A 57,011-nucleotide genomic window follows, 5' to 3' on the forward strand; every position below is an offset into this window, starting at 1 on the left:
CAACTCCATCTACACCGCGCGCGACCTGCACGCCCGGCTCAACCGGATGGGCCTCGACGTGCCCGTCGAGAACATCTGGACGTCCGCGCTCGCCACCGCCCAGTTCCTGGACGACCAGCGGCCCGGCGGCACGGCGTACGTCATCGGTGAGGCCGGGCTGACCACCGCGCTGCACGACATCGGCTACGTCCTCACCGACCACGAGCCGGACTACGTGGTGCTCGGGGAGACCCGTACGTACTCCTTCGAGGCGCTCACCAAGGCGATCCGGCTGATCAACGGCGGCGCCCGCTTCATCTGCACCAACCCGGACGAGACCGGTCCGTCCGCGGAGGGCCCGCTGCCCGCCACCGGGTCCGTCGCCGCCCTCATCACCAAGGCCACCGGCAGGGCCCCGTACTTCGCGGGCAAGCCCAACCCGCTGATGATGCGGACCGGGCTCAACGCGATCGGCGCCCACTCCGAGTCCAGCGCCATGATCGGGGACCGGATGGACACCGACGTGCTGGCCGGACTGGAGGCGGGCATGCAGACGTTCCTGGTGCTCACCGGGCTCACCACGGTCGAGGACATCGACAAGTACCCGTTCCGGCCGTCCACCGTCGTCGAGTCCATCGCCGACCTCGTGGACTTCGTGGACCTGGGCTGACCGCGGGCGGGGGAGCGGTGCTCCGGCACCGCCTCCCCGCACTCCACCGGCCCAGTGCCGGGCCCCCTGCGGATGCGGAAACGCGCCGCACGCGTGAACCTTCCATAAGGAGGTTCACGATGCGTTCAATACCCCTCACGTTCTGTGCCGCCGCAGCGGCTGTGGCGACCCTGATGCCCGCTTCCGTCGCACTGGCCAACTCCGGCTCCGACCACGACCAGGATTCGCGGTCCCGGGCCACCCTCTCGGTCTCCCCGTCCTCCATCGCACCGGGCGGCGAGGTCGACCTGGAGGTCGGCGGCTGCAAGGGCGAGGAGGCCGAGGGGAACTCCGATGCCTTCGTCTCCGAGGCGCGCTTCTCGCCCGGCGACGACCGGACGCTCTTCGCGGAGGCCCGGATCCGCTCCGGCGCCGAGGCCGGCGACTACGACATCCAGGTGGTGTGCAAGGACGACAAGCACACCAAGGTGTCCGGCGTCGTCACCGTCGTCCACCGCAACCGGCCCATGCCGGTCGCCCCCGTCCGCGCGGGCGGCGGCGGCACCGCCGTGCTCGCGGACCAGAACGCCCACCAGGAGGGCCCCGGCACCGTCCACGCGGTGGTCGGCCTCGCCCTGGCCGCCGTCGCCGCCGTCGCGGTCGCCTTCCGCAGCGCGCGCCGCCGCCGTCCGGCCCTCGACTGACATGTCCTCCGAAGACCGTTCGACGGGGCACGGCAGGCTGCTCACCGGAGTGGCCTGGGCCGTACTCCTGCTGGGCCTGTGGCTCTGGGGCCGGGGCATCACCGACGGCTCCGGCATCGGTTCCGCCCCGACCACCGGGGACGTCGCCGCCGTCGGCCGCCCGCTCGGCGTCCCGCTGCCCCCGGCGCACGAGCCGATCAAGGGCGTGACGCCGAGGAGCGTGGAGATCCCGTCGATCGGCATCAGGGCCCCCGTCGTCTCCCGGGGCCTGGACGCGGACGGCGCGATCGAGCCCCCGTCGTTCGACACGCCCCAGGCGGTCGGCTGGTACGGCAACGGCACAGAGCCCGGCGCCAAGGGCCCGGCCCTGTTCGTCGGCCACGTCGACACCGAGACGAAACCGGCTGTCTTCTACGGGCTCAGCGCGGCCCGCCCCGGCGCCAAGGTCGAGGTGACCCGGACCGACGGCACGGTCGCGGAGTTCACCATCGACGACGTGCAGGTCTTCACCCGGGCCCGCTTCAACGCCCAGAAGGCGTACGGGCCCCGCAAGGACGGCCGGGCCGAGCTCCGGCTGATCACCTGCGGCGGAACGTACGACCGCGCCTCGCACTCGTACACCGCCAACGTGGTCGTCTCCGCCTACCTGACCGGCGAGGAGTCGGCGGAGAAGGCGGCGGAGAAGGCCGAGAAGGGCGCGGAGCCGGCGTAGCCCGGCCAGCGGTGCATGTCCCGCGGTACACGGCCCGGCCGGCCGCCCGGGTTCTCCGGGCGCCGGCCGGGCCGGTCCTCGACCGCGGGGCGCGGGCCGCGGGAGTGGCCCGGCGCGGACACGGGAGGTCGTTGGCGTCCGGCCCGCCGCACGCACACTGTAGGACGCCGAACCCGCCCCGAACAGTTGAGTTATGACGGAACGTCGATAACCAGTCACGCTCCGCGCCCGGTCGAGTCGGGCAGAGCGTGGTGAACCCGCCGTAACGGCTCTCCGGGGAAGTGGTGAGGGGCCGGGCCGCTCCCGGGCGCTGTGCCAGGATGGGCGGCGATGCGACAGTGCACCGCCGTCGCACCCGAGGGGGAGTGGATGTACGGCAGCCACAACGGCCGGTTCGGTATGCGGGGAGCGGGTGCGGCCGTGCTCGGCGCGGCGCTGCTGCTCGCCGGATGTTCCTCCTCCGGTGACGGCGACGGTGACGGCGGGCAGGGCTCCGGTGCGGGGAAGAACCCCGCGGCCATCGGCCAGCAGCCCAAGGGCACGGACCCGTACTGGGTCAACCCCGACGGGAATGCCGCCCGGCAGGTCGCCCGGTACACCGAGGACGGCAACAGCGGGGACGCCGGCCTGGTCCGCAGGATCGCGCGGCAGCCGGTCGGTGAGTGGATCGGGCCGGACAGCCCGGAGGCCGAGGCGAAGGGCTTCACGGAGGCCGCGCAGAAGGCCGGCCGGGAGGCGCTGCTGGTCCTCTACAACATCCCGCACCGGGACTGCGGACAGTTCTCCAAGGGCGGCGCCGCCGACGGCAACGCGTACCGGAGCTGGCTGGAGGGCGTCGCCAAGGGCATCGGTGACCGGGGCGCCACGGTGATCCTGGAGCCGGACGCGGTGCTGCACCTGGTCGACGGGTGCACCCCGCAGGAGTTCCACGAGGAGCGCTACGACCTGCTCAAAGGCGCGGTGGAGCGGCTGAAGAAGCTGCCCGGCACCAAGGTCTACCTGGACGCGGGCAACGCGGGCTGGCACACGCCCGACGCGCTCTTCCAGCCCCTGCGGCAGGCGGGCATCGACGCGGCCGACGGGTTCGCGGTGAACGTCTCGAACTTCCGGACCACCGAGGTCAGCAAGGACTTCGGCAAGCGGCTGTCCGCGAAGGTGGGCGGCAAGCCGTTCGTCATCGACACCAGCCGCAACGGCAACGGCCCGTACACCGGCGGCGATCCCGCGAAGAGTTGGTGCAACCCGCCGGGCCGGGCCCTCGGCGAGACGCCGACGACGTCCACGGGTGACGAACTGGTCGACGCCTACCTCTGGATCAAGCGCCCGGGGGAGTCCGACGGCGACTGCCGGGGCGGCCCGAAGGCCGGCGACTGGTGGCCCGAGTACGCGCTGGGCCTGGCCCGCGGCACCGGATAGGCGAGATCCTGCCCGGTGCCGGGAGTCATGTGATGACAGGCCCTACGGCACCTCGACCCACGTTCCCTCGGACGGGGTGCCCTTGCTGTCGGTGACGAAGAGCATGTACCAGCCCGACGGCACCAGCGCGCGGTTCTCCGGCACGGTCACCGAGATCCCGCCGTCCGTCTTCTTCAGGTCCAGCGCCACGGAGCGCTGGTCCGTGTCCGTGACATGGGTGACCGCGCTCGGCCGCATCAGCTTCGCGGACTTGATGTCCTCGGCCTGGTTGGTGGTGAACACCGCCGTGCCGCCGCGCCTGATCTCCTTCGGTCCGGCGGTCAGTTCGGGCCGCGAGTCGCGGTACAGGTACGGCGGGGTGTAGATCTCGATGCGCTGCTCGAAGACGCCTGGCCGGGTGTTCGCCTTGTCGGAGTAGAGCGAGTCGGAGCCGAAGATCATCACCCGGCCGTCGGGCAGCAGCACCGAGCCCGAGTGGTAGTTGCGGCCCACCGCCGGGTCCGCGACCCGCTCGTAGGTGTCCGTCTTCGCGTCGTACAGCCGGGCCTGCAGGATGTTGGAGCCGCCGCGGCCCCGGTAGTCGTTGGAGCCGCCGGTGACCAGCAGGGAGTCGTCGGGGAGCAGGGAGGCGCTGGGGTAGCGGGTGCCCTCGTCCAGGGAGGCGCCGTCCTTGAACTTCGGGTCCGCGTCCTGGAGGTCGACCAGCCGGGACTTCTCACTGGACTTGTCGGACTCCCCGACGCCGCCGCCGCCGATCACCATGAACTTCTCGTCCTGGGCCGGAGGCAGCCGCACGGTCGCCGAGGTCTCCATCTTGTCCGGGTCGCTCAGCCCGGGGATCTTGGTGAACTTGTTCGTCGCCAGGTCCCAGACACCGGGTGCGCGGCCGACGTCGGCGGGGCCGTAGCCCGCGTTCGAGCCGGAGTAGAAGAGCTTGCCGTCGTTGAGGAGGAAGACCGCGGGATAGGTGGGGAACTTCCGGACGATGCCGGTGTACTTCCACTTCTTGGTCTTGGGATCGTAGACCTCGTCCTTGCCGGGCACGATCTGCCCGATCTCGTCCAGGCCGGAGAGGGCCAGGACCTTGCCGTCCTTGAGGGTGGTGAGCGTCGGGTACCAGCGGGCCTCGTTCATCGGGTCGACGGTGATGTACTTCTCCGCCACCGGATCGAACTCGAAGGCCTCCCGGATGCCCTGGAAGTCCTTTTTGTCGAGGGCGAGCTTCTGGGCGATCCCGTACACGTTGCGGGTGTCGGAGCCGGACAGCCCGGCTATCCGGTAGTTGTCCTCGGTGCCCGTCTCGTACTTCGTACCGGACTTCTGCGCCTCGACGTAGATCCGGCCGAGTCCGGGGTCGTTGCGCAGGAACGCGCCGGTGTTCTTGTCGAAGACCTTCTTGGCCTTCTCCACCAGCACCGGGTCCTTGGTGACGAAGGTCCTGCCGTTGGTCTTGCCGGTGAATCTGGTGCCCGCCGGAAGCGTGATCGGCTTGTCCGGGTCCTCGTTGTGGACGATCATCAGGCCGCCGGCCTTGGTGACGTCGCCCTTGAGCTTCTCGTACTGCTTCGTGCCGCCGGCTATGAGCAGCTTGCCGTCGGGCAGCTGGGTGTGACCGGCGCAGAACATGTCCTTGGGCGTGGGGATGTTCTTGAACCCGTTGGTCTTCGGGTCCCACAGCACGGAGCGGAAGCTCTTCGCGTCGAAGTTCTTCTGGTTGTTGCCGGAGCCCGCGACGAGCAGCACCTTGCCGGTGTGCAGCAGCGCCGCGTGAATCGTGTTGATCTTGAACTCGGACGGGATGTCCAGGAAGTCCCAGTGGCCGTTGGCGGCCTTGTAGCCGGCCTGGTTGATCTTGTAGTCGTGGTAGCGCTCGGTGCTGAAGCGGTACAGCCACGGCCCGTTCGCTCCCGCGAGCGCGAGGACGACCGCCGTACTGATCGCCATGCGGCGGGTACGGCGGCTCGGACGGTACTTCATGGTTTACGTCCCCCAAGGGCGATCTGCATGGTCTGTTCGTTCCCGGCCCAGTGGGGCTGCTCCTGCTGGGTGCCGGCGGGCGGGCCGCTCGGTGGCGGTGGTCCCGCGCGCCGCTTCTTCTTCTCCGCCCGCACGGTGTACCGCCAGCCGAAGACCGGCGCGGCGGTGATCAGCAGCGCCAGGGCGGCCCAGGTGAGCATCGCGGGATGGCTGTGGCCGAGGACGAAGGACGCCACGATCGAGCCGGCGAAGACCAGGATGAAGAAGAGATGGATGCGGAAGGTCCCGAAGAGGGTGTCCGGGCTGGAGGAGTCGCCCTTGGGCGTGACCACGAAGGAGCTCTTGCGGCGCAGCACGGCGTCCATCAGCGAGCGGGCGTAGACCGGCGCGGAGAGCGCGGACATCATCATGCCGGCCAGTCCGCCGGAGCCCTCGGGCTCGTGCGGCGAGACGTTGTGCCGGCGGTTCCAGATGTACAGGCCGATCTGGAGCGCGGAGGCGTTGCCGTACAGCATCATCCAGACCGTCGGGTCGATCTGCACACCAGAGGCGCCCATGCCCAGGAACAGCGCGCAACTGAGGGCCGCCAGGATCCAGTTCATGGCGGACATCGGGTAGAAGATGATCATCATGGTGTAGTTGAAGAGCTTGCCCGCGGGCAGCGAGAAGAAGCCCTTCCAGTACTGCTTGAGGATCGTCTCGTACGTCCCGCGCGACCAGCGCAGCTGCTGGGTGAAGAAGTCCGTCCACGCGGTCGGGCCCTCGCCCACGGCCAGTACGTCCGGGGTGTACACCGAGCGCCACTTGCGGCCGGTGTGCGGATTGCGGGCGCGGTGCATCTCGAAGCCGGTCGCCATGTCCTCGGTGATCGAGTCGTACAGGCCGCCGATCTGCTTGAGGGCCGAGATTCGTACCGCGTTGCTGGTGCCGACGAACATCGGGGCGCCGTAGCGGTTGCCCGCGCGCTGGATCAGCGCGTGGAAGAGGAACTGCTGCGATTCGGCGGCCTTGGTGACGAAGGTGTCGTAGTTGCCGTACACCTGCGGGCCGATGACGAAGCCGACGTCCGGGTCGCGGAAGTAGCCGAGCATCCGCTCCAGGTAGTTGGGCATGGGGACGTGGTCGGTGTCGACCGAGGCGAAGTAGTCGTACGTGTCGCCGTGCGCGTCGAGCCAGGCGTTGTAGTTGCCGTGCTTGGTCTTCGCGCGGTGCGGGCCCTTGGCCTGGTTCCAGTGCGCCACGCCCTTGCGGGAGAAGTGGTGCACCCCGAGCCGCCGACAGACCTCCTTGACGGCCGGGTCGTCGCCCTCGTCGAGCAGCCAGACGTGCATCAGTCCGCGGTGGCGGATGCGGACGGCGGCCTCCAGGGTCTTCGTCACCATCTCCAGGGGCTCCTTGCCCGGGACGAAGGAGGTGAGGAAGGCGACCCTGGTGCCGGTCTCCGGCACGACCGGCACCGGATCGCGCGCGACCAGCGTGGCGTGCGCGTTGGAGAGGACGTTCATGGTGCGGAAGAGTTCGATCAGACCGATCGAGACCAGCATCACGACGTCGAGGACCAGCAGCGTGTCGTTCTTGAGGTTCGGGTCGCGCTGGGTCCAGTGCTCGGGCTGCATCAGCCAGGCGAAGAGGCCGAGCGAGACGAGCGGGGCGGCGCCGAGCAGGAGCGCCGCGCGGATGCGGTGCGGCTCCTGGGAGAGGAGCGAGCGGTACTTCACGGTGTACGGCTTGGCCGGATCGGGCTGGGTCAGTGGCCCGGCGAGCCGGCTGTAGTGCTCGTAGTCGTAGCGTGGCAGCGCCTTCTGCGGACGCCGGCGGCGGCCCCCGGTCCGGAGCTGCGGGGGTATCCGAAGCTGCGTGGTCCGGGAAGGGTCGTCGTTGTTCTGCCGGTCGCCTGGCGGCGTCGACGTCATGGGTCATCCCCCTGCGCGCAGGCTGGCTGCGTGGTCGGTCGGTCCTTTCGCCTGCCGCGTGCCCCCCTGGAACGCGACCGACGGCTCAGTGTCGGGCACTCTTCCAGAGACATGGAACGGTGCCCTTCCGGTTGCATGATGCCTGTTCGGCATTTGCTCATGTGCGAGGCCCCCACCCCACATTGCGCACAACCGGAACATCCCCCTCTGGTGGCTCCAACTGCTCGGGCCGCCGGTGTGGTTGGTGCCGACGACTCTCGGACAGGTTGGCCGACCTGGGCCGCGATCGCAAGGGTGAAACAGGATATTAACCGCTCATACGCACGATTTGGGGGACCCGTGCGACGGGAGGGTGCGGGGGCGTGAGTCGAGGCGAGCGGGGCGCCCGCGAAGGCGCCCGTGTCTGCGGGTGACCAGCCGATTACTGTGCGTCGGGCATGGGCAGACTGTGCGTGAGTAAAGAATTCGCTGTGCGACACCTGTGTGAGACGCCGGGGGCGGGCCGTGGGGTGGGTCGGAGAACAGTCAAGGCCCCCTCGCGCGTGGCGAGGGGGCCTTGACTATGCGTGCGCCGCCAGGGACTCGAACCCCGGACCCGCTGATTAAGAGTCAGCTGCTCTAACCAACTGAGCTAGCGGCGCCTGCTGACCTGGAGAACTCTACCCGATCCGGAACGGTGGTCCCGACCATTTCCGGCCCGGCCCGGCCTGTCGGATGGTCGTTTTTTCTCTTCTATCCGTCAAAATGCGATATGTCAGGAGAGTTGAGACACTGACGCCCGTACAGATGCTCCCAAAGATCTTGACAACTGCGGAGGGAATCGCATGACTGTGCCGGCCTTCGAGGAGTACGTACCCGCCATCGACTGCACCTGTGCGGGGTGTGCCGTACGACGGCGAACCGCAGCGGCGGCACTGCCGACGCGGCAGGGAGGGCATCCGGCCGCGCACGGCGCGCGGCGCGCGCTGGTGCTGGTCACCGCCGCCGGGGTGGTGCTGAGCGCCGGTCTGGCGGAGGCGGCGACGGCGGCGGTCGACCCCGCCCCGGTGACCGATCCGGCCCTGCCGGGCGACTCGGCCTCGCCGGGCGGTCCGGAGCCGGGGACCGGCCCGGTTCCGGCCGCCGGTGCCGGACCGGCGGGGCAGGCCGAGCCGGCGGACGCGGCCGATCCGTCCGACCTCGGACCGGAGAGTCCGCAGGGCGGGCCGGGTCCGCTGCAGGGCGCGGGGGCCTCCGGCCCGCCGGCCTCGCAGACGGGCACGCCCGTGCTGCGCACGACCAGCCGGGCCGACATCATCAACCGCGCCAAGAAGTGGATCACCGCGCAGGTCCCCTACGGCATGAGCAAGTACTGGTCGGACGGGTACCGGCAGGACTGCTCCGGCTATGTGTCGATGGCCTGGAACCTGCCTGGCAACGAGTGGACCGGCAGCCTCGCCTCGTACGGGACGCGGATCGCCCGGGAGGATCTCCAGCCCGGCGACATCCTGCTCTTCCACAACCCGGCCGACCCCTCGAAGGGCTCGCACGTCACGGTCTTCGGCGGCTGGACGGACTACACGCACACCCGCTACACGGCGTACGAGCAGACCACGCCGCACACCCGCAAGCAGACGACGCCCATGGCGTACTGGACCAACTCGGGCAGCTACGTCGCCTACCGCTACAAGGGGCTGAGCACCGGGACCGGCGGCAGCGGCTCGACGACGGCGTTCCCGGGGGCCGGGAAATTCGGTCCGGGCGCCAACAACGCCTACGTGACCCAGCTCGGTGAACTGCTCGTCGCACGCGGCGGCAAGCGCTTCTACAAGGTCGGCCCGGGACCCGTCTGGGGCAGCGCCGACCGGCAGGCGACCGAGGCGTTCCAGAAGGCCCAGGGCTGGAAGGGCAAGGAGGCCGACGGCATCCCGGGCCCCGACACCTGGCGCCTGCTGACCGGCGGCACCGGCCGCGCCATCCCCGCCGGCGGAAACAGCGGCCAGGGCGGCTCCACGGCGGTGCCCGCCTTCCCCGGGCGGGGCTATTTCCGGACGGGTCAGTCCAACAGCCATGTCGACAGGCTCGGGAAACAGTTGGTGAAGAAGGGATACGGCAAGTACTACCTGTCGGGCCCCGGCCCCCGGTGGACCGAGGCGGACCGGCGCAATGTCGAGGCCTTCCAGAAGGCCCAGGGCTGGCGGGGTGCGGAGGCCGACGGCTATCCGGGTCCGGAGACCTGGCGGCGACTCTTCGCGTGACACGACGCACATGACGGAGGCGGGAATGCGATCCACGGTGCCGGACAGCTCCGGGAACCAGGAGCACGGGGAGAACGGGAGCCCGGAGAGCCCGGGGTACGGCAAGGAGAGGTACGGGGCGCTCCCGGTGCGGGAGTGGGCCGCACCGGAGCGGGCGCCGGGTCCGGGCGGGCCCTACGACCGGTCGGCGTCGGAGCCGGGGGAGCGGGGGACCGGACCGGTGGCCCGCTCCGGTCCGGACTCCGTGGTCGACCTGGTGCTCGACCTGACGCCGGGCGCGGGCGAATCCGGGGGCTCCGCCTTCGGTACGACCTCCGCCTCGGTGTCGGTTCCGGGCACGGCCGTCGATCCGCCCGTACCTGCGGACGCGGAGGTGCGAGAGGGCGCGGGTGATCCGGGGCGACCGGCCCTGGCGGCGGGCCCGTTCCTCCCCGGGCCGGGGCTCGCCCCGGCCCGCCGGGACCTCGGGCCCTCCCTCTCACTGTCCTTCGGTGACGGTGATGGCGACGACGACGGGGACGGTGACACGGGCGAGATCCGTACCGGGACGCGCACCGAGCTGCGTACCGAGGTACGGGTGGGCACCGGGCGCCATCACTCGGTCATCGCCAACGAGCGCACCGCTTCCATCCCGGTGCACCTGCTCTTCCGCGACGACCCCGAGGTCGCCTCGGACGCCGTCGCACTGCCCGCCACCGTCGTCCGCGGGGCGTCCGGGAGCGAGCGGCCGGCCGGGGTCCGGCGGCCGCCGCTGCCCCGGTCGGGGCAGGTGCGGCCCTCCACCCGGCCCGCGCCGGTTGCGGACCCCCGGCTCAACGAACGGGCGGGGCCCGCGCTGCCCGGCTGGGCGGCCCTGCTCGCCGCCCTCGGCTCACTCGCCGCGGCGGGCGGGGTCCTGTGGTGGGCGGGCGCGCTGCCGGGCGGGGTGCTGTCCCGGTTCGGGCTGGGCCCGCGTCCGTACGACGGCATCGGCCTCGGCGCCTGGGCGGCGCTCGCGCTGTTGCTGACCGGGGTGCTCTTCGCGCTCGGCGGGCTGACCCGAGGCCGGGTCGGCTACGCGTGGGTGCTCACCCTCTTCGGCCAGTACCGGGGCAGCGTGCGGCGCACCGGGCTGATGTGGGTCAGCCCGCTGCTGCTGCGCCGCCGGGTCGATGTCCGGCTGCGGCACTGGCGCAGCGAGCCGCTGCCCGCGGTGGACGCGAACGGCACGGCGCTGCGGGTCGTTGTTCTCGTCGTGTGGCGGGTCGAGGACACCGTGCGGGCGACGCTGGGCATCGAGGACCACGAGGAGTACCTGCGGGAGCAGGTGGAGGCGGCGATGGCCCGGGTCCTCTCGCAACTGCCCGCCGACGCCTTCCACGAGGACGCCCACACCCTGCGCAACGCCGAGGCCGTGGGCGACGCGCTGACCCGGATGCTGAAGGCGGACTGCGAGCCGGTCGGCATCGAGGTGTACTCGGCGCAGCCGACCGGGATCGAGTACGCCCCGGAGGTGGCCGCGGCCATGCAGCGGCGCCGGATCGCGGCCATCGACGCCAAACACCGCGACAGCGTGCTGACTTCGGTGGTGGACGCGGTCGACGACACCGTCAGCCGGCTGACCGCCCGGGGGCTCGTGGAGCTCGACGACTACGAACGGAAGTCACTGGTGAAGGACTTGACCGTGGCCTTCTACACCGGACGCGGTGGTGGGGACAGCGTCTGAAACGGCCCGGGAGACCGGTGTCAGGTAAACCGGAATCCAGCTCACATTGGTCTGGACATGTTCATGATCCGTCAATAATCTAGGACTTGGTCTAGACCGCACGATCCGCGCGCAGCAGTGCTCATGGAACCTCCCCCACGTACTCCGAGGAGCGTCAGCAATGCGTAAGAAGACAAGTGCGGCCCTGGTGGGCCTGGCGGTGGCGGGCGTCTCGATGTTCGCGACCAGCAGCGCCAGCAGCCACGGCTACACCGACAACCCCATCAGCCGTCAGAAGCTGTGTGCCAACGGCACGGTGACCGGCTGCGGCAACATCCAGTGGGAGCCGCAGAGCGTGGAGGGCCCCAAGGGCTTCCCGGCGGCCGGCCCCGCCGACGGTGCGATCTGTTCCGGCGGTCACGGTGAGTTCGCGCAGCTCGACGACCCGCGCGGCGGCAACTGGCCCGCCACCCACGTCACCGCGGGCCAGGGCTTCAGCTTCCGCTGGCAGTTCACCGCCCGGCACGCCACCACGGACTTCCGCTACTACATCACCAAGAACGGCTGGGACCCCACCAAGCCGCTCAAGCGGTCCGACCTGGAGGCGCAGCCCTTCATGACGGTGCCGTACAACAACCAGCAGCCCCCCGCCACGCTGACCCAGCAGGGCACCATCCCCACCCAGAAGACCGGGAAGCACATCATCCTGAGCGTCTGGAACATCGCGGACACGGCCAACGCGTTCTACTCGTGTTCCGATGTTCAGTTCTGACGCTTAGTCAGTTACCGTGCGGCGCCATGAGGAGCGCAGGCACCGTCGCGGAGCTCGTACAGCGCCAATGGGGCGACCACCGGCCGGGATTGCGGCACGAGGACACCGTTCTCAGCCACCATCAGGTCGCCTCGGGCGCTGCCGCACGGGCCGCGCTCCTGGCGGATCTGCTGCCGGCGGGCGGCGAACCGCACCTCGGGGTGCTGCTCGACAACACCCCGGAATTCCCGCTGTGGTTGAGCGCGGCGGCCCTGGCCGGGGCCGCCGTCGCCGGCCTCAACCCCACCCGTCGCGGCGCCGAACTGGCCCGCGACATCACGCACACCGAATGCCGGGTGCTGATCACCGAGCGCACCCATCTGCCGCTGCTCGACGGGCTCGAACTGCCCGGCGTCCGGGTCCTGGTCACCGACACCGAGGCGTACGCCGCACTGCTCGCCCCCTACGCCGGGGCCGAGCCCGGTGACACGGTCATCGCCCGCCCCGGGCCCGGAACCCGGATGCTGCTCTACTTCACCTCCGGCTCCACCGGCGCCCCCAAGGCCGCGCTCTGCACCCAGGGCCGCCTCGCCGCGGCCGGTCACTCGCTCGTCGAGCACTTCGGCACCGGCCGCGAGGACGTCCACTACATCTGCATGCCGATGTTCCACGGCAACGCGGTGATCGCCGACTGGGCCCCGGCGCTGGCCGGCGGCGCCGCCGTGGCGCTGCGCCGCCGCTTCTCGGCCTCCGGATTCCTCTCCGACGTACGCGCCCACGGGGCCACCTACTTCACCTACGTCGGCCGTGCCGTGCAGTACCTGCTGGCCACCCCGGAGCGCCCCGACGACCGGGAGCACCCGCTGCGCATCGGCTTCGGCACCGAGGCGGGCGCGGTGGACGCGGCCCGCTTCCGCGAGCGGTTCGGGGTGCGGCTGGTCGAGGGCTACGGCTCCTCTGAGGGCGGCGCCGCGATCCAGCGGACCCCGGACACCCCGCCCGGTGCGATCGGCCGGGCCGCGGACCGCGACGACCTCGCGGTCGTCGACCCCGAGACGGGCCGCGAGCGGGTCGCCGCCGTCTTCGACGAGGGCGGGAAGCTGCTCAACGGCGCCGCCGCGATAGGGGAGCTGGTCAACCGGGGCCGGACCCCGTTCGAGGGCTACTGGCGCAACGAGGAGGCGGACGCCGCCCGGGTGCGCGGCGGCTGGTACTGGACCGGCGACCTCTTCTTCCGCGACCCCGACGGCTTCCTCTACTTCGCGGGCCGCACCGAGGACCGGCTCCGGGTCGACAGCGAGAACCTGGCCGCCGCGATGATCGAGAACATCCTCGCCCGCTGGGCGGACGCGGCCGCCGTCGCGGTCTACGCGGTGCCCGACCCGGTCGCGGGGGACCAGGTCATGGCGGCGCTGGCGCTGCGCGAAGGGGCCGGGTTCGATCCGGCCGCCTTCGCCGCCTTCCTCCGGGACCAGCCCGACCTGGGTACGAAGATGGCACCCCGGTTCGTGCGGATCGTGCCCACGATGCCGGTGACCGCGACGAACAAGGTGCACCGGGCCGGGCTGCGCCTGGAGGGATTCCGGGCCGGGACCGCTGTGTGGTGCCGGGACCGGGAGGGTGCGTACGTACCGTTCGGGGAGGAACAACTGACTGCCCTCACTGCGGAGTTCGAGGAGCACGGCCGGGCCGGTCTGCTGTCACCGGACGCTTGACGGGCCTGGGAGCATCGCCCGCCGCAGCTGGGTCACCGCGAGGACCGCACCCGCCAGCAGGAGCAGCGCCCCGGCCACCGACGCGTAGCTCATGCTGTGTACGAAGGCCTCCCGGCCGAGCGAGATCAGCGAACCGTCACCGGTGGACAGCGCCCCCGGCAGCGTCTTGCGGGCCGCGGCGGGCGCCGAATCCGGCATCTGGGCGGTGTACACCGCGGTCGCCACCGCACCCAGCAGCGCCATCCCCATCGCCCCGCCGAACTCCTGCCCGGTCTCCAGCAGGGAGGCCGCCGAACTCGCTTTCTCCGACGGGCTGGTGGACATCGACATGTCCGATACGAGCGCCATGACGGTCACGATGCCGCTGCTCATCACGGCCGAACCGACGAGCAGCACCCACAGCGAGTCGGTGCCGGACAGGGCCAGGATGCCGAAGCCGGCCGCCGCGATCACGAACCCGGCGCAGACGACCCGGCTCCGCTCGACCCGCTGGGCGACGGCCGTGGCGGTGGGTGCGGCGGCACCGACCGCCAGGGACGGTGCCAGGCTCCACAGTGAGGCCTCCATCGTGCTCATGCCGAGCACCGACTGGAGGTACTGGGTGGTGAAGAAGGCGGAGCCCATCATCGCGAAGGAGGCCAGCGCGTTCAGCCCGATCCCGGCGGCGAAGCCCCGGCCGCGGAACAGCTCCCGGCTGATCATCGCGTCGTCCCGGCTCTGCTGCCGGCGGACGAAGAACCAGCCGACGACGAGCCCGGCGACGATGACCAGGGCGTTGCGCGTGTCCATGCCGTGGGCGGCGGTCTCCTTGACCCCGTAGACGACCGGCAGCACCGAGCCCATCGAGAGCGGCACGCTGAGGAAGTCGAAGCGGCCCGGGTTGGGGTCCTTGAACTCCGGCACCAGCACCGGCACCAGGACCAGCAGCAGCACCATCGCCGGCACGTTGATCAGGAAGACCGAACCCCACCAGAAGTGCTCCAGCATGACGCCGCTGAGCACGGAGCCGAGCGCGATCCCGCCGGCCATGGCGCCGGACCAGATGCCGACGGCCCGGCTGCGCTGGGTCTCGTCGCGGAACATGTTCCGCACCAGGCCCATGGTCGACGGCATCAGCGTCGCACCGCCGATCCCGAGCAGGGCGCGGGCCGCGATGAGCATCTCGGGGCTGGAGGCGTAGGCGGCGCCGACGGAGGCGGCGCTGAAGGCGAGGGCGCCGATCATCAGCAGCTTGCGGCGGCCGATCCGGTCGCCGAGCGAGCCCATCGTGATGAGCAGGCCGGAGAGGGCGAAGGCGTACACATCGAAGATCCAGAGCTGCTGGGTGGCGCTGGGCGCGAGGTCCCGGTCGATGGACGGGATCGCGAAGAAGAGGACGGAGACGTCCATCGAGACCAGGAGGAGGGGGAGCAGCAGGACCACGAAAGCGGTCCACTCCTTGCGGCCGGCGCGCTCGCCGGGGCCCGTGGTGGTGCGCGTGGGAGTTGTCATGCCTGGAAATATACGATCGTGTAAAACAGCTGTCTAGTACGTACGTGTAAAACGCTTGTACAGATCTGCGGGCAGCGCAAAACGCACGAGGCGGTCCCCGTTGAACGGAGACCGCCTCGTGCGTTGTCTGTGCGCCGCCAGGGACTCGAACCCCGGACCCGCTGATTAAGAGTCAGCTGCTCTAACCAACTGAGCTAGCGGCGCCTGCTGACTCGAAAATAATACCTGGTCCTCAGGGGTGCGAATGACAACCCCCGGCGGACCCGGCCGCGGGCCCGCCCTAGAGGGCGAGTGACAGCAGTACCGGGGCCGCGCGCCGGTTCAGCGTGTCCGCCGCCTCGCGCAGCCGGTGCGCGTCCTCGACGGGCAGTGAGAGTGCCAGGCATCCCGCCGACGCCCCGGCGGTCAGCGGCACCGCCGCGCACACCGTGCCGACCGCGTACTCCTGGAGGTCGAGCACCGGGACCGTCGCCGGCTGGCTGTCCAGCTTGGAGAAGAGGACCTGCTCGCTCGTGATCGTCCGCGACGTCAGCCGGGCGGTCTTGTGCCGGGAGATGTGGTCGCGGCGGCCGTTCTGGTCCAGCTGGGTCAGCAGGCACTTGCCGATGGCCGAGGCGTGCGCCGAGGACCGGAAGTCCACCCACTCGTTGACCGCCGGGGTGCGCGGCCCGTCGGCGTACTGGGTGACCCGGATCTCGCCGTCCACGTACCGGCTGATGTAGATCGCCGCGCCGACCGAGTCGCGCAGCTGCACCAGTGCCTGCTGGAGCCGGGCCTCCACGGCCTGTCTGCGTGCCGCGCCGGAACCGAGCAGCAGAAGTGAGGCGCCGATCACATACGCGCCGTCGGTGATCTGCTCGACGTACCCCTCGCGGCGCAGCATCAGCAGCAGGGAGGCGAGATGCCCGACGGGCAGTCCCGTCTCCCGGGCGATCTGGGTGTCCGTCACGCCGTTGCCGTGTTTGGAGACCGTTTCGAGGACACGGAGGGCGTACTGCACCGAATGGAACGGCGCGGTCGGTTCGGGCTTCAACGCCACGGTTTCCCCCTAGCAGGTTGTGACCGCAAGCTCTGCCCTCACGATAGCCGCCAATGGCCTGTTCGGGGGCTGGTGTTGACGACTCCGCCGTGCGCCCCGGCTCCGCGGACCAGGGCGCACGCACCTGGCATATGCCAGCGTCAGGAGTGAGCGACGGATGCCGAGGTCACAGCACCGCGTTGAGGAATTCGCGCGTGCGTTCGTGTTCCGGGTCCGTGAAGATTTTCTCCGGCGAACCCGACTCCACGACCCGCCCGGCGTCGAACATCAGCACCTTCTCCGAGACGTCCCGGGCGAAGTTCATCTCGTGGGTCACGCAGAGCATGGTGATGTCGGTGTTGCGCGCGATATCGCTCAGCAGCTCCAGGACGCCCGCGACCAGCTCCGGGTCGAGCGCCGACGTCACCTCGTCCAGGAGCAGGATCTCCGGCTCCATCGCCAGCGCCCGCGCGATCGCGACCCGCTGCTGCTGGCCGCCGGAGAGCTGGGAGGGGTGGGCGTCGACCTTCGCCGAGAGCCCGACCAGGTCGAGCAGCTCCCTGGCCCGGGTCTCCGCCTTGTCGCGGTCCATGCCCAGGACGTTGACCGGTGCCTCCGTGATGTTCTGGAGCACCTTCATGTTGGGGAAGAGGTTGAACTGCTGGAAGACCATCCCGATCTTCTTCCGCGCCTCGCGCAGATGCTTCTCGGAGGCCGGCTTCAGCGAACCGTCCGCCGCCGTCATGTGCGTCAGCGGGTCGCCGTTGATCCGGATCACGCCGTCGCTGACCTTCTCCAGCGTCATCAGCAGCCGCAGGATCGTGGTCTTGCCCGAGCCGCTGGGCCCGATCAGGGTGACGTGCTCGCCGCGCTCGACCGTGAAGTCCAGCTGATCGAGGACGACATGGTCGCCGTACCGCTTGACCACCTTGTCGAAGCGGACCAGCGGATGCCCGGTGTTCTTGGAGGTGGAGACCGGCACGACGTCCTCGGGCGCCGTGGCCGCGGTCTTCTGCACGGGGAGAGGTTCAGTGGCCAAGGCGCTTCTCCAGTTTTCTCATCAACAGCGAGGTCGGGTAGCTCGCGACCAGGAACAGCGTCCCGGCGAGCGTGAACACCTCGGTGTACACGAAGTGCGCGGCCCCGTACTCACGGGCTTTGAAGACCATCTCCTGCACCGTGATCACGGCGAGGAACGGGGTCTCCTTGAACATCAGGATCGCGTAGTTCCCGAGGGCGGGCAGTACGTTGCGCACCGCCTGCGGCAGGATCACGGCCTGCCAGGTCCTGCGGGGCGACATGGACAGCGCCCGGCAGGCTTCCCACTGTCCCTTCGGGACGCTGTCGATCCCGGCGCGGTACACCTCGGAGGTGTACGTGGCGTAGTGGATGCCCAGCACCACGATGCCGACGTACAGCGGCTCCACCGAGCTGAACACCGCGGCGGCGCCGACGAGCTGGATCAGCAGCGGGGTGGAGCGGATGAACTCCATCACCACCTTCACCGGCACGGTCACGAACCGGCTCGGGGCCCGTCCGGCGACCGCGATCGCCAGCCCGAGCACCGCGGCGACCACCGTGCCCAGCAGAGTGGCCAGCAGGGTGATCTTGAACCCCTGCAGAAGCAGGGGCAGGGCCTCGCCGACGGCGTCCCACTTGAATCCCTCGTTCACCGGGCACCTCCAGCGGCGGCGGTCACGGCGCTGCGGGACTTCAGCAGGCTGCCCCCGGTGGTCTCCATGCCGAGCCGCCGTTTGGCGGACCGCTCCAGCAGGTTCATCAGCAGGGTCAGCGCGTACGCGATCACGAAGTAGCAGGCCAGCAGGGTCAGATACGCGGTGAGGGTCTCACCCGTACGGCTGCGCAGCTTCTCGACCGCGGTCATCAGGTCGGCGGCCGAGATGAGCCACAGCAGCGGCGTGCACTTCAGCAGCTGGATCAGCAGGTTGGTGAGGGAGGGGAGCATCTGCACCCAGGCCTGCGGCATGATCACCTTGCGCATCCGGTGCAGCGGCGCCATGTTCAGCGCGATCGTCGCCTCGTACTGGGCGCGCGGAACGGAGTTGATCGCCCCGCGCACCACCTCGGCGCCGTACGCGCCGTAGTTGAGGCCGAAGGCGAGGACGCCGCAGAGCAGCGGCGTCAGTTCGTAGCCCGTGAGGGACGGCATCGCGTAGTAGAACCAGAACAGCTGGACGTACAGCGAGGTGCCGCGGAAGAACTCCACGACCACGCGCGAGACGCCGCGCGACAGCAGCAGCCGGCTGATCGACATCAGGCCGAGGACGAACGACAGCACCAGGGCCAGCAGCGCGCCCAGGATCGTGGCTTCCAGGGTCACCCACAGGCCGGAGCGCAACTGTGGGAGGTCGTCCATGAAGGCGGAGAAGAAATCACTCATGCGGTGGGTTCCGTCCCTGTCAGCCCTTGCAGAGATCGGCCGTCTTCAGGTTGGCCGGCGGGAGCTCCGTTGCTCCGAAGCCGTAGTCCTGGAGCAGGCTCACATAGCGCGACTTGTCTGCGACGATCTTCTTCAGCTCACGGTTGAAGGCGCCCCGCAGGTCCTCGTTGCCCTTGCGGAAGACGGCGCCGCCGGGGCTGTACTGCTTCTGCCCCTTGAGCTCCGGCAGGAAGGCCTCGGTGACCTCCGTGCCCGCGTTGGTCTTGGCGAGCCAGCGCAGCGAGATGCCGGTGAGCAGGAACGCGTCGACCCGGCCGCCCTTGACCGCGTCCGCGCCGTCCTGCGGCTTCTGCAGCGTCTTGATCTTGCTCTTGGAGATGCCGGCGCCCTCGGCGTACGAGCCCTCGACCGCGCCCGCCATCACACCGATGGTGATCCCGGCCGCCTTCGCGGAGGCCAGGTCGGTGATCTTCTTCGGGTTGCCCTTCTTCACCATCATCGCGGTCGGTGAGATGAACTCGGGCTCGGAGAAAAGCGCGTTGGCGCAGCGCTCGGGGGTGATCGCCATACCGGCGCTGACCACGTCGTACTTCTTGGCCTGGAGGCCCGGGATCAGACCGTCCCACTCGGAGAGGGTGGGCCGCAGCTCGTCGACGCCCAGCGCCTTGAAGATCTCCCGGTGCAGGGCGGGCGCCTCGCCCTTGAGCTGCTTGCCCTCCATGTAGCCGTACGGGGCCTCGTCGGCGTACGCGACCCGGACGAAGCCCTGCTTGCGGAGCTTGTCGAGGGCTCCCTCGCCGTCCGCGGAGTCGGCGCCGGTCTTGCTGCACGCGGTGAGCAGGCCGGGGACGACGAGCAGACCGCCCACGGCTGCCGATCGGTTGAGAAAGCCCCGGCGGGACAGGTTCGGGAAGTCAGCCATGGTTCGCAGTCTCCTGGAAGGTCGAACAGTCCGGACAGGGTGAACGCCTGCCCGCTCCCGTACGTCTATGCAGCAGGAGATCGCATGTAACCGAACGGTGGCCGGAGGGTGACCTTCCCGTGTCCGAAGCTGGGCGGAGCGCGACGAGATGCACGCAGGGTGTATTTCCTTGCGGGATGCGGCGGATGACGGGGTGTTATCAGTAGATGTCCGCAATGGGGTGATGAAGTCCGCATGGAATGGGCCGGGTTGAGGTCACTCGCCCGGATCCGTCCCCGGGATGTAGCCGAGCCGTTTGTCCACCACGTTCGGCAACGCGTCACCGGCCGCCCACAGTTCGTACATCGCGACGAACTGCTCACCCAGCCGGTCCCGCCAGCCCGCCGTGTCCCCGCTCATGTGCGGCGAGACGATCAGGCCGGGCACGTCCCACAGCGGGCTCCGCGGACCGAGCGGTTCCGTGGCGAACACGTCCAGCGCCGCTCCCGCGATCCACCGCTTGCGCAGCGTGTCCACCAGATCGCCCTCGACGACCATCGGGCCACGCCCCACGTTGATGAACCGGGCCGACGGCTGCATCAGCCCGAAGAACCGGCTGTCGAACATCCCGTACGTCCGAGGGGTCAGCGGCGCCGCGCAGATCACCCAGTCGGCCCGCGCCGCCAGCGGATCCAGATCCTCCGCCCCGTGGATCGTGCGCCGGGCCGTGCGCCCCACCAGCGCCACCTCGACACTCAGCGCCATCAGCAGCCGGGTGACCGTCCGCCCGACCGGTCCCGCGCCGACGACCACGGCACGGGTGCCGGCGACGGGCCCGCTCTCGCGGTGCCGCCACCGCCGCGCCCGCTGGAGCTCCAGGGTGCCGGGGAGGTCCTTCGCGAACGGCGGCACCAGCCCCGCCACGTACTCGGCGATCGGCTGTTCGAACACGCCCCGGGTATTGGTCACCACGGTGTCGCCGGCCACCAGCTCAGGGCTGAGCAGCCGGTCCACGCCCGCGCTCGCCGTATGCACCCAGGCGGGCCGGGGCCCGTCACCCGGCCAGGCCTCCCGTACCGCGTCGGAGGTGAAGTCCCGGACCAGCAGGACATCGGCGTGCGGGAGCGACGCGGCCAGACCGGCCGCGTCGGTGTGCCGGACCGCGACCCGCCCGGCCAGCCGGCCGAGCCGGGGCGGTGGATCGGCGCCCAGTACGAGCAGAACGGGCTCCGGCATGGGGGACGGTTCCTCCCGCGTCGGCCTGGGTCCAGTTCGACGACAGGCCCTGGGTGGGCTCCGGGCCCACGCTCGCAGCCGCTCACGCCCCCGTCAACAGCTCGTAGCGATGACCCGGGCGGATGGGGGAATACTTGAACGTAGACGGGGGAGCTCCGGAAGACAGCCGGACAGCGGAAGGACAGCTGCCGGCGCACAGGAAGGGTGGACATGACGACCGTCGGATTCCTCTACCCGGGCCATTTCGCGGCGGGCGACTTCCCGCGCATGGAGATCCTGCTCGACAGCACCATCAGACTTGTCGTCCAGCACACCGAGTGCCCCGACGACGCCTACCGCGAGGACGCCCTGCGGGCCCTGGGCACCCCGGAGCGGCTCGCGGCCAAGGCGCAGGAGCTGGGACGCTCCGGGGTCGAGTCCATCGTCTGGGCCTGCGACGGAGGCAGCTTCCTGTACGGACCGCAGGGCGCCCATGCCCAGGCCGCGACGCTGGCCCGCGCGCTGGGCGTGCCCGTCTCCAGCACCTCGATCGGCTTCGTCCACGCGGTACGGAAGCTGGGCGCCGCCCGGGTCGCGGTGGCCGCGACGTACCCGCAGGAGATCGCCGCGCGCTTCACCGAGTTCCTGACGGCCGAGGGCGTCGAGGTGCTCGCCACCCACGCGGCCGGTGCCGCCACGGCGGCGGAGGCCGCCGACTGGGGCCCGGACCGGATCAAGGAGCTGGCCACCGCCGCCGACCGCCCGGACGCGGACGCGGTACTGCTGCCGGACACCGCCCTGCACACGGTCGGCCACCTCACGGAACTGGAGGAGCTGCTCGGCAAACCGGTCCTCACCGCGAACCAGGTGGCCGTCCGGGAGGCCCTGCGGCTGGCCGACCGCCCCGCCTGGGCCGCGCGGCTCGGCACGCTCTTCGCGGCCCGCGAGGCGCCGCCGGCCCCGGCCGAGCCGCCGGCCCGGCGGATCTGGGGCAGCGGCCGTTCGTACGCGCACGGCGGAGGCTCCGGCCGGACTCCGGAATAGCGGATGGTTCGCCGGGGCGACCGGCCCCCGGAATAAACGGAGCCATCCTCCTGTTCGTTCTCTCCGGACGTACAGAGGGATATCAGAGCACCATCGGAGAGGTCAGGACGTGGACGAGATTCGAGGCGACGAGATCCGTGGCAAGGCGGAGGGAACGGCACCCGTTCCGCTCTCCGTGCTCGATCTGGTGACCGTGGGACAGGGCAGTACCGCGAGCCGGGCCCTGCGCACCGGGGTCGAGATCGCGCAGCTCGCGGAGCGGCGCGGCTTCCACCGCTACTGGGTCGCGGAACACCACTCGATGCCCGGCATCGCCTCCTCCTCGCCGGCCGTGATCCTGGCCCACACCGCCGCCCACACCGCACGCATCCGGCTCGGCTCCGGCGGCGTCATGCTGCCCAACCACGCCCCGCTCGTCATCGCCGAACAGTTCGGCACCCTGGAGGCCATGGCCCCCGGCCGCGTCGACCTCGGCCTCGGCCGGGCCCCCGGCACGGACGGCGCCACCGCCGCCGCCCTGCGCCGCACCGAACGGCTCAGCGAGGGGGCCGACGACTTCCCGCAGCAGCTGGCCGAGCTGACCCGCTTCCTGGATGACGACTTCCCCGACGGCCACCCCTACGCCCGCATCCACGCGGTCCCCGGCCCCGTCCAGGCCACCTCCGAGGGCGGCGTCCAGTCCCCGGCCCGGCCGCCCCTGTGGCTGCTCGGCTCCTCCGGCTTCAGCGCCCGGCTGGCCGGCATGCTCGGGCTGCCCTTCGCCTTCGCGCACCACTTCTCGGCCCAGAACACCATTCCGGCCCTGGAGCTGTACCGGGAGTCCTTCCGGCCGTCCGCGGTGCTGGACGAGCCGTACGCCCTGATCGGCGTCGCCGCGCTGGCCGCGGACGACGAGCGCGAGGCCCGCCGCCAGGTGCTGACCGGCGCCCTGTCGATGCTCCGGCTGCGCTCGGGCCGCCCCGGTCTCGTCCCCACGCCCGAGGAGGCGGAGGCGTACGCCTTCACCCCGATGGAGCGCGAGTTCGTCGACAGCTGGCTCGTCAACATCGTCCACGGCACTGCCGACGAGGTCCGCACCGGCCTCGACGACCTGGCCAAGCGCACCGGCGCCGACGAGCTGATGATCACCGCCAACGCCCACGGCGGCGAGGCCCGGCTGCGCAGCTACGGCCTCATCGCCGACGCGTACGGCCTGCCGGGGGCGTGAGCCCTCAGGCCTCCAGGGCGCGGGCGCCGAGCAGTTCGGTGATGCGTTCCGGGGCGACCGCGCGCGAGTAGAGCCAGCCCTGACCGGTGTCGCAGCCGATCCGGCGCAGCCGTTCCGCCTGGCCGGCCGTCTCCACGCACTCCGCGGTGACGGTCAGGCCCAGCCGGTGCGCCAGCTGGACCATCGCCTCGACGATCGTCTCGTCGGCGGGGCTGGGGTGGGTGCCGTCCTCGTAGCGGAAGCCGCGCACGAAGGCGCCGTCCAGCTTCAGTACGGAGACCGGCAGGCGGCTCAGGTAGGCGAGGTTGGAGTAGCCGGTCCCGAAGTCGTCGATGGCGATCCGGACCCCCATGTCGCTGAGTGCCTGGAGGGACTGGAGCGGGCGGCCCGCCGAACCCATCACCGCGGACTCGGTCAGCTCCAGCTGCAACAGCGCCGGGTCCAGGCCGGTCTCCGCGAGGATCTCCGCCACATCGGTGACCAGGTCGGAGTCCCAGACCTGGCGGACCGCGACGTTGACGCTGATGAACAGCGGCTGCTCCGCCGGGTGGTCGAGCTGCCAGCGCCGGGCCTGACGGCACGCCGCCCGCAGCACCCAGCGGCCGAGCTGCACGATCGAGCCGTCCTCCTCCGCGATCGCGACGAACCGGTTGGGCGAGAGCATGCCGAACTGCGGATGGTTCCAGCGCACCAGCGCCTCCACCCCGCGCACCACCCCGTCCGCCATGCCGACCAGCGGCTGGTACTCGATGGTGAACTCACCGCGCTCCACGGCCGGCCGGAGCGTGGACGAGAGGGCCTGACGCGTCATCCGGTGGGCGTTGCGCTCCGGGTCGAAGAGGGTCCAGCGGGCCTTGCCGTCGGCCTTCGCCCAGTACAGCGTCGTATCGGCGGCCTGCATGAGCCCGGTGGCCGAGGTGCCCGCCACCGGCCGCTCCACCACACCGATCGAGGCCGAGACGGAGAGCCGCTGGCCGGACAGGTCGAAGGGCTTCTGGAGCGCGGCGAGCACGGTGCGGGCGAGCTCGGTCAGCTGCCGGGTGCCCGTGGACTCCTCGACCAGGATCGCGAACTCGTCCCCGCCGAGGCGCGCCACCAGCGGGGCGCCGCCGGGGTGGAGGCCCTCCTGCTCCGCGCAGTCGGTGAGCCGGGCGGCGACGGCGGCGAGCAGCCGGTCCCCGATCCGGTGCCCCAGGGTGTCGTTGACCGCCTTGAAGCCGTCCAGATCGAGGTAGCAGAGCCCGATCCGGCCGCGCCCGGGACGGGTGTCGTCCTGGTACGGCGGGGTCTCCAGTACGGCGGAGAGCCGCTCGAAGAACAGGGTGCGGTTGGGCAGCCGGGTCACCGGGTCGTGCATCTGGAGGTGGCGCAGCCTCTTCTGCAGCTCGCGCCGGTCGCTGACGTCCGCGACGGAGAGCAGGACCTGCCGGGGCGCGGCGCCGGTCTCCGGCTCCCGCGTCCCCGGCATCGGCATCGGTACGACGGTGATCTCGGCCCACAGGGAGCGCCCGTCGGGGTGCTTGAGGCGCCGGGTGCAACGGAAGCGGGAGCGCCTGCCGTGCAGCACCTCGCGGTACGCGTGCCAGGTGCGGCCGTCCGCCGCGAGGTCGACCAGATCGGAGGCGGACTGCGCGGTGAGCGCCGGGGCGGCGATGCCGACCAGGGCGGACAGCGCCTCGTTCGCGGTGACGATCAGCCCCTCGTGGTCGACGACGGCCATCGGGAGGGTGGCGGCGAGGAAGGCGGCCCGGTAGTCGTGCGGGGCGGAGACCGCCGTTTCCCCGGGGGCGTCCGCAGGGGTGCCCCCGGCGGGCCATGAATCATGACGCTCCGTGACCGGTGGTCGTGCGGAAGGGGGTGCCGTGCCTGCCGGGGGCCGCGGCCCATCGGAGGTTGCGCTCACCGTTCGCTCCCGCCATGCAGTTCTGTCCCGGACAGGTCTGGTCGGACTGGCCCGCCGCGTGGAGCGCCGTTGTCAGGGGCGGAAATCGCGGAGGAAAGCGAGGTGAAGCATAGAGGCTGGCGGCTCGGCCGTTCCAGCGCCCCGACCGTTCCGGGCTCCGCGCCCGATGTGCATGGGCCATTCGCGCGCAGATCCGGTTTGCCCATGCCTGATAGTTTCTGTGCGGCTCTGTTCTCTATGGTTGCGTCGGTGATCGATTGTGACTTTCTGTGAAGAGGATGTGTGGTTGGGGCGCTGACCCGACTGGGGCAGCTCAACAGGACGTAACGCCTGAATCGCCACAGGGTGGTCGGGAGGGTGCTGAAGATCCCAGGCGTCCGCATTCCGCACCCGGAGGTAGATGTGCCGCGTCAGCACGGACCCGGAGGAGTGGTGAGGCCGAGTCCGCGCGCTGTGACGGCCGGCCTGATCTCCCTGCTGGCGGTCGCCGCCACCTCCCTCGTCGCGGGTCCCGCCGCGGCCGCCACCGGTGCGGCCGCCGCCTGCGCGCTGCCCCGGACCGCGGCCCACCACTCGCTGGGCCTGGACGAGTGGAACGGTGCCTACCCGCGCCCCGACCATCCGCTCGACGCGGTGATGGTCTTCCTCTCGTTCCCGGACGCCCGGCCCGTCACCACCCCCGCAGAACTCACCGCCGACTACTTCCCCGCCACCACCCGGTTCTTCCAGCGCGCCTCATACGGAAAGTTCACCCTGCGCCCGCACCCGCAGAAGCGGTGGATCCAGATGCCCAAGCCGTCGGTCCGGTACGGCATAAAGCGTGACTGGTCCAGCGACCGGCGCAGCGCCTATCTGCACGACGCGATCGACGCGGCCGACCCCGAGGTGGACTTCTCGAAGTACGACATCGTCTACCTCGTCGCGGACCCGGACGCCCCGGGCGTGGACTCCGACGCCACCAAGGTCGTCAATTTCGACCAGCCGCTGCACGCCGACGGTACGGACATCAGGCGCGTCGTCACCGTCTTCGAACAGCACCCGCCGGACCACAACGTGCTGGCCCACGAGACCGGACACGTCTTCGACCTGCCCGACCTCTACCACCGCCCCTCGGACGGCAAGGGCGACTGGGACACCTACGTGGGCGACTGGGACGTGATGGGCAGCCAGTTCGGGCTCGCGCCCGATCTCTTCGGCTGGCACAAGTGGAAGCTGGGCTGGCTGGACGACCGGCAGGTGGTCTGCGTCCAGAGCGACCGGGTGATCACCCTGGAGCCGATCGCCGCCGTGCCGGTGCCCGGCGCGTCCATCGGGACCCGGCTCGCGGTGATCAGGACGGGCGAGGGCAGCGCCGTGGGGATCGAGGCCCGCGGCGCCACCGGCAACGACCGGTCGACGTGCGGCGAGGGCGTGCTGCTCTACCGGATCCGCAACGAGACCCCGTCGGGCGGCGGGCCGGTCGATGTCATCGACACCCACCCGGACACCGACGCCTGCTGGGAGCAGTCGGTCTATCCACCGCTCGCGGACGCCCCGCTGCGGGTCGGTGAGACCTTCTCCGTACCCGGCGGGCACACCACGATCGAGGTCGCCGACCGGACCCCGTCCGGCGCCTGGACGGTCCGGATCACCACCGGTACGTAGTGGCGCTGACCCGGCACAACGAAGAAGCCCCTCGCTCTCGTGAGGGGCTTCTTCCGTCTGTGCGCCGCCAGGGACTCGAACCCCGGACCCGCTGATTAAGAGTCAGCTGCTCTAACCAACTGAGCTAGCGGCGCCTGCTGACGTCGTAGACCCTAGCACCCTGATCGGCGGGAGGAAAAATCGAAATACGGGGCCCCGACGAGGGCACCGAGCGGGCCACCCGCACACACGCCCAGAGTAGTACGTCGGGTCCGGGCAGCCAGGGGCTACGGGTGTCGGGGGCGACCACCCAGCGGGGGCCCGAGGCGTTCGGTCCGCAGGTCAGGGGCGGCACGGTCACCGCGTCCCCGGTGCCGTGACAGAGCAGCGGGGGCACCTTCCGGCCGCTCTCGTCCGGCCCCGCAGAACCCCCCGCGGACCGGGACGCGGCGCCCCCGCCCCACTCCTCCCAGTCGAGCAGCGAGGGCAGTCGCTGGGCGGTCCCGGGGGAGGCGAAGAGCAGCATCCGGCCGCGGTGTGTGGCGACCGGTCCGGAGCCCGGCCCGTCCGCCCAGAGGTGTTCGAGCATCCGGCGCCCGAAGAGCGTGGGCACGTTCACCACATCGAAGGACGAGCCGCACGGCAGCACACCGGGGGCGGACGGGTGCGACTCCCACTGGCTCAGGGCACTGCGCGGGTACGCCGCCGCGCCGGCCAGCCAGGCGGCACCGGCCGCGGTCACCTGAGCCGTCTGGTCACCGGCCTGCTCGCGCAGGACGGCGAATACGTCAGCGGCCCGGTCCTCCCGGTAGGGGCCGTCGCCGTGATGCAGGGTCGTTTCGTCTGGCAGCCATGCGGTCATGCACACAGGTCTACCGGGAGTGATCAAGCGGATTCCGAGAGTTGCCGGAAACCGGGACAGGCCGGGGTGGTGAGGAGTATCTTGCCCCAGGGCATATGCCAGTGGTTCTACCCACGGTCAGCATGCAGTCATTATCAGCCGGTGCCCCGGCGTGCCGGCCTTGCTCAGGGCCTGGGGGCGTTCAGCAGGCTCCGGCCGAACTCGACCATCTTCGTGGCGTAGTCCTCCGTCCACTCCGCCCGCTGCGCGATGTCCGCCGTGGTGAGCCGGTCGAACCGGCGCGGATCGGCCAGCTGGGCGGCGGCGATCGCCTGGAACTCGACCGCCCGGTCGGTCGCGGCGCGGAACGCCAGGGCCAGCTCGGTGGAACGGCTCAGCAGCTCCTTCGGATCCTCCATCGACTCCAGGTCGAAGAAGTGCTCCGGATCGGCGACCGACGCCGACGGCTCGAAGAGCAGGGGCGCGGGGCGCAGCCGCTGCCGCTCGTTCCGCTCGGGTTGTGCCATGTGGTTGTTCCTCCTCCGGTGGGCCCGACGGCCACCCTCCATTGTCCAGCCCGCCGCAAGGGCGCCCGGAGCGTGCCAGGGGGCGTGCGCGGAGCCGTTCCCCGCTCTCCGCGCCCCGGGCTCAACGCCCCCAGCGCACCCGGTGTTCCGCCAGATGCGCCAGCACCCGGTGGTTCGCCTCCCAGCCGTCCGGGAACTTCACGGTGACGCCCAGCTGGACCGGCTCCGTCGACGGGTGCTCGTCGAGCAGCTCCGCGACGCCCGCGCGGCAGACCACGATGCAGGCGTGCCGGTGGCGCGAGGCCAGCACACACAGCCGGCCCGTCTCCAGATGGAACGCGGTGGCGTCCGGCCGCCCGGACAGCGGGTGCAGGACCACCGTCACATCGAACTCCCGGCCCTGGAGCCGGTTCGCGGTGTCCACCGCGACGCCCGTCACCCCCAGCTCCGCGAGCGCCGCCCGCACCGCCGCCGCCTGGTCGCGGTGGGCCGTGCCGACCGCCACCCGGTCCGCCGTCACCGGGGCCGGGTCGGGGGAACGCTCGCTGGTCGCCGCGCCGCCCCGGTCGAGGAGCCGGCGCACCACCGTGGCCACCGCCCGGACCGCCTCCGGGTCCGTGCGCGGGGTGTGCCGGGCGGGCAGCTCCAGCAGCCCCCAGCCGGACTCCGCGGCCTCGTCCAGCACCCGGTCGGCCGCCGAGCCGTCCGAGCCGACCCCGAACGACAGCAGCCGGTCCCCGTGGTCCGTACCGCTGCGGAACGGGGTGTACGGGTAGAACGCGTCCGAGACCAGCTGCGCGGCCGACGCGGGCAGCCGCCAGGAGACCGGCAGCCGGCGCTGCGGCAGCTCCGGATTGTGCGCCAGCAAGGTGGAGACCGCGCTCGCGGACGGGTCGTAACTCAGCCCCGCCCACTGGTCCGCGCCGACGATCGAGAACGGGTCGAGCTGGCCCGGATCGCCCACGAACAGGGCCCGCTCGAAGAGCCCGGCGACGGCCAGCAGCGCGTCCGAACGCATCTGGTACGCCTCGTCGACGATCGCGTGCCCCCACGGCTCGACGTTCTTCACATGGGCCCACTTGGCGGCCGTCGAGATGACGATGTCCAGCCCGGCCAGATCCGCCGCCTTCGCCGACTTGCGTACGTTGTCCAGCCCGTCCAGCACCTTGTCGTACGGGTCCGAGTCGCTGCTGTGCAGCCGGCCGACCGGGAGCCCGGGGTCCTTCTCCGCCAGCCGCACCACCAGGTCGTCGACCTGGGCGTTCGTCTGCGCGACGACCATCAGCGGGCGCCCGGCCGCCGCCAGTTCGAGCGCGGCGCGGACCACCAGGGTCGACTTGCCCGCGCCCGGCGGGGAGTCCACCACGATGCCGCGCGCGGTGCCGTTCAGCGTGTCGTCCAGGATCTGGGCGGTGGCCCGGCCCGCCGCCGCCCCCGGGTCGAGTCGGTCGCTCACAGCAGGTCCTCCGGGGTCACGGGGTCGGGGCGCTCGGCCGTCGCACCGGCGCCCGGCGGGCCGCCGTGGGTCCACGGGGTCTCCTCCGCCTCCGGCAGCTTCGGGCCGCCGCGCTGATCGTGCTCGAACAGGGTCCAGGCGATCCTGTCGCCCGGCTCCGGGACGGACCCCGGCGCCGGCTCCCTGCCCCGGCCCATCCGGTCGGTGATCCGCAGCACCAGCGCGGCCGGCTCGCCCTCCTCCGCCGGCCCGTACCCGGCGAACTCGGCGGTCTGCGGCTTGCCGTCCAGCGAGCGGTAGATTTTGACCCGCTCTCCCAGCTGCGGCCGCTCGTCGGTCCGGACGGTGACCAGCGGGCGCGGCGAGGGGCGCTTGGACTCGCTGTACGCCATCTCCACCCCGGTCACCTCCCCGAGGAACGCCTCGCCCGCCAGCCGCCGGCCGGCCAGCACCAGCGGATCGTCCAGCGCCTCCTGGGCCTCCAGCTGCGCCTGGGCGGTCTCCCGCGAGGCGAGCTTGCGGGCCGCCGTCACCGCGTCGTCCCGGCGCGGCTGCGGCGGCTCGCCGGACCGCACCCGGTCGCGGTGGCCGGTGAACGACCAGCGGTCACGGGTCCAGCGGTCCTCTGTCCTGGCCCCCTCCGGCAGCTCCCGCAGCAGGTCCAGGCCCCGCCACACGGCGTCCCAGGTCGGCCGCAGCACGCCCGCCAGCAGCGCCCTGATCTCCCGCTCGGCGCCCGTCAGCGCGGCGAGCCCGGCATCGGCCGCCAGCCCGTCCTCCGCGGCGGCCAGCGCGGTGCGCGCGCGGTCGTACCGCTCGATCGCGGGGGCCAGCAGCCGGTTGTCGAAGTCCGGATCGGTGGCCGGTCCCGCGGGCGGGCACAGCAGCTGCCCCGCGTCGTCCCGGGCCAGCTCGGCGCGGAGCGCGGCCTCGGCCCCGGACTCGCCGGCCGGCGGATCGACCCAGGCGAGCAGGGCGCCCAGGTGCTGGTCCTCCAGGCTGGACTGGCCGCTCGCCCAGTGCCGGTTGAGCAGATCGGTGCAGGCCAGCAGCAGCGAGGAGCCCGGCACCCGGGCGCGCTCGCCGTAGTGCGTCAGCCAGCGGCCCAGCAGCGGGACGCGGGCGGGCGCCGGATACGGGGTGTCGGGGTCGTCCTCCGCGGTGCGCCGGAACCGCATGGAGCGGCCCAGCAGCCGGACGAACTCGATGCCCGCCCGGCTCGGCACGATCAGCTGCGCGGCGTCCGTGCACAGCTCGGTCTCGACCTTGACCTTCTTGCCGGTCGCCGGGTCCGTCTCGCTGCGCTCCACGGGCTCGATCACATCGGCGTACGACTCGATGTGCGGCAGCACCGCCTCCGCCAGCTCCGCGAGGAACGCGAACCGCAGATCCCGGTCGCGCGGCTGGGCCACGACCAGCAGCCGGGGCGCGTCCCGCTCGGAGCCGACCAGCGCGCCGAGCGGGGCGCCCGCCTCGCCGGACGTGGTCAGCGGCACCAGGACCAGCGGCCGGTCCGTCAGATGGCGGTGGCGGACCGTGGCCAGCGGCTGCGCTCGGCCGCTCTCCACGGCCTCCAGCCTGGCCAGGGTGGAGATCAGTGGCATCCCGGCCCGCCCTCCAGAGCCTCGGCGCGCAGCGCGGCGGCGCGGCGCAGCGCGGAGACCGTCGGGTCCGCCGGATCGCCCTCCTTGCCGGCGGCCGCGGCCAGCACCGCGCCGACCGTGGTCAGCCCGCCGAGCTCGCCCCGCACGCTGCGCCCCAGCGCCTCCACGGCACCGGTGGCGCGCGCCTTGCCCCGGCAGTGGAAGGCCAGTTCGCAGGCGGCCAGGCACTCCGGCGCGTACGCCGCCGTGACCGACTCGACGGCGCGGCTCAGCTCCTCCGGGGAACGCTCCGGGTCGAACGTGGTGCCCTCGGGCAGGGCCGCCGCGATGTCCTCGATCCGGGTGAGACGGATGAGCTGGCGGCGGGTGACCGCACACTGCTTGCGCACGTCGACGACGGAGGCGGCCGGCAGGTTGGAGAAGTCCTTCGGGCAGACCAGCAGCACCCGGTGGCCGACCTCCGCCCCGTCGGTGGCGGCGGCGATCCGCTCCAGCGCCAGTACGTAGACCGCGGACTGGCGGGCGGCCGCGCCGACCTTCGCCGCGTCGGCGGAACCGTCGATCATGGGGAAGGACTTGATCTCGACGACCGTCCAGGTGCCGTCGGGGTGCACCACCACCGCGTCCGGCTCCAGGTAGGCGGGCGAGCCCGCCACCTCCAGGGCCAGCATCGGGTGGTCCAGGAGCGCCCAGCCGCCCGCCCCGGTCGCCTCCCGCAGGGCCAGCGCGGTGCGCGCGGCGCGGCCCTCGGGACCGGCGGCGCTCAGATCGGGCACCGCGACCTCGCGCGGGGGTTCGCCGGGCTCACCGAGCCGCTCGTGCAGCAGCCGCATCAGCTCCGTACCGCCGTCGGCCTTGACCTTGGCCTCGAAGGCGTTGCCGCGCATGAAGGCGAACTGGGACTGGCCGAAGGGGGCCGGTGAGCCGAGCGCGGTGGCCAGGGCGGTCTTGTCGACACCGGCCCCGTCGAGCAGGGCGCGCCGCTTGCAGCCGGGGTTGGCGGCGAGGGCGGCCAGTGCGCGGGCGTCCAGCGGACGGGGTGCGACGGCCGGGCCCCTCAGCTCAGCGAGCCGCTGCCGCAGCGTCACCGCCGACGGTACGTCCCGCGGCGCTTCCGGCCGGGGCGGGGACGTCGGCCGGGGCAGGTGGACCGGCCGGTGCCGGGGCATCGGTGGGATCTGCGGAGGAGGTCCGCTGGCCGGGGATTCGCTCACCCGTGGAAGTCTTGCATCCGGCACTGACATCCGGGGACGCCGTGTCCGTACTCACCCCTGCGAAGCGGGCCTTGGCCGCGTCGGCGACCTTGTTGGCGAGCCGGGTCACGGGCCGTCCCAGCAGGGCGCCGAGCCCCATCACGGCGGCACCGGCCACCGCGTCGAGGAAGTAGTGGTTGGCGGTGCCCATCACCACGAAGACGGTGATCAGGGGGTAGGCGACGCCTGCCGCCCGGACGAGCGGGTGGCGTCCGTGGCGCCAGATGAGGATCCCGCACCACAGCGCCCAGCCGACGTGCAGACTCGGCATCGCCGCGTACTGATTGGTCATTCCGCCCATGCCGCGCGGCGCGGACGCCTCTGTGCCCCACCAGCCGTACGAGCTGTACTGCGCCATCGTGTCGACGAAGCCGTGTCCGGCGGCCAGCAGCCGGGGCGGGCAGGTCGGCATCAACGTGAAGCCGATCAGGCCGAGCATCGTGGAGGTCATCAGCCAGGTGCGGGCCCTGCGGTAGGCCTGCGAGTGCCGCCGGAACAGCCATATGAGGACGGCCGGGGTTATCAGGTAGTGCAGCGACGCGTAAGCGAAGTCGGCGGGTATCCCGATCGAGGAGTGCGCGGTGAGCAGCCGGTTGAGGGGGTGCTCGAAGTTGATACGGAGCGTCTGTTCCAGGTCCAGGATGCGCAGTCCGTGGTCGACGGCCGTCGACACGTCGCCGCGCACCAGCAGTCTGCCGCCCGAATACGCCGCGTACACCAGGGCGAGCAGCGGGAGCTCGGTCCACCAGCGGGGCCGGGGGCGCTGCGCGGGCGCGGTGGTGGCAGGCGGCATCCGGAAGTTCTCCATCATGTGTTCATGCGGCCGACGGCGGACGTTCAACCGTACGGTGCGGTGCGGCCGGGATTCCCCCAGGGGTGCACTCGGCACCCCTCAGCCGCTCTGTTCGGTCTGCGTTGAGAGGGACGCCCCTACGGCCCCAGGGGTTGCGTCATGAGCGTGTGCGGGATGATGGAAAACCGGACGTTCCGTTCCCACCCGTTCATCCGTAGCGTGTCGGACGGTTGCGTCCCTGTCGATGTCCAAGATCTCAGATCCAGCATCAGAGGTCTCAGTTTCAGGGAGAGCCGTCACATGGCACCGCGAATCCTGCTTGCCCGGCACGGCCAGACGGAATGGTCCGTCAACGGCAATCACACCGGCAGGACGGACATCCCCCTGCTCGACACCGGGCGCGAGGGCGCCAAGCTGCTGGGGGAGCGGCTGCACCGGGGGCCGTGGGTGGATCTGCCCGGTCTTGAGGTCCGGACCAGCCCGCTGGTGCGGGCCTCGGAGACCTGCGAGCTCGCGGGGTTCGGCGAGCGGGCCGAGCCGTGGGACGCGCTGATGGAGTGGGACTACGGGGCGTACGAGGGGATGACGCCGGCCGCGATCAAGGCGACCCGCCCGGACTGGTTCATCTGGCGCGACGGCGTGCCTGAGGGGGAGACGCTGGCCGAGCTGTCGGCCCGTGCCGACGAGGTCATCGAGTGGGCCCGCTCGGCCGACCGCGACGTCCTGGTGTTCGCCCACGGCCACATCCTGCGGGCGCTGGGGGCGCGGTGGCTGGGCGAGGACGTGTCCTTCGCGGCGCGGATCCGGCTGGAGCCGACGTCGCTGTCCGTCCTGGGCTGGGCCTACGGGACGCCGGCCCTGGAACGCTGGAACGATACGGGCCACCTGGAGCGGTAGCCCCGGCCGCCGGCCCGGCGCCCCGGTCATCTCCAGCCCGCCCGGCGCTCGGCATCCCAGCCCGTCCGGCGTTTGAGGACGGAACCCCGCGCTCCGGTCCGGGGCGGGCCGCTCTGCCCTCAAGCGCCGGGCGGGCTGGTTTTCGCACCCCGGTCCGAGCGGACGGTTCCGTCCTCAAACGCCGGACGGGCTGGGGTTGGCCGGGCTGGGATGGCCGGGCTGGGCCGGCCGACCGGCTGAGGCTCTCCGAGAGCGTTACGCGTTCGCCGTGCCGTGGCGGTCGAGGAAGTCCGTGATGTCGACCGAGCCCCGGCCCCGGGGCCGCAGGACCGCCACCGCGCCCGCCAGCATCGTCCTGATCCGGGAGGAGCGGACCTGGTCCAGCAGGTCCAGCACCTGGTGACCCGTGGCCGCCGCCTCCTCCGCGAGGCCCGCGCGGGCAAGGTCCGTGGTCAGCTCGGCCCGGTACAGCGCCAGGTTCCGGGTGAAGTGCGGGTCCTGCAGCCGCGTCGCCCGCCGCGCGTGCCGGGCCGCCCGCGACCAGTCGCCCAGCGCCGCCCAGCACTGCGCCTCCAGCATCTCCAGCTCCGCCTCCCGGAAGAAGCTCATCCACTCCGGGTCCGACGGGGCGGGGCCCTGTCCGAACGAGGTGTGCGCCCGGCCGAGCGCCCGCTCACAGCCTGTCCGGTCCCCGAGCCCCGCCCGGCCGCCCGCCTCCCGCAGCGAGAGCAGCGCCATCAGCCGCGGTGAGCCCAGCGGCCGCGCCGCCCGCAGCCCCGCCTCCGCGGCCCGCACGGACTCGCGCGAGCGCCCGGTGTCCCGGGCCAGGAACGACGCGTTGCAGAAGGCGTGCGCCTCCAGCGCGTGGTCCCCGGCCACCCGCGCCGTGGCCAGCGCCTCCGCGTAGTGCGAGCGGGCGTCCTCGAACCGGCCGGAGTCATGGGCCAGCCAACCCACCGAGATCGCCAGCTCACCGGCTCCGGAGTGCAGCCGGTCCGCCGTGGACCGCCGGGTCGCGGTCCCGGAGTCGAGCAGCGCGTACGCCGCCCGCAGCGGCTGCGAGGCCCGGCGGTACAGGCCGTCACCCCCGTGCCGGTCGTCCAGCAGGCGGATCTGCCGTACCGCCTTCTCGACGGCGTGCACCTCCGCCTCGCCGACCCGGCGCTGCGCGGGCAGGGAGACGGAGGCGGCCATGCCGCCCAGGCCCAGGCTGAGGGACGCGGCCGCCATCGTGGTGGAGCCGCTTGTCATGAATACGCGACGCAGCACGTCGCACTCCTCGTCGGTGTCGCTGCCGAGCAGCGGCGAAGTCGGGGACGAAGGGGCGTCCGCGGCGGACGGTGCCCCCCGGCCGCGTACCGATTCACGCGGCGAGAAGCCCAGGTCCACCAGGGTCGCCCCGGGGAACATGTGCAGGAAGACCCGCTCGTACGCGTAGTTCGGGCAACGGATCTCGCCGGACTCCACGCGCCCGATGTACCGGGCGTCGCACGCGACCTGCTCGCCGATCTCGTGGGCGGACCTGCGTACCGCGGCAGCGAACTCCCCGGCGGAGCGCTGTCCGCGCAGCCGCCGGAAGGCGAGGTTGGGAACTGCCCGTGTCGACACCATGGCGGGGCCCTCTCTGGTGCGAGCCGGGCGATTGTTTCCGGTGTCCCGGCGGGGCAAGAACGTACCTGCTGTGACAACTCCCACACGCTGTGTTTACTGACAAAACGGGTATCTCGACCACGATCCGCCATGAACTGCCACCCTTTGCAGCGGTGTGGGGCCGTAGCCCTTGACGCGGTCCGCGCGTTGGTCCATGTGGCGACGGAGTCCGGCTCCGCCCGGCGATGAGAGGAGAGGTCCCTTGTTGCACACCGACATGGCGACCGGCTCGCGGACGACCGCGACAACGGCCGCACGGACCGCGACGACCGGCCCCATGGCACCCGCGCAGGAGCTCGCCGCGAGCGGCCCGCTCCCCGGCGCGGAACCCTGCGACCTGGTGACCGTTCCCGCCCGTCAGGGACTGGAGGCGGCGGACATCCTGCGTCGGGGCGCCGATCAGGAGGCCGTCGGCCCGGTCCTGCACGACGGCCCCTGCGCCACCGTCGGCTTCCTGGTGCCGCCGGGCACCGCCGAGGCCTGGGACGTACCGGGCAGCGCCTGTACGAGCACCAACGGCAGAGGGCTGCGCATCCCCGCGGAGCCGCCCGTCTCCGGCAGCGGCTGGCTGCTGCCGCCCGGCGACGACGACACCGCGGTCACCGACCCGGCCGCGCTGCGGGCCGCGCTCGACCAGGCCGCCCGGCTGATCGAGGCGGCCGACAACTGCCGCTGAGCCCATAATGTCCGCGGGGGCGGTGAGCGCGATGACCGCCCCGCGCGGCCGGACACGGCCGGTCCCGGACCCTATGAGCAGTGAGCAGGTACGAGCGGCAGTGGCACGTCGAGGAGGTTCCGGCGGAGCGGGGAGCGGCAAGCAGCGCGCGGACCGCAGGACCGACCGCAAGGCGGCCCGCGGCTCCGGGCCCACCGGGGGCAACGTCTCGGAACCGGTGGACGGCGGCCTCGCCGAGCTGGTCCCGGACCGGGAGCGCAGGCGCGCCTGGACACTGACGATCGACGGCGCCCCGCAGTCCCACGTGGACCTCGAAGACCCGGCGTACCTCTCCTTCGAGTACCAGCGCCGGATCGGCCATATCGCGGACCTGGCCGCGCCCGCCGGGCAGCCGTTGCACGTCGTGCACCTGGGCGGCGGGGCCTTCACGCTCGCCCGCTACATCGCGGCGACCCGGCCCCGCTCCACCCAGCAGATCGTCGAGGTGGACGCCGCGCTCGTCCAGCTGGTGCGCCGGGAACTGCCGCTGGACCCGCAGGCCAGGATCAGGGTCAGGGCCATCGACGCCCGCGCCGGGCTCGGGAAGATACAGGACGACTGGGCGGACCTCGTCATCGCGGACGTCTTCAGCGGCGCCAGGACCCCCGCCCACCTCACCAGCACCGAGTTCCTCGCGGAGGTGCGCCGCGTCCTGAAGCCCGGCGGGACCTACGTGGCCAACCTCGCGGACGGCCCCCCGCTCGCCCATCTGCGCGGCCAGATCGCCACCGCCGCCACCGTCTTCCCCGAGCTGGCGCTCGCCGCGGACCCGACCGTGTTCCGCGGCCGGCGCTTCGGCAACGCCGTACTGCTCGCCTCCGACGTGGTGCCGAAGCTCGCGGAGCTGACCCGCCGGGTGGCGACCGACCCGCATCCGGGGCGCGTCGAACACGGCCGGGCCCTCGCGGACTTCACCGGAGGCGCGGCCCCGGTGCACGACGCCGGCGCGAGGCCCTCGCCGCCGCCACCCGCGTCCGCCTTCGACTGAGCACCCGCCGCACCGCCGTCACTTCACGATCTCGACCTTCGGCGGATAGCCGTTCCAGGTGCAGAACACCGAGACCGTCGTGCCGTCGTCCCGGGCGAAGTTGACCCGGATCCAGGCCGGTTCCGTCCAGACCCGCATCGACCAGCCCTGTTCCGGCGTCGCGGAGACCAGCTTCGCGCTGTCCGCGCCCAGCTCGAAGACGACCCGTCCGCCGTCCGTCGCGTAACTCCGCGCCGTCCCCGCGGGGGTGGCCGTGGCAGCGGGCCCGGACGGGCCCGCCGGGGCGTGCGAGCGCGAGGGGGAAGGACTCACCGACGTCACCGACGGCTCCGGGGCGGAAGCCTTCGGTGAGGTCTGTGACGGGGACGGTTCGGGGCGGTGCGTCGAGGACGACAGGGTCTCCGTGGTCGCCCGCGCGCTCGCGGAGATCGGCACCGCGCGCGGCGGGTCGTACGCCGTCCCCGCCATCACCGTGTGCACACCCCACCACGACAGCGTGACCGCGGCGCCGGTGGCGAGCGACCACGCGAGCCCATGTACCAGTCCTCGTCGCATCCGGCACATCCTGCACCATGGCGGACCGTCCTCCGGATCGGGGCGGACCCGAAGGCGCTCGATGGCGTACGGTGCCGCCCATGCCAAGTGTGCTTGTGGTCGAGGACGACCAGTTCGTACGTTCCGCCCTCATCCGGCACCTGACCGAGGCGTCACACACCGTACGGAGTGTCGGCACCGCGCTCGAAGCGCTGCGCGAGGTCGCCCACTTCCGCTTCGACGTGGTCATCCTCGATCTCGGGCTGCCCGATCTCGACGGCTCGGAGGCGCTCAAGATGCTGCGCGGCATCACCGACGTGCCCGTCATCATCGCGACCGCCCGGGACGACGAGAGCGAGATCGTCCGGCTGCTCAACGACGGTGCGGACGACTACCTGACCAAACCCTTCTCCGTGGAACACCTCGCCGCGCGGATGGCCGCCGTACTGCGCCGCTCGCGCGCGGCCGAGGGACGGTCGGCCTCCCCGCGCGTCATCCGGGTCGGCGGGCTCTCCATAGACCCGCTGCGGCGACTGGCCGAACTCGACGGCACCGACCTCGACCTCACCCGGCGGGAGTTCGACCTGCTGACCTTCCTGGCCGGCCGGCCAGGCGTCGTCGTCCCGCGCAAGGAACTCCTCGCCGAGGTCTGGCAGCAGTCCTACGGGGACGACCAGACCATCGACGTCCACCTGTCCTGGCTCCGCCGGAAACTGGGCGAGACGGCCGCCCGGCCCCGCTACCTGCACACCCTGCGCGGCGTCGGCGTGAAACTGCAGCCGCCCGCCGCGCCCCCGGAGCAGCCCGCATGAGATGGGCGCTGGTCAAGGTCTGCCTGGCCGTCACCGCGATGGTCGTGATCGCCTTCGCCGTACCCCTCGGCCTCGTCATCAAGGAGATGGCCAGCGACCGGGCGTTCTCCGACGCCGAACGGCAGGCCGCGACGATCGGCCCCACCCTCTCCATCACCACCGACCGCACCGAACTCCTCAAGGCCGTGCTCACCACGGAGCCCGGCGCCCATGACCGGATGGCCGTCCACATACCCGCCGCCGCGGAGGCCGACAGGCAGGCGGTGGAGATCGGCCGCCGGCGCGCCACCCGCAAGGACCTGGAGACCGTACGGGCATCGGGGCGCGCCTCCATCTCCGAGGTGCCCGGCGGCTCCGCGCTCCTCCAGCCGACCGCGCTCGGCGCCGGGGGCACCGCCGTCGTCGAGGTGTTCGTGCCCGACGCCGAGGTCTCCAACGGGGTCACCACCGCCTGGCTGATGCTGGCGGGCGTCGGCATCGCGCTGATCGTCGGTTCCGTCGCGGTGGCCGACCGGCTCGGCGTACGCATGGTGGAGCCCGCCCGGCGGCTCGCCGGGGCCGCCCAGGACCTGGGGGAGGGGCGGCTCGGGACCAGGGTGCCGGAGGAGGGTCCGACCGAACTGCACTCCGCCGCCGTCGCGTTCAACTCCATGGCCGACCAGGTCGTCCAGCTCCTCGCCAACGAACGCGAACTGGCCGCCGACCTCTCGCACCGGCTGCGCACCCCGCTCACCGTGCTGCGGCTCAACGCCGCCTCGCTCGGGGAGGGCCCGGCGGCCGAGCAGACCCGGGCGGCCGTCGAGCAGCTGGAGCGCGAGGTCGACACGATCATCAGGACCGCCCGGGAGCAGCGCCCGCAGACCCAGGGACAGGGCGGCGGTCCGGGAGCCGGCTGCGACGCCTCCGAGGTGATCCGCGAACGCATGGCCTTCTGGTCCGCGCTGGCAGAGGACGAGGGCCGCGAGGTGCGCCTCGCCGGGGTGGACCGCACGGTACGCATCCCGGTGGCCCGCCCAGAACTGGCGGCGGCGCTGGACGCGCTGCTCGGCAACGTCTTCCGGCACACCCCGGAGGGCACCGCCTTCGCCGTGGACGTCTACCACAGCGGCGACGCGGTGATCGTGCTGGTCTCGGACGCGGGCGTCGGCATCGCGGACCCCAGGGCGGCGCTGGCGCGCGGCGGCAGCGGACACGGCGGCGCGAAGGGCGCGGTGGGCTCGACCGGGCTCGGCCTCGACATCGTCCGCCGGGTCGCGGAGTCCACCGGCGGCGATGTGCGGATCGGCCGATCGGTGCTCGGTGGCACGGAGGTGCGCATCTGGATCGGGCTCGGCGGGCAGCGGCCGAAGGGACGCGGCCACCGGCTCGGGCGGCAGCGGCGCGCGGTGAACCGGCGGGGCACGGGGGCCCGGTTCCGCTCCGGAACGGGCCCGAACCTTTAGACCGGCCGATGCGCTCCTTAAGCCCGCCCTAAGAACATCAACTCGGGTCCCAACTGCCTCATTTGCCGGATTCGCTGCCGCTAGCGTGCTCTCGCATCCCCCACTTCCGTATGACGAGGCAGGAACGCGATGGGCACCAGCACGCACCGGCGCACGGCGAGCACCCGGACCAAGGCGGTCGGCGCGGTCGTCGCCGCGGCCGTGATCGGCGGGACGGTCTTCGCCCTCACCGGCACGGCCCAGGCATCCGCGGTCGGCGCCGCCTACACCAGGACCAGCGGCTGGACGGGCGGCTACACCGCGCAGTACGTCGTCACCAACGACACGGACAATGCCAAGTCCGGCTGGACGCTGGAGTTCGACCTCCCGGCGGGCACGAAGCTCAGCTCGCTGTGGAACGGCGAGCACACCGTCGACGGCAACCACGTCACCGTCACACCGTCGAGCTGGGACAAGGAACTGGCCCCCGGCAAGTCCGTTACCATCGGCTTCGTCACCAGCTCCGAGGACAAGGCGGCCGACCCCACCGGCTGCGTCGTCGACGGCACCAAGTGCTCCGTCGACACCGGAGCCACCCCGGAGCCCAGCGGCCGCCCCACCGGCACCGCGACCCCCACCCCCACGAAGCCGCCGGCCGGCACCCCCACGCCGACCCCCACCAAGACCGACGCGGGCGGCGGCAGCGGCGGTACGGCGAGCGGGGCGGGCTTCGCCCCGTACGTCGACACCTCCCTCTACCCCGCCTTCGACCTCACCGGCACCGCCAGCAAGACCGGCGTCAAGCAGTTCAACCTCGCCTTCATCACCTCCGGCGGCAGCTGCGCCCCGCTCTGGGGCGGCGTCACCGGCCTCGGTGACGACCAGGTCGCCTCCCAGATCGACGGCCTGCGCGCGGCGGGCGGCGACGTCCGGGTCTCCTTCGGCGGCGCGTCCGGCTCCGAGCTGGCCCTGAACTGCACCTCGGCGGCCGATCTGGCCGCGGCCTACGGCAAGGTCGTGGACACGTACAAGCTGACCAAGGTCGACTTCGACATCGAGGGCGGCGCGCTCCCCGACACCGCGGCCAACTCCCGCCGCTCGCAGGCCATCGCGCAGCTCCAGAAGTCCCACCCTGGCCTGGATGTCTCCTTCACCCTGCCGGTGATGCCCGAGGGCCTGACCCAGCCCGGGGTGGACCTGGTCGCCGACGCGAAGAAGAACGGCGTCGACGTCGGGGCCGTCAACATCATGGCGATGGACTACGGCGCCTCGTACAGCGGTGACATGGGCACGTACGCGATCCAGGCGGCCACCGCGACACAGGCCCAGATCAAGGGCGTGCTCGGCCTCTCGGACGCGGACGCCTGGAAGGCCGTCGCCGTCACCCCGATGATCGGGGTCAACGACGTCAGCACCGAGATCTTCAAGGTCGAGGACGCCACGCAGCTGGTGGAGTTCGCCCAGGAGAAGGGGATCGGCTGGCTCGCGATGTGGTCGGGCACCCGGGACAAGGAGTGCGAGGGCGGTGCGAAGCCGACCGCCGACGCGTCGTGCAGCTCGATCGCCCAGGAGCCGCTCGCCTTCACGAAGGCGTTCGGCGCCTACAAGTAGCCACCATCCCCCGCGCATCCCGGCCGGTCCCCACGCCCCCCACAACCGGCCGGGGTGCGCCCCCATTTCAGCTCCTAGGGCGAGACTTTGCGGACACGCCCTAGCGCGCCCGGTTCACCGCCGACAAGACCGCCGCCACCGACGCCGCGAGCGCGGACGCGTCCCGGCCCGCTCCCCAGCGGACCTCGCCGTCCACCCGGCACTCCGCGTACGCGGTCACCGTGGACCAGGCCGCGTCCGCCCCGTGCTCCGAGAAGTCGAGGATCGTGACCTCCACCCCGGCGGCCGCCAGCGCGTCCGTGAACGCGGACACCGTACCGGCGCCCGTGCCCTCGTAGTCGCCCTCCCGCCCCTCCACCCGCAGCGTGCAGACGAACCGCTGGCCACCGGCCGGATCGCGCTCCGCCGACCAGGATGTCAGGGCGATCGCCCCGTCCCGGCCCGGGACCAGATACGTGGCCTCGAACAGCTCCCACAGGTCCTTCGCCGTGGCCTCCAGACCGCTGTCGTCCGTCGCGTCCTGCACCGTACGGGAGAAGTCCGCCCGCATCCGGGCCGGCAGGTCCACCCCGTGGTTCTCGCGCAGCAGATGGGCGATGCCGCCCTTGCCCGACTGGCTGTTGACCCGGATGACGGCCTCGTAGCTGCGCCCCACGTCCGCCGGGTCGATCGGCAGGTACGGCACCGACCACACCTCGGAGCCGCTGCTCCCGTGGTGCGCGAAACCCTTGCTGATCGCGTCCTGGTGGGTGCCGGAGAACGCGGTGTACACCAGGTCGCCGCCGTACGGATGGCGCGGCGGTACCGGCAGCCGGTTGCAGTGCTCGACCGTGCGGCGGATCTCGTCGATGTCCGAGAAGTCGATCATCGGGTCGACGCCCTGGGCGTGCAGGTTCAGCGCCAGGTTGACCAGGTCGACGTTGCCGGTGCGCTCCCCGTTGCCGAACAGGCAGCCCTCCACGCGCTGCGCCCCCGCCAGCACCGCGAGTTCCGCGCACGCCACCCCCGTACCCCGGTCGTTGTGCGGGTGGACGGAGAGGATCACCGCATCGCGCCGGTCCAGGTGGCGGTGCATGTACTCGATCTGGTCGGCGTAGACGTTGGGCGTCGCGATCTCCACCGTGGCCGGCAGGTTGTGGATCACCGGGCGGTCCGGTGAGGCGTCCCACAGCTCGGTCAGGCTGTTGCAGATCTCCAGTACGTAGTCCGGCTCGGTGAGGATGAAGACCTCGGGCGAGAACTCGAACCGGATGTCCGCGCCGGGCCTGGCCCGCGCGAGGCGCTCCATCAGCCGCGCGGCGTCCAGCACCACCCCGTGCACCCCGGCCCGGTCCCGTCCCAGGACGACGTCCCGCCAGACGGGGGCGGTCGGGATGTAGAGGTGGACGACCACCCGGTCCATCCCCGTCACGGACTCGAAGGTCCGCTCGATCAGATCCGCCCTGGCCGGGGTGAAGACGACCACCGTCACGTCGTCCGGCACCGCCCCGCTCGTCGCCAGATGCCGGACGAAGTCGAAGTCGGTGCGGCTCGCGGACGGGTAGCCGATCTCGATCTCCTTGAAGCCCATCGCGACGAGCAGATCGAACATCCGGCGCTTGCGCGGGGTGTCCATCGGCTCGGCCAGCGCCTGGTTGCCGTCCCGCAGATCGACCGGCACCCAGAGCGGGGCCCGCTCGGTCCGGGCCTGCGGCCAGGTCCGCCCGGTCAGCGGGATCTCCACGCGGTCGAAGGCGGAACGGTAGCGGTGCGACGGCATCGAGCTGGAGCGCTGCCGGTTCCAGCGGGGCGCGGCCGGGGGCACCGGCCCGCGCGGGGTGCGGATCGTGGGAAAGCCGTGCGCCGGTGGCACGGCGTCGGGCGCGGACGCGGCCGTCGGGGTGGCCGCGGACAGGGTCTGGGGCATGAACTCGGGCATGAGCGGGGTCTCTTCTCGCATCGCCGGATGCGACCGGCACAGCACGGAACCCCGCGGCGGGGTGCCGATCGCTTCAGGCCCCGCCGCGGCAGCCGAGAAGAAGGAGACCGCGGTACGTCATGGCCGGTACAGTAGCCAGAAACCAACTCCTCAGACAACCTGACAGGTGAATCCGTGTCCACGCTCGGCCCGCTCAGCCCCAGCCCCTTGGTCGACCAGGCCGCCGGTCATCTGCGCGCGCAGATCACCGAGGGGCACTGGCCGGTCGGCACGAAGATCCCCGGCGAGACCACCCTCGCGAGAACACTGGGCGTGGGCCGCTCCACCGTCCGCGAGGCGGTGCGCACCCTCGCCGCGCTCGGCCTGCTCCAGTCCCGCCAGGGGTCCGGGGTCTTCGTCATCGCGGACCACGCGGCGGAGGACTGGCCGGTCCGGCTGCGCCGGGCCGCGGTCGCCGATGTCTACGAGGTGCGCATGCTGGTCGAGGTGCAGGCGGCCCGGCTGGCCGCCCGGCGCCGCACCGACGAGGACCTGGCCGCCCTGGAGGCGGCGCTCACGGCACGGCGGTCGGCGGGCGCGGGCCCCGACGACGCCTTCGTGGACGCGGACATCGCGCTGCACCGGACCGTCCTGGCGGCGGCCCGCAACCCGGTGCTCACCGACCTCTTCGCGGAGTTCGCCCCCGCGCTCCGCCAGGCGCTCATCGACCTGGTGGAGCTGACCGGCCTGCGCCGCGAGGACCCGCACCACGGCGACGCGGCCCATCAGGCGCTGGTCACCGCCGTCGTGGCGGGCGACGCGGAAGCGGCGGGCCGGGCCGCGCAGGAGGAGCTGGAGAAGACCCTGGCCCGCCTGCGCGCCGCCTGACCGGGCCGCGGCGCCTCCGCGTCCGGTGCCGTCCCGCCTACGCGGCGCCCGCCCCCGAGTCCCGCCACTCCTGCGCGTACTCGTCGAAGATCGCCCGCAGCTGGTGCCCGATCTTCAGGTAGTCCAGGTCGTCCAGATTGGCCAGCGAGACCCGGACGGACCACTCGGGGCCGTCGAAGCCGCCACCGTTCAGCAGCACCACGGACGTCTGCTCGGCCAGCCGGAACAGCGGGTCGACGGGCTCGTAGTTCTGCTCCAGATAGTCGGCGAACTCCTTGCCCAGGGTGCGCTCCGCCTCGGCCAGCAGGTCGAGTTCGATGTAGTACGCGGCCCGCTTGGGGTCCTCCGAGATCTTCATATGGGCGCCCTCCAGCAGGAGTTCGAGACGCTGCCGGACGATCGAGCGGATCCGGGCCTTGTACGCCTGGCCCTCGTCCAGCATGTCGAACAGGGAGAAGAGCGTCATCATCACCTGCTGCGGCAGCGACAGGCCCGCCGTGTGGTTCAGCGCCACCTGCCGGGAGTCCGCGACCAGCCGGTCGATGAACCGGATCTTCTCCGGCTCCAGCGACAGCGTTCCGTACCGGGCGGCCAGCCGGGCCTTCTGCGCCGCGTCCTGGGCCCGGAGCATGTCGTCGATGACGTTGTCGTCGTGCGCCCGATGACGCCGAGCCGCCAGCCGGTGGCGCCGTAGTGCTTGGAGTACGAGTACACCAGCAGCATGTTGCGCGGCAGGTCCGCGGCCAGCGAGCGGAAGCCCTCGACGAAGGTGCCGTAGACGTCGTCCGTCACCACGATCAGGTTCGGGTTCCGGTCCGCGACGATGGACACGATCTGCTCGGCGACCTTCGGCGCGAGCGCGAGCGAGGGCGGGTTGCTCGGGTTGACGCAGCAGACCAGCTTGACCGAGGGATCGGCCAGCTTGTCGATCTCCTCCGGCGGGTAGCGCCACTGCCGCATACCGGTCTCGGTGAACAGGTTCGCCTCGACGCGGACGACGTCGAAGCCGTACGTGTCGAGCTCGGGGATCTCCAGGTACGGCGTGAACACCGGGACCATCAGGGCGATCCGGTCGCCCTTGTGCAGGATTCCGTTCTTCATCAGCGAGTCGAAGATGTAGCACATCGCCGCCGTGCCGCCCTCGGTCGCGAACAGGCTCAGGTGCTGCCCCTCCGGCGGCCGGTGGTCGAACATCTCGTCGGGCTTGACGCCCTCGACGGTGACGGCGTTGCCGAGACCGGCCTCCAGATCACCGATCCGGCGGCCGTCCGCGAGCGTCACCAGGAAGGTGCGGCCGACGGTCCTCGGCAGCGCCTCCCGCTCGTCGTCCTCCAGGCCCGCGGCTCCGCCGCGCATCTTCTCCCACCAGCTCGCGCGAGGCGTCGGCGAGGTTGATGCGCAGCAGCATCGGCATGATCTGGCTGGTGAGCAGCACGATGGTGATCAGGCCGAAGAGGTAGCAGACGGTGTACGCGGTGGCGACGTGTCCCTGGTACTGGGCGATCTGGCTCTGGCTCAGGTCATCGAGCTTGCCGATGGCCTCCGTGGCCGTACCGACGACCGCGGATTCGGTCGCCGCGCCCGCCAGGATGCCGGAGGCGGTGCCCACGTCGAGGTCGAACGCCTTGGCGATGCCGAAGGCGATGCCGAGCACGCAGACCAGCTCGATCAGGCAGAGGGCGAAGAAGCGCAGGCTGCTGCGGTTGAGGTTGGCGAAGAACTGCGGCCCGGCCAGGTAGCCCAGCGAGAAGATGAACAGCGCGAAGAAGACGGTCTTGACGTCGTCGTTGACGCTGACGTGCCGGGTGCCGATCAGCAGCGCGACGATCAGCGTGCCGCAGATGCCGCCGAGGGTGATCGGGCCGACGCGGATCTTGCCGACCAGGTAGCCGAGGGACAGACGGAGGAAGAGCGCGAGCTCGGGATGGTCCCGGACGACTCCCATCCGGCCTCACCCACCCGAGCGAATTCAAAGGATCAATAGGTGCATAGCGGTGAATTTAACAGGGCGTGAGGTGCGAGGCATTTCCAGCCAGTTGTCCGTATGTCGGCCACCCAGTAGCCGACCGGCAGTTGGGCGTACGCGCCGGTGCGCCGGCGGCCGGATTCGGGGAAAGAACGCGGAGGTGGTCCGGTCCGCCCCCATGAGGTGGTGTCCCGTTCACCTTCCGTCGGGCTCTCATGGCCCGGCCGGGGGTGGTGGCGGTCGTTTCCGGGCCTCTCCGGAAATCCGGGCCGATCGGTCCGGATTCCCGCCCGCACTCCGCTGATCCGGCCCCAACACCCCTCTCACCTGCGGGTCTTCGGGAGGCGCGCGTTCCGGTTTCCTTGTCCGCGCGCTTTGGCAAGCCCTCGGCCGGACACGGTCTCGTGACTTGCAGGACACGCTCGCGCAACGGAAGCGTCTTCAACTCTTGACACCCACCCCTCCCAGGCAGGAACCTTCCGACATCGACGCATGGGAGCGCTCCCACATCGCAAGGGGATTTCTCAAGAGGTTTCTCGCGCGAACGGCACTGCCCGTGTCCTCCCCCCTGAACCACCTGGCACCCGCACCCACCGGCGCGGAACGCCTCGCAGTCAGAACGCCAGTCCCACCCTGGAACAAGGAGTAGTGGAATGCGTATCACCCGCACCGTCGCCGGCCGAAGCCGCAGAGCCGCGGTTCTGGTCACCACGGGCCTGACAGCCTCGGCCCTGCTGCTGACCGGCTGCAGCAGCGACTCGGACTCATCGGACACGAGTTCCGATGCGAACGGGAAGATCACGCTGACCGTCGCCGACTACGGGCAGTTCGGCTACAAGGAAGCCGGCCTCTTCGCCAAGTACCACGAGCTGCACCCGAACATCACGGTGAAGGAAGACACCACCGCCGAAGAGAAGAACTACTACCCCAAGCTGCTCCAGCAGCTCACGTCCGGCAGTGGGCTGGCCGACGTCCAGGGCGTCGAGGTAGGCCGGATCAAGGAGGTCGTCGACACCAAGGCGGACCAGTTCGCCGATCTCAGCAAGGTGATCGACGTCAACGACTGGGTCTCCTGGAAGGAGAAGCAGGCCACCACCAAGGACGGCAAGGTGATCGGCGCGGGCACCGACATCGGCCCGATGTCCCTCTGCTACAACACCGAGCTCTTCAAGAAGGCCGGCCTGCCGACCGACCGCAAGGCGGTCGCCGCCAAGTTCGCCGGCGGCTGGGAGGACTACCTCAAGCTCGGTGAGGAGTACCAGAAGAACGCCCCGGCGGGCACCTTCTTCATGGACTCCGCGAGCGCGATGTTCAACGCCGTGGTCAGCTCGAACCCGAAGCAGTACTACGACGAGTCCGGCAAGCCGATCTACAAGGACAGCCCCGGCGTCAAGCAGGGCTGGAACCTCGCGGCGGAGGCCGCCGACAAGAAGCTGACCCAGGGTCTCGCCCAGTTCGGCGACCCGTGGAAGGCCGCTCTGCGCAAGAGCACCATGGCCACCGTGGTCTGCCCCGCCTGGATGGCCGCGCAGATCTCGGACGCCGCCGGTGAGGGCAACAAGGGCAAGTGGGACATCACCACCGCCCCCGGTGAGACCGCGTCCAACTGGGGCGGCTCCTTCCTCGGCGTCCCGACCGCGGGCAAGCACATCAAGGAGGCCGGTGAGCTCGTCAAGTGGCTGACCGCCCCCGAGCAGCAGGCCGCCGTCTTCAAGGCGACCGGTCTCTTCCCGTCCAACAAGGGCGCGTACGAACTGGCCGACGTGAAGACCGGCAAGCTCCCGTACTTCAACGACGCGCCGATCGGCGAGATCTACGCCGACGAGGCCAAGTCCATCCCCGAGACCGTTCTCGGCCCGAAGGACGCGGACATAAAGGACGCCATCTCCACCCAGATCAACAACATGGAGCAGCGCGGAACCAGCCCCGACAAGGCCTGGGACACGGCGGTCGACAAGATCGACAAGGTGATCGGCTGACGGTCGTGGCGGCGGGCGGCCCCAGGGCCGCCCGCGCCTGCGTGTCCCCATCCCGCGCCGGGGCGGCCCGTCTCCCGGTGGGCTCCCGCGGGGCGGCCGGGTACCTCCCCGGCCGCCCCGCGGAAGCCCACCGCGGACGCCGCCGCCCGTACCCGGGTAACCAAGCAATCCAGGGAAGGACTCCCGCCCGTGGCCACCTCGACTCCCACCCGGGACGCATACGCACCGCCGCCCCGCGGCTCCCAGCACAAACCGGTGAACGCCCGCCGGCAGATGTGGCGGAGCCGGCTCTGGCGCTTCGACGACAAGGCGTCGCCGTACGCCTACATAGCCCCGTTCTTCCTCGTCTTCGGCGCCTTCGGGCTCTATCCGCTGATCTACACCGGCTGGATCGCCCTGCACCGGGTGGAGATGACCGGCCTGGACCAGATGGAGTGGGTCGGCTGGGCGAACTTCGACAAGATCCTGCACGACGCGGAGTTCTGGACGGCCGTCACCAACACCTTCCTGATCGGTGTCATGTCGACGGTCCCGCAGCTGCTCGTCGCGCTCGGCCTGGCCCATCTGCTGAACTACAAACTGCGCGCCAGCACCTTCTGGCGGACGATCATCCTCACCCCGTACGCCACCTCCGTGGCCTCCGCCGCCCTTGTCTTCGCCCTGGTCTTCCGGGCCGACGGCGGACTGCTGAACTGGGTGCTGCACTTCGTCGGCCTCGGTCACACGAACTGGGCCAACGGCGAATGGACGTCGAAGATCGCCATCTCGGTCATCGTGATCTGGCGCTGGACCGGCTACAACACCCTGATCTACCTGGCGGCGATGCAGGCCGTCCCGTCCGACCTGTACGAGGCCGCCTCGCTGGACGGCGCCTCGCGCTGGCAGCAGTTCCGCAAGGTGACCATCCCCTCGCTGCGGCCCACGATCCTGTTCACGATCGTCATCTCGACCATCGGTGCCATGCAGCTGTTCGGTGAGCCCCTGCTGCTGGAGGGCGGCGCCATCGGCGCGACCGGCGGAAACGAGAATCAGTACGAGACCCTCAGCGTCTACCTCTACAACTACGGCTGGCACCTCGGGCATCTCGGTCCGGCCGCCGCGGTCGCCTGGGCGATGCTCGCCCTCCTGCTGATCATCGCCGGGATCAACTGGCTGTTCGGCCGCTTCGTACGCAAATCCGCGGTCTGACCGGGAGCGATATCCATGACCATCACCAGCCCCACCCATGTCCCGGGGACCGCTCTCCCGGCACCTGCCGTGCACCGCGCGCCGAAGCGCGCGAGCCGTTTCCGGCCCGGCGCGGGCAAGCAGCTGAACGGCGGCCCGTTCGCCTACATCGCGCTGGCCGTCGTCGGCATCGGATCGCTGCTGCCGCTGTACTGGACCCTGGTGGCCGCGTCCCACACCCAGGACGAAGTACTGGCCTCCACACCGCCGTTCCTGCCGGGTGGCCGGCTGATGCACAACCTCGACGCCGCCTGGACCCAGGCCCATCTGGGCAAGGCGATCGTCAACAGCGTCATCGTCTCCGGCTGCATCACGCTGGCGACGCTCTTCTTCTGCACCCTGGCCGGCTACGCCTTCGCCAAGATGCGGTTCCGGGGTCGCGGCGCCCTGATGACCGGCGTCATCCTGACCCTGACGATCCCGCCGCAGCTCAGCGTCGTCCCGCTGTTCATGATGATGGCCGACCTCGGCTGGGGCGGAAATCTGGAGTCGGTGATCTTCCCGACCCTGGTCAGCGCGTTCGGCGTGTTCTTCATGCGGCAGTACCTGCTCGAGGCGCTCCCGTACGAGCTGATCGAGGCCGCCAAGATCGACGGCGCGAACAACTTCCGTATCGTGCTGAGCATCGTGCTGCCGGTGGCCCGTCCGGCGATGATGGTGCTCGGCATGCTCACCTTCGTCCAGGCGTGGAACGACTTCTTCTGGCCCTACCTCGCGCTGAACCAGCAGAACCCCACGCTCCAGGTGGCCCTCGGCCAGCTGAGCGCCTCCTACACCCCCGACCAGAGCATCGTGATGGCCGGCGCGCTGATCAGCACGCTGCCACTGCTCGTGGTGTTCGTGGTCTTCGGCAAGCGGATCGTCGGCGGGATCATGTCCGGCGCCGTCAAGGGCTGACCCCTCCCGCAGACGACCACTCCCGGAAGTCCCGTACGGCCCGTCCCCGACCGGGGGCCGTACCGGAAACCCCGTACGGCCCTGCCTGACCGAGGGCCGTACGGGTTCCGGAGCACCACCCCTTCCCGCCCCTGTCCGTCCACTCCTGGGAGCGCTCCCGCATGACTGCCGTACGACCCGACATCGCCCCGAAGCAGGCGCCCGAGGCAACGAGATTTCCGACAGGCTTCGTCTGGGGGGCGGCCACCGCCGCCTACCAGGTCGAGGGCGCCGCGGCCGAGGACGGCCGCACCCCCTCCATCTGGGACACCTTCAGCCGTACGCCGGGCAAGGTCCGCAACGGCGACACCGGAGACATCGCCGCCGACCACTACCACCTGTACCGCGACGACGTGGCGCTGATGAAGCGGCTCGGACTGAAGGCATACCGTTTCTCCATCTCCTGGTCCCGGGTGCAGCCCACCGGGCGCGGCCCGGCCGTCGAGCGCGGACTCGACTTCTACCGCAAGCTCGTCGACGAGCTGCTCGAAGCCGGCATCACCCCGGTCGCCACCCTCTACCACTGGGACCTGCCCCAGGAGCTGGAGGACGCCGGCGGCTGGCCGCAGCGGGTGACCGCGGACCGGTTCGCGGACTACGCCGCGATCATGGCGGGCGCCCTCGGTGACCGCGTCGGCACGTGGACCACCTTCAACGAGCCGTGGTGCTCGGCCTTCCTGGGATACGGCTCCGGCGTGCACGCGCCGGGCCGCACCGAGCCCGCCTCCGCCCTGCGGGCGGCCCATCACCTCAACCTCGCCCATGGCCGGGCGATCGAGGTTCTGCGCGGTCAACTCCCCGCTGCCGTGCAGACCTCGGTCACCCTCAACCTCCACCAGGTCCGCCCGCTCACCGCGAGCGCGGCCGACGCCGACGCCGCCCGCCGGATCGACGCGGTGGGCAACCGGATCTTCACCGGTCCGATGCTGCGCGGCGAGTACCCGGAGGACCTGATCGCGGACACCAGGCACCTGGTGGACTGGTCGCGGCTGGTCCAGGACGGCGACCTGGCCGCCATCTCCCGCCCGGTCGACGTGCTCGGCGTCAACTACTACACCCCGACGCTGGTCTCCACGCCCCCGGAGGGCTCCGGCGACACGCGCAACGACGGGCACGGCGCCAGCGACCACTCCCCGTGGCCCGGCTCCGAGCACGTCTCCTTCCACCTGGCCGAGGGGAAGGAGCGCACCGCGATGAACTGGTCGATCGACCCCAACGGGCTCTACAGCCTCCTCATGGACGTCACCCGCGACCACCCGGGCCTGCCCCTGATGGTCACCGAGAACGGCGCCGCCTTCGACGACTACGTCTCGCCCGAGGGCCGGGTGGAGGACCCCGAGCGGATCGCGTACCTGCACGGCCACCTCGACGCCGTGCAGCGCGCGGTGGCCGACGGCGCCGATGTCCGGGGCTACTTCCTGTGGTCGCTGATGGACAACTTCGAGTGGGCGTACGGCTATTCGAAGCGCTTCGGCGCGGTGTACGTCGACTACGCCTCCCAGCGCCGCATCCCCAAGGCGAGCGCCCACTGGTACGCCGACGTGATCCGCCGCCACGGCCTGCCGCCGACCGGCCCCGCCTGAGGCCCTGACGGTCAACCTCCCTTGCCTCCACCGGGGTTGACCGCCACCGCCTGAGTAGCCACCACCCCTGAGACCCGGCCCGGTGCCGGGTCTCAGCCGTGTCCGGAGGTCAGCCGGGGTGCGGCCGCACTCCGCCCCGCACCCCCGCCCCGCACGAGCGCTTGACCGCGCGCGTAGTGTGGGAGCGCTCCCATGATGAGGGCGGGGGGACGGCCGACCGGTCCCGTCGAGTGTCAAGAGAGCCAACACCAGGACTTGGTTTGGTTATCCGACTGTGAGAAATTGACCGCGAACGGGAGGCAGCCATGACGGCAGCGCGAGTACGGAGCGGGGGCCGGCCCACGCTGGAGGAAGTCGCGGCACGGGCGGGCGTGGGCCGCGGCACGGCCTCCCGCGTCATCAACGGCTCACCGAGGGTCAGCGCGCACACCAGGGAAGCGGTGGAGGCGGCCGTCGCGGAGCTCGGCTACGTACCCAACCGCGCCGCCCGCGCCCTGGCCGGCAACCGCACGGACGCCATCGCGCTCGTGGTCCCGGAGTCGGAGAGCCGCTTCTTCGCGGAGCCCTACTTCTCCGACATCGTCCGGGGGGTCGGCGCGGCCCTGGCCGACACCGAGATGCAGCTGCTGCTCACCCTGGTCGGCAGCGACCGCGAACGCCGCAGGCTGGCCCAGTACCTCACCGCCCACCGGGTGGACGGCGTGCTGCTGGTCTCGGTGCACGCGGACGACCCGCTGCCCGACCTGCTGGAGCAGCTGGGCATGCCCGCCGTGATGAACGGCCGCAGGTCCGCAGCGGAGCCGCTGCCCTCGGTCGACTCCGACAACTTCGAGGGCGCCAGAGGGGCCGTCGAGCACCTCGCCTCCCGGGGCCGCCGCTCCATCGCCACCATCACAGGCCGGCTCGACGTCTACGCCTCCCAGCGACGCCTGGACGGCTACCGCAAGGCCGTGGCCGACGCGGGCCTGGAACCCGATGAGCGGCTGATCGCCCCCGCCGACTTCTCGGAGGAGGGCGGCGTCCGCGCCATGCGCGAGCTGCTCGACCGCCGCCCCGACGTGGACGCGGTCTTCGCCGCGTCCGACCTGATGGCCGCGGGCGCCCGCCAGGTGCTCCGCGAGGCCGGCCGGCGCATCCCGGACGACGTGGCCCTCATCGGCTTCGACGACTCGGCCGTGGCCCGCCACATGGACCCGGCCCTCACCAGCGTGCAGCAGCCGATCGAGGAGATGGGCCGCACGATGACCCGGGTGCTCCTCGACCTGATCGCGGGCGAGAGCGACGAGCGGCCGCAGATCGTGCTCCCGACGGAACTGGTCGTGCGCGACTCGTCGTGAGGACGGGCGCGGTGCCGGGCGCCCGGCCCGTTCGGATACAGATCACGATCCTTCAGACGCTGATCACGATCTTCCCCCGGGTGCGTCCGCGTTCGGCGTGCGCGTGGGCGGCGGCGATCCGCTCCAGGGGGTAGGTCTGCTCGATACGGGGTGTGTAGCGGCCCTGGCGCCCCAGTTCCGCCGCCGCGGACAGGAGGGCGGAATCGTTCTCCGCGTTGACCACATGCGTGCCCAGGCGCTGCCCGCCCGCGTGGTCCGCGACCGTCGCGACGCGCTTCGGGTCACCTGTGATCGCGACGAGGTCGTCCAGGGACCCGGAGGCCGCGGTGTCGAGCGCGATGTCGACACCGTGCGGAGCGAGGGTGGTGAGGCGCTGTGCGAGGCCGGGGCCGTAGGTGGTGGGAACGGCGCCGAGCGCGGTGAGGAACTCGTGGTTGCGTTCGCTGGCTGTACCGATCACGGTGGCACCTTGCGCCACCGCGATCTCGACCGCCGCGCTGCCCACGCCTCCGGCGGCGCCCTCGACGAGAAGGGTGCGCCCCGCGAGGGGGCCGAGCGCGTTCAGTCCGCCCATCGCGGTCACCGACGCGAGACCGGCACCTGCGGCCTGCTCGTCGCTCCACGCGTCGGGGGCATGGGCCCAGGCCGAGAGGACGAGCAGCTCTGCGGTCGCCCCGGTGACACCGCCCAGTCCGAAGACGCGGTCGCCGACGCTCACCCCCCCGCACCCCGTCGCCGATCTCGTCGACCACACCGGCGCCGTCGCGCCCGGGGATGGCGGGCAGCTCCAGGGGGAACACCTGGTGCAGGGCGCCGGAGCGCAGCTTCCAGTCGATGGGATTGACCCCGGCCGCCGCGACGCGGACACGGATCTCGCCGGGTCCGGCGTGGGGGTCGGGGGCCTGCTCGATCACCAGGCTCTCCGCATCGCCGTATTCGTGGAACCGGGCTGCGCGCATCATGATCTGCCTTACTTCGACGGGCCGGAACGACGGGTTCGTCCGGCGCCCGTCACTCTAGAACCTGACGTCGACGTGAGGTGCAAGCCACAACTGCCGCGACTTTCGGGACTGCCCCGGAGCGGGTATTGCTAGCCTGAACCTGACGTCAATGTGAGGTACGAGCGGAAAGGGAGCGGCCTGCGTCATGCGCATCGGACAGCTCGCCAGGCGGTCAGGGGTCAGTGTGCGGGCCCTGCGCTACTACGAGGAGCAGCGGCTCCTGGAATCGGCGCGGACGCCCGGTGGGCAGCGCGACTATCCCGACGAGGCCCTGGAGCGGGTCCAGCTCATCCAGGACCTCTTCGCGGCCGGCCTCTCCAGCCGTACCGTCGTCGAACTCCTGCCGTGCGTGAGCACCGGCGTCGCGACCCCCGCCATGCTCGACCAGCTCATCGTCGAACGCGACCGCATCGCCGCACGCATCGAGGACCTGACCCGGGCCAAGGCCAAACTAGGCGGCGCGATCGAGAACGTGACCGCGGCGAGCGTGACGCGGGACTGATCGACTCGCGGACATGAAGAAGGCCTGACCCGTTTCCACGGGTCAGGCCTTCTTCGTTCAGGGTGAGTAACGGGACTCGAACCCGCGACATCCTGGACCACAACCAGGTGCTCTACCGTCTGAGCTATACCCACCACGTCCGGTCGTCTTTCCGACCGGCCGAGAAAAAGTGTACAGGGTCTTTGAGGGTGCTCGCGCCCTCATTGTTCCGCCGCTGGTCGCGGCCCCCGGAAGGGCCGTGACCAGCAGTTTTCCCTTGAACCTAGGCCGAGGGCGACGACAGCCGCGCCGCGATCGACTTCGCGCGCTCGGAGTCCGGTCCCGGCTGCGGGACGAAGACCGCCTCGCGGTAGTAGCGCAGCTCCGTGATGGAGTCGCGGATGTCCGCCAGCGCCCGGTGGTTGCCGTTCTTCTCCGGGCTGTTGAAGTACGCCCTCGGGAACCAGCGGCGGGCCAGTTCCTTGACCGAGGAGACGTCGACGATCCGGTAGTGGAGGTAGCCCTCCAGCGACGGCATGTCGCGCAGCAGGAAGCCCCGGTCGGTGCCGACCGTGTTTCCGCAGAGCGGGGCCTTGCCGGGCTCCTTCACGTGCTCGCGCACATAGGACAGGACCCGCTCCTCCGCGTCGGCCAGGGTGGTGCCCCCGGCCAGCTCGTCGAGGAGGCCCGAGGCGGTGTGCATCTGCCGCACCACCTCGGGCATGGTCTCCAGGGCCGCGTCCGGCGGGCGGATCACGATGTCCACCCCGTCGCCGAGCACGTTCAACTCCGAGTCGGTGACCAGTGCGGCCACCTCGATGAGTGCGTCTTCCGTCAACGAGAGCCCGGTCATCTCGCAGTCGATCCACACCATGCGGTCGTTCATGCGCCCTACCCTACGGGGCACTCCGCTGCCCCGGCAGGGCCGGGCGCCCTGTCGCGTACGGGTCGGAGCCCGGCCGCCCCTGCTCGCCGCGGCCCTGGTCCAGCGCTGCCGGGACAGCGGCGGACTGGCCCGCGGGAGCGGGAGCTGCCACCGTGCGACGGCTCCCGGGACCCGCCTGGGCGGGCACCACCTGCTCGGTGACCTGGCCGACCGGCTCGGGACCTCCGCCCTGCGGACGACGGGCCCGGTAGGCGGCCCGGTACGCGGCGGGGGAGGAGCCCAGCTGACGCCGGAAGTGCCCGCGCAGCGCGACCGGTGAGCGGAAGCCGCAGCGGCCCGCGACCTCGTCGACCGAGTAGTCGGACGTCTCCAGCAGCCGCTGCGCCTGCAGCACCCGCTGGGTGATCAGCCACTGCAGCGGTGCGCTGCCGGTGAGCGAGCGGAACCTCCGGTCGAAGGTCCGTCGGCTCATGTAGGCGCGCGCGGCGAGCGTCTCCACGTCGAACTGCTCGTGCAGATGCTCCAGGGCCCAGGCCACGACCTCTGCGAGCGGGTCGGAGCCGATCTCTTCGGGTAAAGACCTGTCCAGGTAGCGCTCCTGGCCGCCACTGCGCCGCGGTGGCACGACGAGCCGGCGGGCGAGTGCCCCGGCGGCCTCCGTGCCGTGGTCCGAGCGGACTATGTGCAGGCAGAGATCGATGCCCGCCGCTGTGCCCGCGGAGGTGAGCACGTCGCCGTCGTCGACGAACAGTTCGCGCGGATCGACGTGCACCGACGGATAGCGCTTGGCCAGCGTCGGCGCGTACATCCAGTGCGTGGTCGCCGGGCGGCCGTCGAGCAGTCCGGCCGCGGCGAGGACGAAGGCCCCCGTGCACAGCCCGACGATTCTGGCCCCTTCCTCATGGGCGCGGCGCAGCGCGTCCAGTGCCTCCACGGGCGGTGGCGAGGTGATCGAGCGCCAGGCGGGCACCACGACGGTGCCGGCCCTGCTGATCGCCTCCAGCCCGTAGGGCGCGGTGAGTTCGAGTCCCCCTGTGGTGCGCAGCGGTCCCTCTTCGCCGCTGCACACGAGAAGCCGGTAGCGCGGAACTCCCGCGTCCTGGCGGTCGATACCGAACACGGAGAGCGGGATGGAGCTCTCGAAGATGGGGCCGCCGCTGAACAGCAGTACGGCCACGACCTCCCGGC

45 protein-coding genes, 4 tRNA genes and 2 pseudogenes (2 of these 51 cut by a window edge) are annotated in these 57,011 nt (G+C 71.4%); 24 read left to right on the forward strand and 27 right to left on the reverse strand.

Annotated features, from left to right (window positions below):
- The 4 genes from RLT59_RS25315 to RLT59_RS25330 all read left to right on the forward strand — a co-directional run.
- Positions 1-649 carry the 3' portion of an HAD-IIA family hydrolase gene (locus tag RLT59_RS25315; protein WP_311305522.1) on the forward strand. It extends 140 nt beyond the left edge of the window, so only the last 649 of its 789 coding nucleotides appear in the window; its start codon lies beyond the left edge, outside the window; it ends in the stop codon at positions 647-649.
- Positions 650-768: 119 nt separating this feature from the next.
- Positions 769-1,332, forward strand: coding sequence for a hypothetical protein (locus RLT59_RS25320; protein WP_311305523.1), 564 nt, complete (start codon positions 769-771; stop codon positions 1,330-1,332).
- Between the two features lies 1 nt (position 1,333).
- Entirely contained in the window at positions 1,334-2,044 is a 711-nt protein-coding gene (locus RLT59_RS25325) for a class F sortase (RefSeq protein WP_311305524.1), read from the forward strand.
- A gap of 369 nt (positions 2,045-2,413) precedes the next feature.
- A complete protein-coding gene (locus RLT59_RS25330; protein WP_311307850.1) occupies positions 2,414-3,460 on the forward strand; it encodes a glycoside hydrolase family 6 protein in 1,047 nt (348 codons plus the stop codon).
- A 42-nt stretch (positions 3,461-3,502) separates the two neighbouring features.
- Here the strand turns inward: RLT59_RS25330 and RLT59_RS25335 are convergent, their stop codons facing one another.
- From RLT59_RS25335 to RLT59_RS25345, 3 genes are all read right to left on the reverse strand, one after another.
- Positions 3,503-5,437, reverse strand: a complete 1,935-nt coding sequence (locus RLT59_RS25335; RefSeq protein WP_311305525.1) for a radical copper oxidase GlxA — start codon at positions 5,435-5,437, stop codon at positions 3,503-3,505.
- Complete coding sequence (locus RLT59_RS25340) at positions 5,434-7,350, reverse strand: glycosyltransferase family 2 protein (protein WP_311305526.1); 1,917 nt, start codon at positions 7,348-7,350, stop codon at positions 5,434-5,436. The genes RLT59_RS25335 and RLT59_RS25340 overlap by 4 nt, the downstream gene beginning before the upstream one ends.
- A gap of 567 nt (positions 7,351-7,917) precedes the next feature.
- Positions 7,918-7,991, reverse strand: a tRNA-Lys gene (locus RLT59_RS25345).
- A gap of 183 nt (positions 7,992-8,174) precedes the next feature.
- Here RLT59_RS25345 and RLT59_RS25350 point away from each other — a divergent pair.
- The 4 genes from RLT59_RS25350 (at position 8,175) to RLT59_RS25365 (ending at position 13,737) form a co-directional block, all read left to right on the forward strand.
- Positions 8,175-9,587, forward strand: a complete 1,413-nt coding sequence (locus RLT59_RS25350) for a peptidoglycan-binding protein (protein WP_311305527.1) — start codon at positions 8,175-8,177, stop codon at positions 9,585-9,587.
- Between the two features lie 25 nt (positions 9,588-9,612).
- Positions 9,613-11,292 carry an SPFH domain-containing protein gene (locus RLT59_RS25355; RefSeq protein WP_311305528.1) on the forward strand — a complete coding sequence of 560 codons (1,680 nt, stop codon included), beginning with the start codon at positions 9,613-9,615 and terminating at the stop codon, positions 11,290-11,292.
- Positions 11,293-11,452: 160 nt separating this feature from the next.
- A complete protein-coding gene (locus RLT59_RS25360; RefSeq protein WP_311305529.1) occupies positions 11,453-12,043 on the forward strand; it encodes a lytic polysaccharide monooxygenase auxiliary activity family 9 protein in 591 nt (196 codons plus the stop codon).
- 26 nt (positions 12,044-12,069) lie between these two features.
- A complete protein-coding gene (locus RLT59_RS25365) occupies positions 12,070-13,737 on the forward strand; it encodes an AMP-binding protein (RefSeq protein WP_311305530.1) in 1,668 nt (555 codons plus the stop codon).
- Here the strand turns inward: RLT59_RS25365 and RLT59_RS25370 are convergent.
- From RLT59_RS25370 to RLT59_RS25405, 8 genes are all read right to left on the reverse strand, one after another.
- Complete coding sequence (locus tag RLT59_RS25370) at positions 13,723-15,228, reverse strand: MFS transporter (protein WP_311305531.1); 1,506 nt, start codon at positions 15,226-15,228, stop codon at positions 13,723-13,725. The two genes, RLT59_RS25365 and RLT59_RS25370, sit on opposite strands and share 15 nt — an antisense overlap.
- 130 nt (positions 15,229-15,358) lie before the next feature.
- Positions 15,359-15,432 (reverse strand) — tRNA-Lys (locus RLT59_RS25375).
- Positions 15,433-15,508: 76 nt separating this feature from the next.
- A complete protein-coding gene (locus tag RLT59_RS25380) occupies positions 15,509-16,267 on the reverse strand; it encodes an IclR family transcriptional regulator (RefSeq protein ID WP_311305532.1) in 759 nt (252 codons plus the stop codon).
- Positions 16,268-16,433: 166 nt separating this feature from the next.
- Positions 16,434-17,285 carry an ectoine/hydroxyectoine ABC transporter ATP-binding protein EhuA gene (gene ehuA / locus RLT59_RS25385; RefSeq protein WP_311305533.1) on the reverse strand — a complete coding sequence of 284 codons (852 nt, stop codon included), beginning with the start codon at positions 17,283-17,285 and terminating at the stop codon, positions 16,434-16,436.
- On the reverse strand, positions 17,275-17,919 hold the full coding sequence (ehuD, locus tag RLT59_RS25390; RefSeq protein WP_311305534.1) for an ectoine/hydroxyectoine ABC transporter permease subunit EhuD: 645 nt from the start codon (positions 17,917-17,919) through the stop codon (positions 17,275-17,277). The genes ehuA and ehuD overlap by 11 nt, the downstream gene beginning before the upstream one ends.
- Positions 17,916-18,647 (reverse strand): ectoine/hydroxyectoine ABC transporter permease subunit EhuC, encoded by a 732-nt coding sequence (gene ehuC / locus RLT59_RS25395; protein ID WP_311305535.1) that lies wholly within the window; start codon positions 18,645-18,647, stop codon positions 17,916-17,918. The genes ehuD and ehuC overlap by 4 nt, the downstream gene beginning before the upstream one ends.
- Before the next feature lie 19 nt (positions 18,648-18,666).
- A complete protein-coding gene (gene ehuB / locus RLT59_RS25400) occupies positions 18,667-19,569 on the reverse strand; it encodes an ectoine/hydroxyectoine ABC transporter substrate-binding protein EhuB (RefSeq protein ID WP_311305536.1) in 903 nt (300 codons plus the stop codon).
- A 255-nt stretch (positions 19,570-19,824) separates the two neighbouring features.
- Positions 19,825-20,784 (reverse strand): D-2-hydroxyacid dehydrogenase, encoded by a 960-nt coding sequence (locus tag RLT59_RS25405; protein WP_311305537.1) that lies wholly within the window; start codon positions 20,782-20,784, stop codon positions 19,825-19,827.
- Positions 20,785-20,994: 210 nt separating this feature from the next.
- Here RLT59_RS25405 and RLT59_RS25410 point away from each other — a divergent pair, with 210 nt between their 5' ends.
- Positions 20,995-21,807 (forward strand): maleate cis-trans isomerase family protein, encoded by an 813-nt coding sequence (locus tag RLT59_RS25410; protein ID WP_311305538.1) that lies wholly within the window; start codon positions 20,995-20,997, stop codon positions 21,805-21,807.
- Between the two features lie 109 nt (positions 21,808-21,916).
- Positions 21,917-23,014 (forward strand): LLM class flavin-dependent oxidoreductase, encoded by a 1,098-nt coding sequence (locus tag RLT59_RS25415; RefSeq protein WP_311305539.1) that lies wholly within the window; start codon positions 21,917-21,919, stop codon positions 23,012-23,014.
- Between the two features lie 4 nt (positions 23,015-23,018).
- On the opposite strand, the gene RLT59_RS25420 is transcribed toward RLT59_RS25415, so the two are convergent.
- A complete protein-coding gene (locus RLT59_RS25420; RefSeq protein ID WP_311305540.1) occupies positions 23,019-24,917 on the reverse strand; it encodes a putative bifunctional diguanylate cyclase/phosphodiesterase in 1,899 nt (632 codons plus the stop codon).
- Between the two features lie 429 nt (positions 24,918-25,346).
- Between RLT59_RS25420 and RLT59_RS25425 the strand changes: the two genes are divergently transcribed.
- Positions 25,347-26,561 carry a M6 family metalloprotease domain-containing protein gene (locus RLT59_RS25425; RefSeq protein WP_311305541.1) on the forward strand — a complete coding sequence of 405 codons (1,215 nt, stop codon included), beginning with the start codon at positions 25,347-25,349 and terminating at the stop codon, positions 26,559-26,561.
- A 60-nt stretch (positions 26,562-26,621) separates the two neighbouring features.
- On the opposite strand, the gene RLT59_RS25430 is transcribed toward RLT59_RS25425, so the two are convergent.
- From RLT59_RS25430 to RLT59_RS25460, 7 genes are all read right to left on the reverse strand, one after another.
- Positions 26,622-26,695 (reverse strand) — tRNA-Lys (locus RLT59_RS25430).
- Positions 26,686-27,402: a bifunctional DNA primase/polymerase gene (locus tag RLT59_RS25435; RefSeq protein ID WP_311305542.1), complete on the reverse strand. Its 717-nt coding sequence runs from the start codon at positions 27,400-27,402 to the stop codon at positions 26,686-26,688. The genes RLT59_RS25430 and RLT59_RS25435 overlap by 10 nt, the downstream gene beginning before the upstream one ends.
- 164 nt (positions 27,403-27,566) lie before the next feature.
- On the reverse strand, positions 27,567-27,908 hold the full coding sequence (locus tag RLT59_RS25440; RefSeq protein ID WP_311305543.1) for a DUF8844 domain-containing protein: 342 nt from the start codon (positions 27,906-27,908) through the stop codon (positions 27,567-27,569).
- A 121-nt stretch (positions 27,909-28,029) separates the two neighbouring features.
- Positions 28,030-29,364 (reverse strand): AAA domain-containing protein, encoded by a 1,335-nt coding sequence (locus tag RLT59_RS25445; protein ID WP_311305544.1) that lies wholly within the window; start codon positions 29,362-29,364, stop codon positions 28,030-28,032.
- A complete protein-coding gene (locus tag RLT59_RS25450; protein ID WP_311305545.1) occupies positions 29,361-30,968 on the reverse strand; it encodes a hypothetical protein in 1,608 nt (535 codons plus the stop codon). The genes RLT59_RS25445 and RLT59_RS25450 overlap by 4 nt, the downstream gene beginning before the upstream one ends.
- Positions 30,959-32,137: a hypothetical protein gene (locus tag RLT59_RS25455; protein ID WP_311305546.1), complete on the reverse strand. Its 1,179-nt coding sequence runs from the start codon at positions 32,135-32,137 to the stop codon at positions 30,959-30,961. Before RLT59_RS25455 ends, RLT59_RS25450 begins: the two co-directional genes overlap by 10 nt.
- A complete protein-coding gene (locus tag RLT59_RS25460) occupies positions 32,031-33,014 on the reverse strand; it encodes a phosphatase PAP2 family protein (RefSeq protein ID WP_311307851.1) in 984 nt (327 codons plus the stop codon). The genes RLT59_RS25455 and RLT59_RS25460 overlap by 107 nt, the downstream gene beginning before the upstream one ends.
- A 300-nt stretch (positions 33,015-33,314) precedes the next feature.
- Here RLT59_RS25460 and RLT59_RS25465 point away from each other — a divergent pair, with 300 nt between their 5' ends.
- A complete protein-coding gene (locus tag RLT59_RS25465) occupies positions 33,315-33,911 on the forward strand; it encodes a histidine phosphatase family protein (RefSeq protein WP_311305547.1) in 597 nt (198 codons plus the stop codon).
- A gap of 255 nt (positions 33,912-34,166) precedes the next feature.
- On the opposite strand, the gene RLT59_RS25470 is transcribed toward RLT59_RS25465, so the two are convergent.
- Complete coding sequence (locus RLT59_RS25470; protein ID WP_311305548.1) at positions 34,167-35,522, reverse strand: tetratricopeptide repeat protein; 1,356 nt, start codon at positions 35,520-35,522, stop codon at positions 34,167-34,169.
- Positions 35,523-35,763: 241 nt separating this feature from the next.
- Here RLT59_RS25470 and RLT59_RS25475 point away from each other — a divergent pair, with 241 nt between their 5' ends.
- Together RLT59_RS25475 and RLT59_RS25480 are read left to right on the forward strand one after the other, a co-directional pair.
- Positions 35,764-36,237, forward strand: coding sequence for a hypothetical protein (locus RLT59_RS25475; protein WP_399126070.1), 474 nt, complete (start codon positions 35,764-35,766; stop codon positions 36,235-36,237).
- A gap of 100 nt (positions 36,238-36,337) precedes the next feature.
- Positions 36,338-37,264 carry a spermidine synthase gene (locus RLT59_RS25480; RefSeq protein ID WP_311305549.1) on the forward strand — a complete coding sequence of 309 codons (927 nt, stop codon included), beginning with the start codon at positions 36,338-36,340 and terminating at the stop codon, positions 37,262-37,264.
- 18 nt (positions 37,265-37,282) lie between these two features.
- On the opposite strand, the gene RLT59_RS25485 is transcribed toward RLT59_RS25480, so the two are convergent.
- Entirely contained in the window at positions 37,283-37,819 is a 537-nt protein-coding gene (locus RLT59_RS25485) for a hypothetical protein (protein ID WP_311305550.1), read from the reverse strand.
- Positions 37,820-37,899: 80 nt separating this feature from the next.
- On the opposite strand from RLT59_RS25485, the gene RLT59_RS25490 reads away from it, so the two are divergent.
- The 3 genes from RLT59_RS25490 to RLT59_RS25500 all read left to right on the forward strand — a co-directional run bounded on the left by RLT59_RS25490 (position 37,900) and on the right by RLT59_RS25500 (position 41,642).
- Positions 37,900-38,610, forward strand: coding sequence for a response regulator transcription factor (locus RLT59_RS25490; protein ID WP_311305551.1), 711 nt, complete (start codon positions 37,900-37,902; stop codon positions 38,608-38,610).
- On the forward strand, positions 38,607-40,052 hold the full coding sequence (locus tag RLT59_RS25495; RefSeq protein WP_311305552.1) for an ATP-binding protein: 1,446 nt from the start codon (positions 38,607-38,609) through the stop codon (positions 40,050-40,052). The genes RLT59_RS25490 and RLT59_RS25495 overlap by 4 nt, the downstream gene beginning before the upstream one ends.
- Before the next feature lie 129 nt (positions 40,053-40,181).
- Positions 40,182-41,642, forward strand: coding sequence for a glycoside hydrolase family 18 protein (locus tag RLT59_RS25500; protein WP_311305553.1), 1,461 nt, complete (start codon positions 40,182-40,184; stop codon positions 41,640-41,642).
- A gap of 100 nt (positions 41,643-41,742) precedes the next feature.
- On the opposite strand, the gene RLT59_RS25505 is transcribed toward RLT59_RS25500, so the two are convergent.
- The gene (locus RLT59_RS25505) at positions 41,743-43,548 is read right to left on the reverse strand and encodes a 2-isopropylmalate synthase (protein WP_311307853.1); all 1,806 of its coding nucleotides are present in this window, start codon (positions 43,546-43,548) and stop codon (positions 41,743-41,745) included.
- A 186-nt stretch (positions 43,549-43,734) separates the two neighbouring features.
- Between RLT59_RS25505 and RLT59_RS25510 the strand changes: the two genes are divergently transcribed.
- Positions 43,735-44,427, forward strand: coding sequence for a FadR/GntR family transcriptional regulator (locus tag RLT59_RS25510; RefSeq protein WP_311305554.1), 693 nt, complete (start codon positions 43,735-43,737; stop codon positions 44,425-44,427).
- 37 nt (positions 44,428-44,464) lie between these two features.
- Here the strand turns inward: RLT59_RS25510 and RLT59_RS39425 are convergent.
- Positions 44,465-46,372, reverse strand: a pseudogene (locus RLT59_RS39425) (bifunctional aspartate transaminase/aspartate 4-decarboxylase).
- A gap of 674 nt (positions 46,373-47,046) precedes the next feature.
- Between RLT59_RS39425 and RLT59_RS25525 the strand changes: the two are divergent.
- From RLT59_RS25525 to RLT59_RS25545, 5 genes are all read left to right on the forward strand, one after another.
- Positions 47,047-48,372, forward strand: a complete 1,326-nt coding sequence (locus RLT59_RS25525) for an ABC transporter substrate-binding protein (protein WP_311305555.1) — start codon at positions 47,047-47,049, stop codon at positions 48,370-48,372.
- A gap of 189 nt (positions 48,373-48,561) precedes the next feature.
- Positions 48,562-49,560 (forward strand): carbohydrate ABC transporter permease, encoded by a 999-nt coding sequence (locus RLT59_RS25530; RefSeq protein ID WP_311305556.1) that lies wholly within the window; start codon positions 48,562-48,564, stop codon positions 49,558-49,560.
- Between the two features lie 15 nt (positions 49,561-49,575).
- Positions 49,576-50,496: a carbohydrate ABC transporter permease gene (locus RLT59_RS25535; RefSeq protein ID WP_311305557.1), complete on the forward strand. Its 921-nt coding sequence runs from the start codon at positions 49,576-49,578 to the stop codon at positions 50,494-50,496.
- A gap of 161 nt (positions 50,497-50,657) precedes the next feature.
- Positions 50,658-52,118 (forward strand): GH1 family beta-glucosidase, encoded by a 1,461-nt coding sequence (locus RLT59_RS25540; RefSeq protein WP_311305558.1) that lies wholly within the window; start codon positions 50,658-50,660, stop codon positions 52,116-52,118.
- 305 nt (positions 52,119-52,423) lie between these two features.
- Positions 52,424-53,455 carry a LacI family DNA-binding transcriptional regulator gene (locus RLT59_RS25545; protein WP_311305559.1) on the forward strand — a complete coding sequence of 344 codons (1,032 nt, stop codon included), beginning with the start codon at positions 52,424-52,426 and terminating at the stop codon, positions 53,453-53,455.
- Positions 53,456-53,507: 52 nt separating this feature from the next.
- On the opposite strand, the pseudogene RLT59_RS25550 reads toward RLT59_RS25545, so the two are convergent.
- Positions 53,508-54,414, reverse strand: a pseudogene (locus RLT59_RS25550) (NADP-dependent oxidoreductase).
- Between the two features lie 187 nt (positions 54,415-54,601).
- On the opposite strand from RLT59_RS25550, the gene RLT59_RS25555 reads away from it, so the two are divergent.
- Positions 54,602-54,958 (forward strand): MerR family transcriptional regulator, encoded by a 357-nt coding sequence (locus RLT59_RS25555; RefSeq protein ID WP_311305560.1) that lies wholly within the window; start codon positions 54,602-54,604, stop codon positions 54,956-54,958.
- Between the two features lie 61 nt (positions 54,959-55,019).
- Here the strand turns inward: RLT59_RS25555 and RLT59_RS25560 are convergent.
- The 3 genes from RLT59_RS25560 to RLT59_RS25570 all read right to left on the reverse strand — a co-directional run.
- Positions 55,020-55,092, reverse strand: a tRNA-His gene (locus RLT59_RS25560).
- A gap of 128 nt (positions 55,093-55,220) precedes the next feature.
- Positions 55,221-55,823, reverse strand: a complete 603-nt coding sequence (orn, locus tag RLT59_RS25565; RefSeq protein ID WP_073738392.1) for an oligoribonuclease — start codon at positions 55,821-55,823, stop codon at positions 55,221-55,223.
- Positions 55,824-55,833: 10 nt separating this feature from the next.
- A protein-coding gene (locus RLT59_RS25570) for a helix-turn-helix domain-containing protein (protein ID WP_311305561.1) crosses the window boundary here: on the reverse strand, positions 55,834-57,011 show its 3' portion. 58 nt of this gene lie beyond the right edge of the window; the window shows 1,178 of its 1,236 coding nt (coding positions 59-1,236); its start codon lies off the right edge, out of view — the gene reads right to left on this strand; it ends in the stop codon at positions 55,834-55,836.

The organism is Streptomyces sp. ITFR-6 (genome assembly GCF_031844725.1).
In the GTDB taxonomy this organism is placed as follows: Bacteria; Actinomycetota; Actinomycetes; order Streptomycetales; family Streptomycetaceae; genus Streptomyces.

What these genes read in the sequence shown, in the direction of transcription:
- RLT59_RS25320 (WP_311305523.1), top strand. Translation starts at nt 769, where the DNA reads ATGCGTTCAATACCCCTCACGTTCTGTGCCGCCGCAGCGGCTGTGGCG.
- RLT59_RS25325 (WP_311305524.1), top strand. Translation starts at nt 1,334, where the DNA reads ATGTCCTCCGAAGACCGTTCGACGGGGCACGGCAGGCTGCTCACCGGA.
- RLT59_RS25330 (WP_311307850.1), top strand. Translation starts at nt 2,414, where the DNA reads ATGTACGGCAGCCACAACGGCCGGTTCGGTATGCGGGGAGCGGGTGCG.
- RLT59_RS25335 (WP_311305525.1), bottom strand. Translation starts at nt 5,437, where the DNA reads ATGAAGTACCGTCCGAGCCGCCGTACCCGCCGCATGGCGATCAGTACG.
- RLT59_RS25340 (WP_311305526.1), bottom strand. Translation starts at nt 7,350, where the DNA reads ATGACGTCGACGCCGCCAGGCGACCGGCAGAACAACGACGACCCTTCC.
- RLT59_RS25350 (WP_311305527.1), top strand. Translation starts at nt 8,175, where the DNA reads ATGACTGTGCCGGCCTTCGAGGAGTACGTACCCGCCATCGACTGCACC.
- RLT59_RS25355 (WP_311305528.1), top strand. Translation starts at nt 9,613, where the DNA reads ATGCGATCCACGGTGCCGGACAGCTCCGGGAACCAGGAGCACGGGGAG.
- RLT59_RS25360 (WP_311305529.1), top strand. Translation starts at nt 11,453, where the DNA reads ATGCGTAAGAAGACAAGTGCGGCCCTGGTGGGCCTGGCGGTGGCGGGC.
- RLT59_RS25365 (WP_311305530.1), top strand. Translation starts at nt 12,070, where the DNA reads ATGAGGAGCGCAGGCACCGTCGCGGAGCTCGTACAGCGCCAATGGGGC.
- RLT59_RS25370 (WP_311305531.1), bottom strand. Translation starts at nt 15,228, where the DNA reads ATGACAACTCCCACGCGCACCACCACGGGCCCCGGCGAGCGCGCCGGC.
- ehuC (WP_311305535.1), bottom strand. Translation starts at nt 18,647, where the DNA reads ATGAGTGATTTCTTCTCCGCCTTCATGGACGACCTCCCACAGTTGCGC.
- ehuB (WP_311305536.1), bottom strand. Translation starts at nt 19,569, where the DNA reads ATGGCTGACTTCCCGAACCTGTCCCGCCGGGGCTTTCTCAACCGATCG.
- RLT59_RS25405 (WP_311305537.1), bottom strand. Translation starts at nt 20,784, where the DNA reads ATGCCGGAGCCCGTTCTGCTCGTACTGGGCGCCGATCCACCGCCCCGG.
- RLT59_RS25410 (WP_311305538.1), top strand. Translation starts at nt 20,995, where the DNA reads ATGACGACCGTCGGATTCCTCTACCCGGGCCATTTCGCGGCGGGCGAC.
- RLT59_RS25435 (WP_311305542.1), bottom strand. Translation starts at nt 27,402, where the DNA reads ATGACCGCATGGCTGCCAGACGAAACGACCCTGCATCACGGCGACGGC.
- RLT59_RS25440 (WP_311305543.1), bottom strand. Translation starts at nt 27,908, where the DNA reads ATGGCACAACCCGAGCGGAACGAGCGGCAGCGGCTGCGCCCCGCGCCC.
- RLT59_RS25450 (WP_311305545.1), bottom strand. Translation starts at nt 30,968, where the DNA reads ATGCCACTGATCTCCACCCTGGCCAGGCTGGAGGCCGTGGAGAGCGGC.
- RLT59_RS25455 (WP_311305546.1), bottom strand. Translation starts at nt 32,137, where the DNA reads ATGCCCCGGCACCGGCCGGTCCACCTGCCCCGGCCGACGTCCCCGCCC.
- RLT59_RS25460 (WP_311307851.1), bottom strand. Translation starts at nt 33,014, where the DNA reads ATGCCGCCTGCCACCACCGCGCCCGCGCAGCGCCCCCGGCCCCGCTGG.
- RLT59_RS25465 (WP_311305547.1), top strand. Translation starts at nt 33,315, where the DNA reads ATGGCACCGCGAATCCTGCTTGCCCGGCACGGCCAGACGGAATGGTCC.
- RLT59_RS25470 (WP_311305548.1), bottom strand. Translation starts at nt 35,522, where the DNA reads ATGGTGTCGACACGGGCAGTTCCCAACCTCGCCTTCCGGCGGCTGCGC.
- RLT59_RS25485 (WP_311305550.1), bottom strand. Translation starts at nt 37,819, where the DNA reads ATGCGACGAGGACTGGTACATGGGCTCGCGTGGTCGCTCGCCACCGGC.
- RLT59_RS25490 (WP_311305551.1), top strand. Translation starts at nt 37,900, where the DNA reads ATGCCAAGTGTGCTTGTGGTCGAGGACGACCAGTTCGTACGTTCCGCC.
- RLT59_RS25495 (WP_311305552.1), top strand. Translation starts at nt 38,607, where the DNA reads ATGAGATGGGCGCTGGTCAAGGTCTGCCTGGCCGTCACCGCGATGGTC.
- RLT59_RS25500 (WP_311305553.1), top strand. Translation starts at nt 40,182, where the DNA reads ATGGGCACCAGCACGCACCGGCGCACGGCGAGCACCCGGACCAAGGCG.
- RLT59_RS25505 (WP_311307853.1), bottom strand. Translation starts at nt 43,548, where the DNA reads ATGCCCCAGACCCTGTCCGCGGCCACCCCGACGGCCGCGTCCGCGCCC.
- RLT59_RS25525 (WP_311305555.1), top strand. Translation starts at nt 47,047, where the DNA reads ATGCGTATCACCCGCACCGTCGCCGGCCGAAGCCGCAGAGCCGCGGTT.
- RLT59_RS25535 (WP_311305557.1), top strand. Translation starts at nt 49,576, where the DNA reads ATGACCATCACCAGCCCCACCCATGTCCCGGGGACCGCTCTCCCGGCA.
- RLT59_RS25540 (WP_311305558.1), top strand. Translation starts at nt 50,658, where the DNA reads ATGACTGCCGTACGACCCGACATCGCCCCGAAGCAGGCGCCCGAGGCA.
- RLT59_RS25545 (WP_311305559.1), top strand. Translation starts at nt 52,424, where the DNA reads ATGACGGCAGCGCGAGTACGGAGCGGGGGCCGGCCCACGCTGGAGGAA.
- RLT59_RS25555 (WP_311305560.1), top strand. Translation starts at nt 54,602, where the DNA reads ATGCGCATCGGACAGCTCGCCAGGCGGTCAGGGGTCAGTGTGCGGGCC.
- orn (WP_073738392.1), bottom strand. Translation starts at nt 55,823, where the DNA reads ATGAACGACCGCATGGTGTGGATCGACTGCGAGATGACCGGGCTCTCG.